Origin of the sequence: Nocardia sp. NPDC058244 (genome assembly GCF_042882065.1) — a bacterium.
Taxonomy (GTDB): domain Bacteria; phylum Actinomycetota; class Actinomycetes; order Mycobacteriales; family Mycobacteriaceae; genus Nocardia.
Map to the genome: position 1 here is coordinate 206,058 of NZ_JBHVWX010000009.1, position 55,912 is coordinate 261,969.

The 55,912-nt window shown below is 70.7% G+C and carries 54 protein-coding genes and 1 pseudogene (1 of these 55 running past the window's edge); 33 read left to right on the top strand and 22 right to left on the bottom strand.

The features are described 5' to 3' along the window. Positions 1 to 118 precede the first annotated feature (118 nt). The gene (locus tag ACFVW6_RS27465) at positions 119 to 463 is read right to left on the bottom strand and encodes a DoxX family protein (RefSeq protein WP_355271886.1); all 345 of its coding nucleotides are present in this window, start codon (positions 461 to 463) and stop codon (positions 119 to 121) included. Between the two features lie 80 nt (positions 464 to 543). Between ACFVW6_RS27465 and ACFVW6_RS27470 the strand changes: the two genes are divergently transcribed. Further along, on the top strand, positions 544 to 1,422 hold the full coding sequence (locus ACFVW6_RS27470) for a sigma-70 family RNA polymerase sigma factor (protein WP_378826079.1): 879 nt from the start codon (positions 544 to 546) through the stop codon (positions 1,420 to 1,422). A gap of 102 nt (positions 1,423 to 1,524) precedes the next feature. On the opposite strand, the gene ACFVW6_RS27475 is transcribed toward ACFVW6_RS27470, so the two are convergent. Beyond that, positions 1,525 to 2,001, bottom strand: coding sequence for an HAD-IIIC family phosphatase (locus ACFVW6_RS27475; protein ID WP_355271882.1), 477 nt, complete (start codon positions 1,999 to 2,001; stop codon positions 1,525 to 1,527). 207 nt (positions 2,002 to 2,208) lie between these two features. Between ACFVW6_RS27475 and ACFVW6_RS27480 the strand changes: the two genes are divergently transcribed. After that, positions 2,209 to 3,432: a helix-turn-helix domain-containing protein gene (locus tag ACFVW6_RS27480; RefSeq protein ID WP_365011566.1), complete on the top strand. Its 1,224-nt coding sequence runs from the start codon at positions 2,209 to 2,211 to the stop codon at positions 3,430 to 3,432. A gap of 59 nt (positions 3,433 to 3,491) precedes the next feature. Here ACFVW6_RS27480 and ACFVW6_RS27485 read toward each other — a convergent pair whose 3' ends face one another. The 3 genes and pseudogenes from ACFVW6_RS27485 to ACFVW6_RS27495 form a co-directional block, all read right to left on the bottom strand. Further along, positions 3,492 to 4,679, bottom strand: a complete 1,188-nt coding sequence (locus ACFVW6_RS27485) for an alpha/beta fold hydrolase (RefSeq protein ID WP_355271880.1) — start codon at positions 4,677 to 4,679, stop codon at positions 3,492 to 3,494. Positions 4,680 to 4,997: 318 nt separating this feature from the next. After that, entirely contained in the window at positions 4,998 to 6,365 is a 1,368-nt protein-coding gene (locus ACFVW6_RS27490) for a lipase family protein (RefSeq protein WP_378826083.1), read from the bottom strand. A gap of 236 nt (positions 6,366 to 6,601) precedes the next feature. Then, positions 6,602 to 7,820: pseudogene (locus ACFVW6_RS27495) on the bottom strand (lipase family protein). A 295-nt stretch (positions 7,821 to 8,115) separates the two neighbouring features. Between ACFVW6_RS27495 and ACFVW6_RS27500 the strand changes: the two are divergent. The 4 genes from ACFVW6_RS27500 to ACFVW6_RS27515 all read left to right on the top strand — a co-directional run bounded on the left by ACFVW6_RS27500 (position 8,116) and on the right by ACFVW6_RS27515 (position 10,244). After that, entirely contained in the window at positions 8,116 to 8,367 is a 252-nt protein-coding gene (locus ACFVW6_RS27500) for a hypothetical protein (RefSeq protein WP_355271875.1), read from the top strand. A gap of 89 nt (positions 8,368 to 8,456) precedes the next feature. After that, the gene (locus ACFVW6_RS27505) at positions 8,457 to 8,951 is read left to right on the top strand and encodes a DUF2599 domain-containing protein (protein ID WP_378826086.1); all 495 of its coding nucleotides are present in this window, start codon (positions 8,457 to 8,459) and stop codon (positions 8,949 to 8,951) included. Between the two features lie 32 nt (positions 8,952 to 8,983). Continuing rightward, positions 8,984 to 9,640, top strand: coding sequence for an SDR family oxidoreductase (locus ACFVW6_RS27510; RefSeq protein WP_378826088.1), 657 nt, complete (start codon positions 8,984 to 8,986; stop codon positions 9,638 to 9,640). A 349-nt stretch (positions 9,641 to 9,989) separates the two neighbouring features. Continuing rightward, positions 9,990 to 10,244: a hypothetical protein gene (locus tag ACFVW6_RS27515; RefSeq protein WP_218720037.1), complete on the top strand. Its 255-nt coding sequence runs from the start codon at positions 9,990 to 9,992 to the stop codon at positions 10,242 to 10,244. A 53-nt stretch (positions 10,245 to 10,297) separates the two neighbouring features. Here the strand turns inward: ACFVW6_RS27515 and ACFVW6_RS27520 are convergent, their stop codons facing one another. Both ACFVW6_RS27520 and ACFVW6_RS27525 read right to left on the bottom strand, forming a co-directional pair. Beyond that, on the bottom strand, positions 10,298 to 11,182 hold the full coding sequence (locus ACFVW6_RS27520) for a helix-turn-helix transcriptional regulator (RefSeq protein ID WP_357347309.1): 885 nt from the start codon (positions 11,180 to 11,182) through the stop codon (positions 10,298 to 10,300). Positions 11,183 to 11,200: 18 nt separating this feature from the next. Next, positions 11,201 to 11,425, bottom strand: a complete 225-nt coding sequence (locus tag ACFVW6_RS27525) for a DUF397 domain-containing protein (RefSeq protein ID WP_218720531.1) — start codon at positions 11,423 to 11,425, stop codon at positions 11,201 to 11,203. A 363-nt stretch (positions 11,426 to 11,788) separates the two neighbouring features. Between ACFVW6_RS27525 and ACFVW6_RS27530 the strand changes: the two genes are divergently transcribed. The 6 genes from ACFVW6_RS27530 (at position 11,789) to ACFVW6_RS27555 (ending at position 17,892) form a co-directional block, all read left to right on the top strand. Then, a complete protein-coding gene (locus ACFVW6_RS27530; protein ID WP_355271868.1) occupies positions 11,789 to 12,022 on the top strand; it encodes a hypothetical protein in 234 nt (77 codons plus the stop codon). A gap of 89 nt (positions 12,023 to 12,111) precedes the next feature. Further along, a complete protein-coding gene (locus tag ACFVW6_RS27535) occupies positions 12,112 to 12,546 on the top strand; it encodes a CBS domain-containing protein (RefSeq protein ID WP_355271866.1) in 435 nt (144 codons plus the stop codon). 73 nt (positions 12,547 to 12,619) lie between these two features. Continuing rightward, positions 12,620 to 13,897, top strand: a complete 1,278-nt coding sequence (locus ACFVW6_RS27540; RefSeq protein ID WP_378826092.1) for an aminotransferase class V-fold PLP-dependent enzyme — start codon at positions 12,620 to 12,622, stop codon at positions 13,895 to 13,897. A 31-nt stretch (positions 13,898 to 13,928) separates the two neighbouring features. Further along, a complete protein-coding gene (locus ACFVW6_RS27545) occupies positions 13,929 to 15,179 on the top strand; it encodes a heavy-metal-associated domain-containing protein (RefSeq protein WP_378826094.1) in 1,251 nt (416 codons plus the stop codon). Continuing rightward, a complete protein-coding gene (locus tag ACFVW6_RS27550) occupies positions 15,176 to 16,573 on the top strand; it encodes an alanine racemase (RefSeq protein WP_378826096.1) in 1,398 nt (465 codons plus the stop codon). Before ACFVW6_RS27545 ends, ACFVW6_RS27550 begins: the two co-directional genes overlap by 4 nt. Next, entirely contained in the window at positions 16,573 to 17,892 is a 1,320-nt protein-coding gene (locus tag ACFVW6_RS27555) for a pyridoxal-phosphate dependent enzyme (RefSeq protein WP_378826098.1), read from the top strand. Before ACFVW6_RS27550 ends, ACFVW6_RS27555 begins: the two co-directional genes overlap by 1 nt. Here the strand turns inward: ACFVW6_RS27555 and ACFVW6_RS27560 are convergent, their stop codons facing one another. After that, positions 17,893 to 19,380, bottom strand: a complete 1,488-nt coding sequence (locus tag ACFVW6_RS27560; RefSeq protein ID WP_378826100.1) for a condensation domain-containing protein — start codon at positions 19,378 to 19,380, stop codon at positions 17,893 to 17,895. Between the two features lie 254 nt (positions 19,381 to 19,634). On the opposite strand from ACFVW6_RS27560, the gene ACFVW6_RS27565 reads away from it, so the two are divergent. From ACFVW6_RS27565 to ligD, 4 genes are all read left to right on the top strand, one after another. Next, positions 19,635 to 20,024: a cold shock domain-containing protein gene (locus tag ACFVW6_RS27565; RefSeq protein ID WP_355271856.1), complete on the top strand. Its 390-nt coding sequence runs from the start codon at positions 19,635 to 19,637 to the stop codon at positions 20,022 to 20,024. A gap of 182 nt (positions 20,025 to 20,206) precedes the next feature. Then, the gene (locus ACFVW6_RS27570) at positions 20,207 to 22,072 is read left to right on the top strand and encodes an amino acid transporter (protein WP_378827014.1); all 1,866 of its coding nucleotides are present in this window, start codon (positions 20,207 to 20,209) and stop codon (positions 22,070 to 22,072) included. 126 nt (positions 22,073 to 22,198) lie between these two features. Then, complete coding sequence (locus ACFVW6_RS27575; protein WP_378826103.1) at positions 22,199 to 23,278, top strand: ATP-dependent DNA ligase; 1,080 nt, start codon at positions 22,199 to 22,201, stop codon at positions 23,276 to 23,278. Then, positions 23,275 to 24,276: a non-homologous end-joining DNA ligase gene (gene ligD, locus ACFVW6_RS27580; RefSeq protein ID WP_378826104.1), complete on the top strand. Its 1,002-nt coding sequence runs from the start codon at positions 23,275 to 23,277 to the stop codon at positions 24,274 to 24,276. The genes ACFVW6_RS27575 and ligD overlap by 4 nt, the downstream gene beginning before the upstream one ends. Positions 24,277 to 24,280: 4 nt before the next feature. On the opposite strand, the gene ACFVW6_RS27585 is transcribed toward ligD, so the two are convergent. Then, positions 24,281 to 24,973: a hypothetical protein gene (locus ACFVW6_RS27585; protein WP_365011545.1), complete on the bottom strand. Its 693-nt coding sequence runs from the start codon at positions 24,971 to 24,973 to the stop codon at positions 24,281 to 24,283. A 257-nt stretch (positions 24,974 to 25,230) separates the two neighbouring features. On the opposite strand from ACFVW6_RS27585, the gene ACFVW6_RS27590 reads away from it, so the two are divergent. After that, a complete protein-coding gene (locus ACFVW6_RS27590; RefSeq protein WP_357347325.1) occupies positions 25,231 to 25,590 on the top strand; it encodes a hypothetical protein in 360 nt (119 codons plus the stop codon). Here ACFVW6_RS27590 and ACFVW6_RS27595 read toward each other — a convergent pair. After that, a complete protein-coding gene (locus ACFVW6_RS27595; protein ID WP_357347568.1) occupies positions 25,587 to 26,234 on the bottom strand; it encodes a TetR/AcrR family transcriptional regulator in 648 nt (215 codons plus the stop codon). The two genes, ACFVW6_RS27590 and ACFVW6_RS27595, sit on opposite strands and share 4 nt — an antisense overlap. 139 nt (positions 26,235 to 26,373) lie before the next feature. On the opposite strand from ACFVW6_RS27595, the gene ACFVW6_RS27600 reads away from it, so the two are divergent. Then, positions 26,374 to 27,804: an SDR family NAD(P)-dependent oxidoreductase gene (locus ACFVW6_RS27600; RefSeq protein ID WP_378826108.1), complete on the top strand. Its 1,431-nt coding sequence runs from the start codon at positions 26,374 to 26,376 to the stop codon at positions 27,802 to 27,804. 73 nt (positions 27,805 to 27,877) lie between these two features. Then, the gene (locus ACFVW6_RS27605) at positions 27,878 to 28,258 is read left to right on the top strand and encodes a DUF2784 domain-containing protein (protein ID WP_355271843.1); all 381 of its coding nucleotides are present in this window, start codon (positions 27,878 to 27,880) and stop codon (positions 28,256 to 28,258) included. Here ACFVW6_RS27605 and ACFVW6_RS27610 read toward each other — a convergent pair. Then, positions 28,239 to 28,991 carry a thioesterase II family protein gene (locus ACFVW6_RS27610; RefSeq protein WP_378826111.1) on the bottom strand — a complete coding sequence of 251 codons (753 nt, stop codon included), beginning with the start codon at positions 28,989 to 28,991 and terminating at the stop codon, positions 28,239 to 28,241. The two genes, ACFVW6_RS27605 and ACFVW6_RS27610, sit on opposite strands and share 20 nt — an antisense overlap. A 43-nt stretch (positions 28,992 to 29,034) precedes the next feature. Here ACFVW6_RS27610 and ACFVW6_RS27615 point away from each other — a divergent pair, with 43 nt between their 5' ends. Then, complete coding sequence (locus tag ACFVW6_RS27615; RefSeq protein WP_378826113.1) at positions 29,035 to 30,399, top strand: CoA transferase; 1,365 nt, start codon at positions 29,035 to 29,037, stop codon at positions 30,397 to 30,399. A gap of 10 nt (positions 30,400 to 30,409) precedes the next feature. Here ACFVW6_RS27615 and ACFVW6_RS27620 read toward each other — a convergent pair whose 3' ends face one another. After that, positions 30,410 to 30,979 carry a TetR/AcrR family transcriptional regulator gene (locus tag ACFVW6_RS27620; RefSeq protein ID WP_378826115.1) on the bottom strand — a complete coding sequence of 190 codons (570 nt, stop codon included), beginning with the start codon at positions 30,977 to 30,979 and terminating at the stop codon, positions 30,410 to 30,412. A 107-nt stretch (positions 30,980 to 31,086) separates the two neighbouring features. On the opposite strand from ACFVW6_RS27620, the gene ACFVW6_RS27625 reads away from it, so the two are divergent. Continuing rightward, positions 31,087 to 32,301: an FAD-dependent monooxygenase gene (locus ACFVW6_RS27625; protein WP_378826117.1), complete on the top strand. Its 1,215-nt coding sequence runs from the start codon at positions 31,087 to 31,089 to the stop codon at positions 32,299 to 32,301. 39 nt (positions 32,302 to 32,340) lie between these two features. Here the strand turns inward: ACFVW6_RS27625 and ACFVW6_RS27630 are convergent, their stop codons facing one another. Next, entirely contained in the window at positions 32,341 to 33,888 is a 1,548-nt protein-coding gene (locus ACFVW6_RS27630) for an acyl-CoA carboxylase subunit beta (protein ID WP_378826119.1), read from the bottom strand. Positions 33,889 to 34,099: 211 nt separating this feature from the next. On the opposite strand from ACFVW6_RS27630, the gene ACFVW6_RS27635 reads away from it, so the two are divergent. Together ACFVW6_RS27635 and ACFVW6_RS27640 are read left to right on the top strand one after the other, a co-directional pair. Next, on the top strand, positions 34,100 to 35,143 hold the full coding sequence (locus tag ACFVW6_RS27635) for a nucleoside hydrolase (RefSeq protein WP_378826121.1): 1,044 nt from the start codon (positions 34,100 to 34,102) through the stop codon (positions 35,141 to 35,143). Continuing rightward, positions 35,140 to 36,021: an amidohydrolase family protein gene (locus ACFVW6_RS27640; protein WP_378826123.1), complete on the top strand. Its 882-nt coding sequence runs from the start codon at positions 35,140 to 35,142 to the stop codon at positions 36,019 to 36,021. The genes ACFVW6_RS27635 and ACFVW6_RS27640 overlap by 4 nt, the downstream gene beginning before the upstream one ends. Here the strand turns inward: ACFVW6_RS27640 and ACFVW6_RS27645 are convergent, their stop codons facing one another. The 4 genes from ACFVW6_RS27645 to ACFVW6_RS27660 all read right to left on the bottom strand — a co-directional run bounded on the left by ACFVW6_RS27645 (position 36,022) and on the right by ACFVW6_RS27660 (position 39,685). After that, entirely contained in the window at positions 36,022 to 37,068 is a 1,047-nt protein-coding gene (locus ACFVW6_RS27645) for an alpha/beta hydrolase (RefSeq protein ID WP_378826125.1), read from the bottom strand. Positions 37,069 to 37,191: 123 nt separating this feature from the next. Next, entirely contained in the window at positions 37,192 to 37,821 is a 630-nt protein-coding gene (locus ACFVW6_RS27650) for an NAD(P)-dependent oxidoreductase (RefSeq protein ID WP_378826127.1), read from the bottom strand. Positions 37,822 to 37,886: 65 nt separating this feature from the next. Beyond that, entirely contained in the window at positions 37,887 to 38,540 is a 654-nt protein-coding gene (locus ACFVW6_RS27655; protein WP_378826130.1) for a response regulator, read from the bottom strand. Continuing rightward, complete coding sequence (locus ACFVW6_RS27660; RefSeq protein WP_378826132.1) at positions 38,537 to 39,685, bottom strand: sensor histidine kinase; 1,149 nt, start codon at positions 39,683 to 39,685, stop codon at positions 38,537 to 38,539. The genes ACFVW6_RS27655 and ACFVW6_RS27660 overlap by 4 nt, the downstream gene beginning before the upstream one ends. Positions 39,686 to 39,846: 161 nt before the next feature. On the opposite strand from ACFVW6_RS27660, the gene ACFVW6_RS27665 reads away from it, so the two are divergent. Further along, positions 39,847 to 41,325, top strand: a complete 1,479-nt coding sequence (locus ACFVW6_RS27665) for a multicopper oxidase family protein (RefSeq protein ID WP_378826134.1) — start codon at positions 39,847 to 39,849, stop codon at positions 41,323 to 41,325. Here the strand turns inward: ACFVW6_RS27665 and ACFVW6_RS27670 are convergent, their stop codons facing one another. From ACFVW6_RS27670 to ACFVW6_RS27690, 5 genes are all read right to left on the bottom strand, one after another. Continuing rightward, positions 41,326 to 41,799 carry an SRPBCC domain-containing protein gene (locus ACFVW6_RS27670; RefSeq protein ID WP_378826136.1) on the bottom strand — a complete coding sequence of 158 codons (474 nt, stop codon included), beginning with the start codon at positions 41,797 to 41,799 and terminating at the stop codon, positions 41,326 to 41,328. After that, a complete protein-coding gene (locus tag ACFVW6_RS27675; RefSeq protein WP_378826138.1) occupies positions 41,796 to 42,161 on the bottom strand; it encodes an ArsR/SmtB family transcription factor in 366 nt (121 codons plus the stop codon). Before ACFVW6_RS27675 ends, ACFVW6_RS27670 begins: the two co-directional genes overlap by 4 nt. A 57-nt stretch (positions 42,162 to 42,218) precedes the next feature. Then, on the bottom strand, positions 42,219 to 43,313 hold the full coding sequence (gene meaB / locus ACFVW6_RS27680) for a methylmalonyl Co-A mutase-associated GTPase MeaB (RefSeq protein ID WP_378826140.1): 1,095 nt from the start codon (positions 43,311 to 43,313) through the stop codon (positions 42,219 to 42,221). Between the two features lie 70 nt (positions 43,314 to 43,383). Then, positions 43,384 to 45,648 carry a methylmalonyl-CoA mutase gene (gene scpA / locus ACFVW6_RS27685; protein WP_355271812.1) on the bottom strand — a complete coding sequence of 755 codons (2,265 nt, stop codon included), beginning with the start codon at positions 45,646 to 45,648 and terminating at the stop codon, positions 43,384 to 43,386. After that, positions 45,648 to 47,519: a methylmalonyl-CoA mutase family protein gene (locus ACFVW6_RS27690; protein ID WP_378826142.1), complete on the bottom strand. Its 1,872-nt coding sequence runs from the start codon at positions 47,517 to 47,519 to the stop codon at positions 45,648 to 45,650. The genes scpA and ACFVW6_RS27690 overlap by 1 nt, the downstream gene beginning before the upstream one ends. A gap of 178 nt (positions 47,520 to 47,697) precedes the next feature. Here ACFVW6_RS27690 and ACFVW6_RS27695 point away from each other — a divergent pair, with 178 nt between their 5' ends. The 9 genes from ACFVW6_RS27695 to ACFVW6_RS27735 form a co-directional block, all read left to right on the top strand. After that, positions 47,698 to 48,384, top strand: coding sequence for a TVP38/TMEM64 family protein (locus ACFVW6_RS27695; protein WP_355271809.1), 687 nt, complete (start codon positions 47,698 to 47,700; stop codon positions 48,382 to 48,384). Between the two features lie 57 nt (positions 48,385 to 48,441). Continuing rightward, complete coding sequence (locus ACFVW6_RS27700) at positions 48,442 to 49,386, top strand: hypothetical protein (protein ID WP_378826144.1); 945 nt, start codon at positions 48,442 to 48,444, stop codon at positions 49,384 to 49,386. 302 nt (positions 49,387 to 49,688) lie between these two features. Beyond that, positions 49,689 to 51,116 carry a condensation domain-containing protein gene (locus ACFVW6_RS27705; RefSeq protein WP_378826146.1) on the top strand — a complete coding sequence of 476 codons (1,428 nt, stop codon included), beginning with the start codon at positions 49,689 to 49,691 and terminating at the stop codon, positions 51,114 to 51,116. Positions 51,117 to 51,118: 2 nt separating this feature from the next. Next, positions 51,119 to 52,375 carry a glycosyltransferase gene (locus ACFVW6_RS27710; RefSeq protein WP_378826148.1) on the top strand — a complete coding sequence of 419 codons (1,257 nt, stop codon included), beginning with the start codon at positions 51,119 to 51,121 and terminating at the stop codon, positions 52,373 to 52,375. Beyond that, on the top strand, positions 52,372 to 53,334 hold the full coding sequence (locus ACFVW6_RS27715; RefSeq protein ID WP_378826150.1) for an ATP-binding cassette domain-containing protein: 963 nt from the start codon (positions 52,372 to 52,374) through the stop codon (positions 53,332 to 53,334). The genes ACFVW6_RS27710 and ACFVW6_RS27715 overlap by 4 nt, the downstream gene beginning before the upstream one ends. 29 nt (positions 53,335 to 53,363) lie before the next feature. Then, positions 53,364 to 54,188, top strand: coding sequence for an ABC transporter permease (locus ACFVW6_RS27720; RefSeq protein WP_378826152.1), 825 nt, complete (start codon positions 53,364 to 53,366; stop codon positions 54,186 to 54,188). Between the two features lie 10 nt (positions 54,189 to 54,198). Continuing rightward, positions 54,199 to 55,587 (top strand): hypothetical protein, encoded by a 1,389-nt coding sequence (locus ACFVW6_RS27725; RefSeq protein ID WP_378826154.1) that lies wholly within the window; start codon positions 54,199 to 54,201, stop codon positions 55,585 to 55,587. A gap of 42 nt (positions 55,588 to 55,629) precedes the next feature. Continuing rightward, complete coding sequence (locus ACFVW6_RS27730; RefSeq protein WP_378826156.1) at positions 55,630 to 55,782, top strand: hypothetical protein; 153 nt, start codon at positions 55,630 to 55,632, stop codon at positions 55,780 to 55,782. A gap of 103 nt (positions 55,783 to 55,885) precedes the next feature. Next, positions 55,886 to 55,912, top strand: partial view of an IclR family transcriptional regulator gene (locus tag ACFVW6_RS27735; RefSeq protein WP_378826158.1) — the 5' portion only. Its footprint extends 714 nt past the window's final position; 27 of the gene's 741 nt are visible here — the first part of the coding sequence; its start codon is at positions 55,886 to 55,888; the stop codon falls past the right edge of the window.

Genomic DNA, 55,912 nt, shown 5'->3' on the forward strand with positions numbered 1-55,912 from the left:
CACCCGGGGCCACACCACCCCCCGGCCCCTTCTCCGGGGTCCGCCGGGGGGGTAATACCCCGGGCCCCTGCCCTCCCCCGCGGGGGGGGCGCGCCCGCCGGGGCCCCCCACCACCGCCTCAGGCGAGAGCCAGCGCCAGCGAGCCCGCGGCGAGCAGCAGGTACGGCAGCGGATAGCCGAGGTCGGTGTAGGCGCGGGCACGCAGGACGGTCAGTTCGGCGCAGAGGAAATACAGCACCAGCCCCGCCGCCGCGGCGATCGCCAGCGGCCGCGAGGCCAGCCCGGCCAGCAAGGCCAGCCCACCGACCGCCTTGATCGCCGCCAGCGGGGTCAGCGTCCACGGTGCGACGCCGTAGCGGCGCATGTTCTCGCGGACCCAGTCGGCGCGGACGACATCGACCGCGGCGGCGATCAGTGCGGCCAGGGCGGCGAGCACGGTGACGATGACGAAGCTCGTGTGCATGAGTGGGTTCCTCCGGTCTACGGTGAGCGACGGCGACCGCCGTCGATCCGATGACGAACGGGCCGGCCGAAAGGTGACCGATGCACGCGGATGCGCTCGCGCTCGCCTTCGAACAGCGCCGTGACCGGCTGCGCGGCGTCGCCTACCGGATGCTGGGCACCGCCGCCGAGGCCGAGGACGCCGTTCAGGAGGCGTGGCTGCGGCTGGACCGCGTCGCCGCAACCGAGATCGGCAATCTCGACGGCTGGCTGACCACCGTCGTCTCCCGGATCTGCCTGGATCAGCTGCGCGTCCGGGCCCAGCGCGCGGAGACCGCCGAGTCGGCCGTCGACGCACCCGCCGTCGGTCCCGGGGCCGACCCCGAGGACGACGCGCTGCTGGCCGACGCGGTCGGGCGCGCGCTGCTCGTCGTCCTCGACGTGCTCGGACCGGAAGAACGCGTCGCGTTCGTGCTGCACGACCTGTTCGCCGTACCCTTCGCCGACCTCGCCCCGATTCTGGGGCGGACACCGGCGACGACCAAGAAGCTGGCCAGCCGGGCCAGGCAGCGCGTCCACGCACCGGCCCGGATCGGCCCGGCGGACCTCACGGCGCAGCGGGCCGTGGTGACCGCGTTCCTGAAGGCGGCGCGTGAGGGTGACCTCGACGAACTCCTCGCCGTGCTGGCGCCCGATGTGGTGCGCTCGGCCGATCCGGCGGCACTGCCACCCGGCATGGCCGCCCTGGTGCGGGGCGCGGCCGCGGTCGCCGAGGGAACGGTCGTGCTGCGGCAGCGCTCGCGCGAGGCGGTCGTGGTGCTCGTCGACGGTCGGCCCGGACTCGCCGTGGTGCGGGCGGGCCGGGCGCTGTTCGTGGTCACCTTCACGGTCCGCGACGCGCGGATCGCCGCCTACGACGTGGTCGCCGACCCGGCCCGACTGGCCGGTCTCACCGTGTCGCTGCTGCCGGAAGAGTCCTGATCCACTGCCCCGCGTCCGATTTCGGCACACTGTGCACGATTGCATGCCGTGCGGAGCCGCATGGCATGCGAGAACGCAGCGCGCGCAAGCGGACTCGGGTCGTCAGAGCGCCGGGACGCGCGCGAAGCCCAGCGGCGGGGTCGGGACCGGGCCCGAGCGCAGGTCGTGCCGGAAATCGGGCAGCAGCGGCAGCATGTCCACATTGCGCGCGGCATAGCAGCGCACCATCGGCAGCGCCCGCGATACCTCGGCGCGTTCCACCGGCTCGGCGTCGACGAACGCCATTCCCTCCAGCCCGAGGCCGAGGGTGTCGGCGACCCGCACGATCGAGGCCGACTTGCGGCCCCAGCCCACCTCGACCGCCGAGAACATCTCGTAGAGGCCGTGCCGGTAGAGCGTGCGCAGGGTACGAGAACGATCACCACGTGCCGCGACGGCATGCAGCACTCCGCGCTCGCTCAGCTTGGTGAGCGTACGCAGTGCCTGCGGGCGCAGCGTGGTGCTGGTCGAGTCGTGGACCACGCCGTCCCACAGGGTTTCGTCCAGTTCCCAGACCAGACAACGGACGGCAGGTCGCATGGTGCCCCTATCGGTTCGTTCCGGCGCGGAGAACTCTACAACCACTCATAGCGATGGACCAGACTTGTGACCGCTCACCAAGCAGGCAAGCAAGCATGGGTCCGCGACCCATAACCTGACGTTCCATTCCGGCATCGCCGCGGGTTGGCTAGGGTGAAGTCGCTGGACAGCGGGGGCAGAGCCGCAAGATGGGCGAAGGGAACACAGATGTCCGTTGAGAATCCACCCCGGCAATCGCTGACCATCTCCGGTCAGCCGATGTCGTCGCCGCTGAAGGACGTGCGCGCCCTGTCACGGCAGATGGTCGGCCACTTCGTCGCCAATGTCGTCCCCTGCGGCACCCTGCCCGGCGACGCGATCACCGGCGACGTCACCACCATTACGCGGATCTGCCTGGAATTCGCCGTCAGCATGCTCGACGGCCGCGACATCCCCAACAAGCTCCAGCGCCTGCAGGACGCGGCCAGCGGCTGGGCCCGCGAGGGCGTGCCGATCGACACCATCCACCACTCGATCGCCGAGGGTTTCAAGATCGGCCTCGACCTGGTGGTCGCCAACGCGTCGGTGAAGGACTACGACAACCTCGTCGACGGCGTGAAGATGGTGATGGAGATGCTCGACACCATCACCGCCCAGGTGTCGCTGGCCTACGTGCGGGAACTGCGCGGCGTGGTCAGCGAGCACCACACCGCCGTGCACACGCTCACCTCGGCGCTGCTCGGCGGTCACAGCACCTCGACGATGGCCCGCGAGTGCGGAATCGCGATCGCCGAGACGTACGCCGTTCTGGCCCTGGCGATCCCGCCGCATCGGGAAGAGGCCAACCCGGCCCTCGACGCGCAGGTCGTCGCGCGGCGCAAGCTGCGCCGGGTGCAGGCCGAACTGGCCAAGCGGTGTGGCGATTCGGCGCTGTCGCTGCTCAGCGTCGACGGTGGCACGGTGCTCATCCCGGCGGGCACCTTCGATCGCGACGGTCTGGCCGCCCTCGTCGCCCAGCTCTCGCAGGCGGCGCAGGTCGGCATCACCGCGGCGTTGGTCGAGACCAGCACGACCGGCGTTCCCGACGCCGCCGATCAGGCCCACGAACTGCTCGACATGGTCCAGCGGCTCGAGGTCACCTCGGGGCTGTACCGCTTCGACGAGCTGGCCCTCGAATACCAGCTGACCCGCCCCGGCCCCGGCCGGGAGTTCCTCGGTTCGCTGCTCGACCCGCTGGACCAGTACCCCGAGCTGCTGGAGACACTGCAGCGCCACATCGCCAACAATCTCAATCGCCAGCGCACCGCCCGGGTGCTGCATGTGCACACCAACACCGTCGACTACCGGCTCAAGCGGATCGGCCAGCTCACCGGTTTCGACCCGACCCAGCCGTCGGGCCTGTGGTACCTGCGCTCGGCACTCGTGGCCCGCAGCTACCGCTCGGCAGTCTGACCGACCCAGGAAACGCCGAAGGCGCTGTCCGCGATCGCGGACAGCGCCTTCGTGTCGTCTCACAGGGAGCCACCACCCCCGACCAGCCAGGGGTTGAACTCGCAGACCAGGTTCGGGCTGCTCGCGGGATCGAGGGCCCGCAGCGCGATCGATAGCGCCCGCGGGGAGTACATCATCGTCAGATGATCGGAGACGTCCTGCTCACAGCCCTCCTGCAGGGTGATGTTGGTGACGGTGGCGCCCGGCCCCGGCTTCAGGAACGTCAGGTCGTAGGGGTTGGTGATCTCGTCGTAGCGGGTGCCGACGACGGTGTAGTCGACCCCGGCGACGGTGTCACCGTTGGCGTTGAGCTGGTTGACGAAGTCCGACCCGATCGTCTGCTGGATACCGGCGTGCCCGACGAAGATCTCGATCAGGCCCAGGATGTCGATGCCGGCGTTGTTGATCATGCGGCCCAGCGCGCCGATACCGTCCAGGCTGGTGCCGTGGTGGGTGGCACCGTAGGTGACCAGGTTCTTCACCTTGGCCGCGCCGCCGTCGAACTTGGTGTACCAGTTGGCCAGGGCGCCGCCCTGGGAGTGGGCGATGATGTCGACCTCGCCGGCGCCCGTGGCCGCGAGCACGCGATCGACGAAGGTGGCGACCTGCTTGGACGAGTCCTGGATGTAGCCGGTGCCCATGACGCCGGGCAGCAGCGATCCGAGACCGCCGCCTTCGACCAGGCCGGAACGGCCGTAGTTGAAGGTGAAGGTGCAGTAGCCGGCGTCCTTGATCGGCTGACCCATGTAGGCGTAGCCGTTGTAGGCGTTCATCCAGGTGCCGTGCAGCAGCACCACCGGACGCGGATGTTCGGCGGTCGGCTTGCAGTTCCAATCATTGGCCCCGGGCGGCGCGGCGTCGCCGTTGCCGAGTCCGTAGGCGAACGCGGCCAGCCAGGACGTCTGTGCCGGGCCGTAACCGATGGTGTCGGTGGACTTTCCACCGGAGGAGCCCGAACTGGACCCGGAACCGCCGTAGCAGTTGCCCGAACCGTTCCCGGACCCGGCGCCGCTGCCGGAGGTGCAGGCCGAACCGCTACCGGGCCCGGCCACTTCGCGGCCTGCGGTGATGATGTCGGCGAGGGCCTGCTCGGAGGGCGCCGGGTCGGGGGACGCCGCCGCCCCCGGACCCGTGAGCGCGACAGCGAGCGCGCCGACGCCGGTGAGCACCGCCGTCTGTAGCGTCCGTCTGCGACTGGGAGATTTCATCGTTGGCGTATCTTCCTGTGCGATTCGAGAAATACGAATGGCTTGTGTCGAAACCGCCACGAACATAAGGCCCGAAAATCCCGGTCTTTCCGCCGTTTACGGGTTTCTGGACAGGTCACCACCGGTTGTCGAAAACCCCCATGAGGGGGCACAGGAATTCTTCGGCTACCCGGACCGCGAGGCGGCCCCGGTCACCCTCTGGCGCGTTTCACCAGCACCGACCGGCTGTCATCGCACCCCACCCGGGCATTCCCCGGGCCCGCTGAACGTTCACAGCATTTCCCGCGAAAAACGCAGAGGGTTCCCAGTTCCGCCGAGTCAGCATTCCGTGCGAGCGGCTACTCCCTGCAATCGCTCGTCGAGCCAGAGCATCGCCTCCGGATATCCGGTGACCGCGCCGATCACATGCTCACCGAAGACGCTCCGGTACACCGCGTTCGCGCCGAGTGCGCACTGTTCGTTGTACAGATTGCGGGCGCCCGCGGCGGGGATCCAGAACTCCTGCTCGCCGTTGTAGATGTAGAGCGGTGTGGCCGAGCGCATTCCGGCCATCCGGGTGATCTCGTAGATCCGCTCGGCCAGGTCCGACCGCAGGGGGTCGGGGATGTTCGCGCCGACATCGATGGGCAGGTGCAGGATGCCGGGAACGGCGAACACGCTGACGCACTGGTCCTTCATCACCGAGGTGGCCACCCAGCGCGCGAGGTTGTTCATCGCGGCCAGGATCTCGGGGCGCTCCCGGCCGATCGCGAAGGTGGCCGCCATGAAGATCCCGGAGGCGAGGTTGGCGTTCATGCTGCGCGAGAGGATCTCGAAATCGGCGGGCACGCCGCCCAGGGCCGCGCCGACGATCACGTCCGCGAGTTCCGGTGCGTAGGAACCGATCAGCTTGGCCGCGCCGTGGGTGGCGATGGCCCCGCCCGAGTAGCCGGTCATCGCGAATCGGCTCGCGCCGAACGCCGCCGGGTCGACGCCGCGCACCGCCCGGATCCCGTCGAGCACCGCGTGCCCGGCGACATAGGGTTCCGCGTAGGCCATCCACGGGCCCTCGTGATCGGGGACCAGGACCGCGTACCCGCGCAGGGCCGCCAATTGGGTGGTCGGCGGGAAGAACTCGGTCATGCTGGAGTGCAGGTTGAGGCCGTGCGAGAGCGTGTAGCCCGGCGTGCACTCCCGACCCAGCGCATCGATCGGCAGATTGTTGACCAGGACCGGCCGGTCGCCGGGACCGGTCCAGTCGGTGGCGGGCACGAGCAGCGTCGCGGTGGCGAAGGACGGACGTCCCTGCGAATCGTCGGTCCGGTACTTGAGCAGGGTGGCCGACCGCAGTGGCACCAGCGTCAACGGGCCCGCGGTGGCGAGGATGTCGCGGGTCGCGATGATGTCGCCCGGCGCGAGATCGGCCAGCCCGTCGGGCCAGTGGTCGAACATGGCGTCCCCGACCGCCGCGGGCAGGACCGCCGCTCGCAGCGCGGCGAGTTCGGCCGCCGGGTCGGTGGCCGTCCCGCCCGACGGCTGGATCGGTGACGGCAGCACCTGATCGATCCAGCGTTGCAGATCGGGCAGGAAGCCCGGCGTACCCGGGTGCGGCACCGGGAATTCCGGGGTGGGTTCGGCGGCGGCGGTGCCGACGGCGAACGAACAGAGCAGCAGAATCGAGCAGAACAGCACACGGACAGATCGCATGGCACACACGCCTTCGGGTGGCAACGTCGGAATCGTCTCTGACGTGCGGCGATGCGGTGCTTCGTCTCCCGCCGAACCTCCCCGAACGCGCCCTCGTCAGTCCACTGACGGTACGCCGGAACCCCCCGGCCGGATCGGCGTCGTGCCCGAGTCGTGACGCAATGCGGCTCGATCGCAACAACAATCGGCCCGGACCCGTGTCGGGGTGTGCGGATCCGGGCCGATCGCCACCGGGCTCAGCAGGTGCTGGGCGCCGGTTCCCCCTGCAGCCGCGCGTCGAGCCATCTCAGCGCGGAAGGCAGTCCGAGCACAGCTGCGGTCAGGTGGTCCGGGGTGGGCGTCGATTCGGTCACCACCGGGGTGCCCGCCGCGCACCAGCGGTGCGTGGTGGTGGTGATCGCGTCGACCGGGATCAGGCCGTCGATGGGCGAATGCCATTCGAAGACAGGCATCCTCGGCGTTCCGGGGTAGAGCTCGAGGCTGTTCTCCTCCACCACGGCGCGCGCCTCCGGGTCGTCGACCATCGAGGTCGTCGCGGCGAAATCGAGGATGCCCCGGCCCGCGCCCGCGCCGAGGATGTCGTTGGTGCACGCGTCGGCGATCGCGGCGCGGGCGGCCAGCCCGCGCGCGTTCATCTGCTCGCTGATCGGAAACCGTTGCGGATACTCCCGTTCCAGGCCGATGCCGGCCGCCAGCGCCAGACCGAACACCGGGTGCGAGCCGAAGCCGAGACCCTCGAGCATCGACACCAGGTTCATCGGCACCCCACCCATCGCGGCGCCCGCGATCTCGACGTCGGGCGCGTAGCTGGGCTGCAAGGCCGCTGCCCAGGCCGTCGCCATCCCGCCGCCGGAGTAACCCGCCATCGCGACCCGGCTCCCCGCGACCTGGAGTTCGTTCGTCGACCTTGCGGATCGCCCTGATCCCGTCGAGGGTCACCTGACCGCCCAATCTGGCCGCGCCGTAGGCGAAATCGGGGCCGAGGTGATCGGGCAGCGCCATCGTCCAGCCGCGCCGCAGGGCGAGGTTCCAGAAGACCGCTTCGCGCACCATGAGATTCGGGTCGTTCGTGTAGAGCACCTTGGAGACCGAGCAGCGCACGCCGAGGCCGTTGATGATGTGCTGGTAGGACAGCACCGGCTCGTCCCGGCGGTGGCCCGCCGGTTGCAGCACCGTCGTGGTCGCCGCGATCGGTTCGCCCGCGGAGTTGGTCGAGCGGAACTTCACCAGGGTGATCCTGGTGTCGGGGAACATCGCCAGCGGCGGCATCGGCCGCACGGCCAGCACGTCGCCCGGCTGCGCCGCCGACAGGTCGGCGGGCTGGGCGTAGAAGGGGTCGGGATCGGCGCTCGGGTAGAGCGGTGCGCTGTGCGCGGGGGCCACGCCGCCCACGGCCAGCACCAGCGCCACCCCCACCGCCGACACCGCGCGGCGCGGCCGAGCCCGTCGTGCCATGGCTTCCCAGATCATCCGGCGCTCCTCCCGTGTCGCTGCCGTCGAGACCGATACTTGCCGGTAGCGTGGCTCGTCGGTACCCCTGCGGACCTAGATCGGCGGAGCTCACAACCGGCGCGAATGCGGGTTGTGACCGGATTCAAGTCGACGGCGATTCTTGTCGGCCACCGCCCCGCCACGGCACCGGAGGGCTGTGAGATCTCCAGTGAATTCCAGAACATGTTCCACTCGATGGCCCGGGCCCTACCGTCGAGTAGGAAGGCGCCCACCAGCGCCGGGGTAGAAGGAGCACGCCATGATTCCCATCGACGAGAACATCGCCGCCACCGCCCATCGCGCCGACCGCACCGAGATACCGACCCGGCGGATCACGGTCTACTTCGACGGCGCGACCCCGCAGGACGCGCTGGTGCTGGAGTACGCGGCGACCCCCGCCGAGGCGTGGGAGTTCACCACCGCGGCGGTGCACGCCGGCCTGCTGGTGACCGTCGACGGGCAGGTCGGGCCCGAACTGCGCCGGCTCCCCTGCCGATCGCTGTGGCACTGAGCCCGTCGGCGCCGCCGCGCCCGCCGCACTAGGCTGGGCCGGGCGGCCGCGTCCCGGCCGCGCGCCAGGACGACAAGGAGGGGCGTCGCGTGATTCGGTGGCAGTTCCCGGCCGCACTCGTCGCCGTCGCGGTACTCGGCCTCACCGCCTGTGCCACGACCGCCGCCGACGAGCCGGTCACGGCCACACCGTCGACAACAACGACGCCGCCCCGCTCGACCAGCAAGCCGCCGGTCACCCTCGCACCGCCGACGCCGACGGTCGACCCGTATGCCGGGCTGCCGTTGATCGACCATGTCACCTGGACCGACACCGTCGACGGCGCACGCCTGCTCGTCGTACCGACCGTCGCGGGCCGACGCACCGCCGCGCCGGGCACCGACGAACTCGCCTGGCAGGAGGTCCTGGCCCTGGACGCCGACGCCGACGCGCCGGGGATGCGGGACCAGTTCGTCTGCCACTGGGTGTGGGCGAGGATGGTGGCGCCGGACAAGCCGAGCTGGAATCTCGAACCGTGGCGGCCCGCCGTCGGCTATTCGGCCACGGTGTCGGCGAACTGCAATCCCGGTGGCCCGGAGCGCTGAGGGCCGTCGATCCGTTCGAAAGGAGCACTCGCATGCGCATCGTCGTCGCCGGTGGACACGGCAAGATCGCCCTGCTGCTGGCATCGTCGCTCACCCGCCGCGGTGATCAGGTCCACGCGCTCATCCGCCGCCCCGATCAGGCCGCCGACATCGCCGCGACCGGCGGCGTCCCGGTCATCTTCGACATGGAGCGCGACACTCCCGCCGACCTCGCCGCCGCGGTCGCCGGCTCGGACGCGGTGGTCTTCGCCGCGGGCGCGGGCCCCGGCAGCGGCGTCGAGCGCAAGTACACCGTCGACCTCGGCGGCTCGGTGCAGCTCGCCGACGCCGCCGAGCGGACCGGCGTCCGGCGTTTCGTGCAGATCTCCACCATGGGCGCCGGCGCGCCACCGGCCCCGGGGACCGACGAGGTCTGGGCCGCCTATATCGATGCCAAGACCCGCGCGGAGGACGACCTGCGCTCCCGCGCGCTGGACTGGACGATCCTGCGGCCCGGCATGCTCACCGACGACGCAGGCAACGGTCTGGTCACGCTCGGATCGCCGCCGATCGGGCGCGGTCCGATTCCCCGCGCCGACGTCGCCGCGACGCTCGCGTCGATCTTGGTCGCGGACAACACTTTTCGGCACACACTGGAAGTGGTTTCCGGTCCGGAGCCGATTGCGTCGGCCGTGTCGGCAATTCGATAGCCGAAAATTAACTATCCCAACAGCATTCGGCCGAGGAGTCGATTTCCGGTGACCGGCGGCACCCTTTTCACCACCCCGTGGAACAGGCCAGCCGCCGGTCACGGCGTTATCCACCCATCGCCCGCCGTGAACACGGTGGCGTCACCCCGGATTCGCCGCTCAGAAGCCGGGAAAAGCGCTGCATCGAGACGGAATCGATCGTGCAGATGTGCTTGCATTTGAAACTTGCCCCGTCCTAAACTCAGGGCCGCAACACAATTCAGGGGATAGTCAGGGGAGGCCGCGAGCGGCACACCTGGGGCTAGGTTTGCCTTGGGTTTGCCACTGCCTAAACACAGGGGCGTTCACCATGAACAACACCAACGGCCGTTTCGGCCTCGCTGATCGCGCAGCGACGACCCACCCCGTCACCGCAGGGTGCTCCAGGGAAACAGCGGTCGCCTATGTCATCGACGCGGTGGAATCCACCGGCGCGGCGACACGCAACGATTTCGATATCGACCGGATCGTGACCACCGCGCACGAATTGGCCGACGACTGGGATCTGCAGACGCTGACCCCCGACACCTTCTGGCGGATCGCCGCGGGCTGCATCCGCTACTGAATCACCGACCCGGACCGGGCGCCGTCCTCGGCGCCCGGTAGCGGTGTCTCGCCTCAGGCCCGCTCGGCGTAGTCGAGCAGGATCTCGCGCGAGCGATCCGGTCGCGCGGCCTGGACACTGAGCTGGTCCATCACCGACAGGTACAGCGCCAGGTCCTGCCTGCGCTCGAGGTACAGCGCGCTGGTGAGCTGCTCGAGGTAGACGATGTCGGGCAGTTCGGGCTCGGCGAAGCGCAGAATACTGAAGGAACTGCCCGCGGCGGCGTGCCCGCCGGCCGAGTACGGCAGCACCTGCACGGTCACGTTCGGCATCGTCGACAGCTGGGCCAGGTAGCGCAGCTGCGCGCGATGCACCTCGCGCCCACCGATCGGGCGGTGCAGCACGGCCTCGTCGATGACCGCCCACACCACCGGCGGGTCCACCCGGCGCAGCACGTCCTGGCGGAGCTGGCGGACCTGCACCCGGCGCTCGGTATCGGCGTCGTCGAACCCGAGGGTCACGATCGCCCGCGTGTACTCCGGGGTCTGCAGCAGGCCGGGCACCAGCTGGGCCTCGTAGGTGCGGATCTGGCTGGCCGCCTGCTCGAGCCCGAGGTAGGTACTGAACCACGAGGGCAGCAGGTCGCTGTAGCGATGCCACCAGCCGGGTTCACTTGCCTGCCGGGCCAGTTCGAAGAAGGACTCACGCTCGCGGGTGTCGTGGACACCGTAGAGCGTGAGCAGGTCCCTGATATCGCGTTCCTTGAATCCGGTGCGTCCCAGTTCGAGCCGGCTGATCTTGGCGTGTGAGCCACGGATCGCGTCACCAGCCGCTTCGCGGGTGATGCCTTTGCTCTCGCGCAGTTTGCGCAACTGACCACCGAGGGCGATGCGCAGCACGGTGGGGCCGCGATCGACAACGGGTTGCACGCGACCGATCTCGTCGGGTTCAGCCGTCATGGCTGCCGATATTACCGATCACCGGGTCAAGTAGTCGAACTCTCCGGCCTTCGCGCCGCGGATGAAAGCGTCGATCTCGGGCCGGGTGTAGAAGATCACCGAGCCGTGCGGGTCGCGCGAGTTGCGTACGGCGACCGAACCGTCCGTCGCTTCGGCCACCTCGACACAGTTGCCGCTGGGGTTGCTGAAGGTGCTCTTGCGCCAGTCGCCGACGCCGGGGCGTTCCCGCTGATCATGGTGCATACCGGACACGTCACACTCCTCGTTCTCGATTGATGCCATCAGTACGAAAGTTGCAGATGCACGTACAAACGTTCTTGCATCTGCACGTCGCGATCGGGACATTAACACGGTTCACATGCGGTCGCACCGGTCGGTACTTACCCGACGACACGACCTGGGCGGCCGCTCGATCGGTGACGTCCAGTCCCCTGAATTCGCAAGCGCCACAACCCGATCAGGTGCCCGACACGTCCGAATTGACAGTGCAGATGTTCTTGCATCTGCAAACAACACCCCCGTAGACTCAGCCCACAAGATCACCGGAAGGGACGTCGGCAGCACCAGCCGGACGGGCCCTCCGCTGCCGGATGCGAGGGGACTCGGATGAGTACGCCGTTTCGAACACCCCGCAGGGTCTCGGCCGGTACCGCCGGCCTGGAGGTCCCGCGATACCTCGGCACGGCAGGCGCGGCCACCGGATCGTGTAGCGACGAGCCGCTCGGGCTCACCTACCGGCAGGCACGCGAGATGCTGCGTCAGCACGACGTGCACGGACCGCAGTGCAGGCAGTGGCTGGCCGCCGCGGCCTATCTCTCCGCCGGCTTGGACGACGAATAGCCGGTTGTAACGTCTTCGTGCTGGTCACAGCCGTGTCACCCGGGGCATCCTGGAGATGAAGAATCGGGCTCGACATGGGTGAGCGGCATATGCGTATAGCGGAGATCCTGCGCAACAAAGGCACGACGGTGACCACGGTGCCGCCGCAGACCACGGTGCGTGTCCTGCTCACCGTGCTGGCCGAGCACAATATCGGCGCGGTGGTGGTCTCCCCCGACGGCGCGGCTATCAGCGGGATCGTCTCCGAGCGCGATGTGGTCCGCCACCTCGCCCGGCTCGACGCCGCCGTGCTCGACCGGCCGGTCGCCGAGATCATGACCGACCGGGTCCGTACCTGCGGGCCCGAGGACCACGTCTCCTCGTTGCGCGAGATCATGACCGAGCATCGCGTCCGGCACATGCCCGTGGTCGAGGCGGGCCGGCTGGTCGGCATCGTCAGCATCGGCGACGTGGTGAAGAGCGAGATCACCGAACTGGCCGCCGAACGCGGGCACCTGGTCGACTACCTGCAGGGCAGGTACTGAGCCGGGGCCCGAAAAGCGTTGCCCGCGAGAATTCTTCGTCGGCCGTACCAGAAAAGTGCGTATCGTTGATCTGGTGCACCCCCTCCGGCCCGAGCTGACCGCCGTTCCGGCGCCGCGGCACGCGCCGACCCCGGTGCCCGCCACGATCCGTGACCGCTTCCCCGCGCTGGCCGATCCGGCCGTGGTGTATCTCGACAGCGCCGCGACCACGCAGAAGCCGGACACCGTGATCGCCGCCGTCACCGGCTATCACGCCGAGCACACGGCCAATGCCGGGCGCGGCACCTACAGCTGGGCGACGGCGCTGTCCGCGCGGATCGCCGCCGTCCGGTCCAGGGCCGCCGCGTTCGTCGGGGCGGCGCATCCCGACGAGATCGTGTTCACCGCCGGCGCGACCGCGGCGCTCGGCGCCGTCGCCCACAGCTGGGGGCTGGCCGTCCTCGACGACGGTGACGAGATCCTCTACAACCCCGCCGATCACGCGTCCAACGTGCTGCCCTGGCATCACCTGCGCGACACCCTGGCCCGGTTCGGGCGCCGGATCGTCCTGCGCCCCTACCGCAGCACCACGGCGGGCGAGGCCGACATCGACGACATCGCGGCCCAGGTGGGTCCGCGCACCCGGCTGATCACCACCAGCCATCTGCACCATGTCTACGGCGGGCTGACCACGCTCGAGGAACTGCGCGGCCGGATCGATCCGGAGATCCTGCTGTGCTTCGACTGCTCGCAGAGCGGCGGGCACCTGCCGGTCGACGTGCTCGACCTCGGCGCCGACTTCGCGGTGTTCGCCGGGCACAAGATGTTCGGCGCGCCCGGGATCGGGCTGCTGTACTGCCGGCGGCGGGTGCACGACCGGCTGCGGCCGTTCCTGCCCGGTGGCCATTCCGGGGTGCGGGTCGGCGACACCGGGCTGATCACCACCGGGATGCCGGAAATGCTCGAGGGCGGCACCTACAACATTCCCGGAATACTGTCCCTCGCACCGGCTTTCGACCTGCTCGACGAACTGGATCCGATCGCGATCGCCGCGCACAACCGGGAGCTCACGCTGCGGCTGATCGACGGGTTGCGGCCGCTGCCCGGTCTGGAGTTCCTGCCGGGGCCCGCCTACGCGGGGTGCGCGGTGGGGTACGGAATCGTCTCGTTCACCCTCGACGGGATCAGCGCCACCGATCTCGGTTTCGTGCTGGCCGACGCCGGTTTCCTGGTCCGCACCGGGGCGCACTGCGTGCCGGGCACCGAGCCCGGCGCGGATTCGGTGCGGGTGAGCACCCACCTCTACAACACCCTGGACGAGATCGATCGTTTCGTCGCCTGCGTGGCCGGCCTCGCCGGGCACGGGCGCTGACCATTTCCTGTCCCGAGCCGAGGAGGAACCCATGGGCACGCACCCCACGCAGCACTACGATCGGCGGGCCGCGTCCCGGGTACTGGCCGAGCTGGCCGCACCGGGACTGTTCGTGGCCGCCGAGCCGCCGTCACCGACCCGGATCACTGTCCGCGCCACCGCGTTACGCCCCGAGCCCGGCAGCGCGCTGACCCAGTCGCAGCGGATGTATCTGGAGCGGTTCATGCGGCCGTGCCGCCCCGACCAGGTCACCAGCGCGACCCATCGCATCACCTGGACCGACAGCGCGGGCGTGCCCAACACCGGGTATTTCCACACCGGGGGCGCCGGTCCCGAACTGGCCGTGGTGGCCAGGGAGACGGTACTGACGCTGTGGCGGGAGCTGGCCGCCTCGGGTCTGGCGGCACGCGCGGCGACGCTGCCCGCACCCGATCTCGCGGTGCTGGCGGGCACGACCACCGATCACGATCCGCACGAGATCTTCCGCGTCGGGGTGGAGGCCACCGGACGCGCGCTGACCCAGCACGGACTCATAGCGGCGGACACCCCGTACCGTGAGATCGTCGACTTCGCCAGGGGGCTGCGCGATTCCGGCATCTTCGCCGCCGTCGCGACGCGCTGGTTCTGGGAGCTGCAGGCCTCCACCTTCCGGCGCGGGATGATCCCGGTGCGCCTGGTCGCCCAGCCGGACGGGAGCGTGCGCTACACGGCCGACTCGATCGCGGTGCTGCGTGCCATGAAGGACGCCACCATCGCCGACGCGCACACGGTGATGCGCCGGGCGGTCACCGAGGAGGGTCTCGACACCGAGGCGGCGGTGACCAAGTACCACGACGAGCTGGATCTCGTCTCCCGGCAGTACGCCCTGCTGCCCGCGGGCGCGCGGCCCGCCTGCCTGGCGGCGGCGCCGCAGGCGGTCGGTGGGGCGGCGGTGCATGTGCTGGCCACCGTCGTCGACCGGTTCGTCGAGACCTTCGCCGCGCTGGCGGCCACGGTGGTGGTCGTCGAGGACACCGCCGAGCACGTCCCCGACGGTGCGCTGGGCGACGACGGCGTGTTCTACGTGCCCGACATGAGCTGCAAACACTGCGTCCGCACGATCACCGCGCTGCTCGAATCGATGGACATCCCGGTGGCCGAGGTCGATCTGGAGTCCAAGCGGGTGAGCGCGCGCATCCGCAGTCCACGCCATCGGTTCCGGGTGTTCGAGGCGCTGCGCGACGGCGGCTACAACCCGGTCGACGACGTGCCGGCGCAGGCGCCGGGCGCGGCGGTGGGATGACCCCGCCCGCCGTCCCCGCCGCGCTCCCCCCGCTGGTCGCCGAGTTCCTGGCCGATCGAACCGCCGTGCGGGCCGCGCTGGACCGCTACGGTTCGCCGCTGCACCTGCTGTTCCCCCAGGTCTTCGCGGCGAATCTGGCCGGGCTGCGCGGGGTGCTCGACGCGGGGGCCAGCCGGTACCGGATCTGCTACGCGCACAAGGTGAACCGTTCGGCCGCCTTCGCGCGGACCGCGGCGGCCGCGGGGATCTCCGTCGATGTCGCGTCGGCGCGGGAGCTGTCGGCAGCCCTGGCCGCCGGGTTCCCGGCCGAGCGGATCGAGGCGACCGGTCCCAAGGGCGTGGCCATGGTGCGCGCGGCGCTCGCGGCGGGCGTGACGGTCAATGTCGACAATCTGTGGGAGCTGTCGACGCTGGCCGACCTGGCGCGGACGACAGTCCCTGTCCTGCTGCGCATCTCGGGCTTCCCCGGGAGCGCACCGAGCCGCTTCGGTATCGATCTCACGGCCGTGGACGCCGCGTTCGACGTGCTCACCCGGCACCGCGATCGGTTGCGGCTGCGCGGTTTCGCGTTCCACCTCGACACCGCCGCCACCGCGGAACGCGTGCGAGCGGTCGCCGCGTGCCTGGATCTGGTCGAGCGCGCCTACGGCCACGATCTGACACCGACCGTGCTCGATATCGGCGGTGGGTTGCGTCAGGTGTTCACCGCCGACGCCGCGGGCTACGACGCCTATGATCACGCCTTGCGCGCGGGCCTGCTCGGCCGGGGCGAGGCGCTGCACTGGGGCAGTGCCTCCTTCGGCTATCACGTGTCCGGCGGTGCGGTCCACGGCGGACCGGTGTTCCACAAGTACGCCAATACCGAATCGGCCGCCGATATCCTCGCCGACCTGCTCGCGACGCCGCTGCCCGGACACGGCGGTCGCGGGCTCGGACAGGTCCTCGCCGACAATCTGCTGGAGCTGTGGCTCGAACCCGGCAAGGCACTGGTCGACCAGGCCGGAATCACCCTGGCCAGTGTCGAATTCGTCAAGCAGGCGGGCAACGGCGCGACCCTGGTGCATCTGGACCTGAGCCGCGACACGGTCACCGCCGCCGATCAGGAGGTACTCATCGACCCCGTGGTGCTCGCCGAACCCGCGCTCGCCGACCCCTGCGGGGTGTTCTTCGCCGGGCAGCTGTGCCTGGAGCGGGATCTGGTCACCCAGCGGAAGGTACGGGTGGCCGGGGTGCCCGCACCGGGTGATCCCGTACTGTTCGCCAATACCGGCGCCTATCACATGGATCTGTCCGCCGCGCAGGCCAGTATGCATCCGGTGGTGGCGAAAGTCGCTGTGCTGCACGGTGACAGCGGCTTCACGCTGAGCCACGACGCGGACTTCCGGGTGCCGTGATGGTCTACACCCACATCACCGAGCTCATCGGCAACACTCCCCTGCTGCGCCTCGACCCGGCGGTGCACGGGCTGGCCGGGGTCGAGCTGTACGCGAAACTGGAGTCGCACAATCCGTTCGGCTCGGTCAAGGACCGGGTCGCCTGGGCGATGATCCGCGCCGACGTGGACCGCATCGCCGCCGACGGGCAGTCGTTCATCGAGGCCTCCAGCGGCAACACCGCCAAGGCACTGCGGGTCCTCGGCGCGCTGCACGGCATCCCGCTGCGGGCGGTGACCAACAGGATCAGGGTGGGCGAGGTCAGGCAGCTGCTGCAACTGCTCGGCACCGAGATCGTGGAGCTGCCGGGCCTGTCCGAATGCCCGGATCCGCATGCGGCCGACGATGTCTCGGCGGTGATCGCGCAGACCACCGGCCAGGCCCCCGAGCGGTGGTTCCATCCGTCGCAGTACACCAACGAGCGCAATATCGACGCCCACCACGACGGCACCGGCACCGAGATCGCCGCCGATCTCGCCGCGGCGGGCATCGCGCATCTCGACTACCTCATCGGCGGGCTCGGCACCACCGGCTCCACCCGCGGCACCGCGACCGCGCTGCTCGCCCATCATCCGGGACTGCGCACCATCGGGGTGGTCTCGGACCGGTTCGACTTCATTCCCGGCATCCGCTCCGAGCGCGAGATGTGGGATGTCGGGTTGTTCCGGCCCGACTTCTACGACGACATCGTCACCGTCGATTCGGCCGCCGCCATCGATGCCACGCTCGCGCTGATCCACGGCTACGGGGTGCTCGCCGGGCCGACCAGCGGCGCGGGCTACGCCGCGGCCCTGCGCGCGCTGGCCGCCGCGCCGCGCCCGGACGACCGGCCCCTGGTCGCGGTCCTCATCGTGTGCGACCGGCTCGAGCCGTACCTGTCCTATATCGCCAAGCGCAGGCCGGATCTGTTCGGCACGGCGCCGGGCCCGGTCGCCCCCGGTCCCGACGACACCGCCGCCGCGCCCACGCTCACCCCGACGGCGCTGGCCGAGCTGGACCGCACCGGCAGGCCGACCGTCGTCGACACCCGCGGCGCGATGGCCTATCGGGTGGGGCACGTGCCCGGCGCGCTCAATATCCGCGACGATCAGCTCGACGAGATGCTCGCCCAGGGCATGCCGTTCCCGCGCTCCCGGCCGGTCGTGTTCGTGTGCCCGGTCGGCGAGACCTCGCTGCGCTTCGCCGCCCTGGCCCACCGCGCGGGCTACGACGCCTACAGCCTGGCCGGTGGCATCGTCGCCTGGCGCGACGCGGGTCATCCGCTCGAACGCGGCGGCTGATCAGACCAGCACCCGCGCCGCCCGGCGGACGCCGGCCAGGGACCGGCGGGTGCCGGTGGCCGCGAGCAGCGCGCCGAGCGGGCCACGATAGCCGTCGGCGAGGAGCCCGACGACGGCCCGGAACCGGGCGACGAACCGGTCGGCGGTCTCCTCGTCGAACCGGGCGACCGGGTACAGGAACGAGCCGTCGATACCGGCCGGGGCGCCGACCGGATCGTAGTGATCGGTCAGCCCGAACTCGAGATCGTGCTTGGCCCTGATCACACCGGTCGGCATCTCGGTGATCGAGAGCCCGTGGGCTGGAGCGGGTTCGGTGGCGGTGCGCGGCGCCTCGGCCCGCTGCAGGATCAACGTCGCCTGGAACAGCGGCAGCGCCGCGTCCTGGAGCAGGCAGCGCTTGAGCCGGGGATTGGGCGTGTCCGGGTGGGCGTAGGCGGCGAGCGCGACCCGGCGCACCTGGTCGACGAGCTCGTCGACGTCGCCTGCCCGGTCCAGCCGGACCCGCATGAGCACGTCGTCGGAGAAGTTGCCGACCAGGTCGTCGAGCAGGCGGTGATCACGCCCGGAGACCGCGGTGGCCACGGTGACGTCGGCGCTGCGGGCGAACGCGCCGACCGACACCGCGAACGCCGCCTGCAGGACCATGAACAGGCTCGCCCGCCGGTCCTGGGCCACGCGCAGCAGACCGGCATGGGTGCGCGCGTCGAACGAGATCGGCAGCAGCGCACCGGCGACCGGGTCGACCGGCGGCGACTGGGGTTCGCGCGCGGGCAGATCCAGCAGGGCGGGTCGGCCGGCCAGCGCGTTGGCCCAGTAGCGCAGCTGATGGGTCGCGCGGCTCCACTCGTCGGTGAACTCACCGAGCTGGGCGTGCTTCCACAGGGTGTAGTCGGTGTAGCTGACCGGCAGCGGCGACCACTCGGGCGCGGTACCGCCGCGGCACGCGAGATACGCGGTGACCAGGTCCCGGATCAGCGGGCCCAGCGAGCGGCCGTCGACCGAGATGTGGTGCACGACCAGGGCCAGCACGACGTCGTCGGGACCGACGACGAACACCCGCGCCCGCACCGGCGGCTCGCGGGTGAGATCGAAGGCCCGCGCCGACAGCGCGGCGACGGCCGCCGGGAGTTCCGCCTCGGGGACGGCGCATTCGGCGATGTCGAGGTGCAGATCCGCCGGGTCGACGACGTGCTGGGCCGGGCCGTACTCGGTCACCGGATAGATCGTGCGCAGCGGTTCGTGCCGGGCGACAAGGCATTCCAGCGCCGACCGCAGCGCGGCCCGGTCCACGTCGGCACCGCGCAGCCGCAGCGCCCGCGCGACATTCCAGTCCGCGGACCGGCCGAGCCGGGCGGCGTGCCACATGCGCTCCTGGGCGGGCGCCAGCGGCACATACGCCGGACGCGGCTGCGGCCCGAGCAGGACGACCGGCGGTACCGGCGGCCGGAAACACACCGCCGCCGACCCGTCCCGCGGCGCCGTCAGCACGCCGCGACCGTCCTCGTGGCCCCCCGACCTGATTCCCCGACCGGGGTCGAACACTCGCGACAACCTCCACGCCCGTACCAACAGATTCGGAACGCTAACGAGCGGATGTGAACTAACAGTTACCGGATTGTGACCACGTCCGGTCGGGCCGACCGGACCGCGACCCCGCGATGTCGCTGTCTGTCCGCTTTCCCGGAAAAACGCCCAAAAGCCGCGTTACAGTGGCGTCGGGAAGCGGAGCGAGGAGCTGGTCGGTGTCCATCGGGAAATTGGTGTCGTTCGACGGGTCACGGGGATTCGGGTTCATCCGGCCCGACGACGGCGGGCCCGATGTCTTCGTCCACGTCAACGACATCGGCCTCGACGAGGACGAATTGCGCCAGGGCAGACTCTTCGAATTCGATGTGACCGAGGGCGATCGCGGACCCAAGGCGATCAACCTCACCGCCGCGGGGCACACCGCGCCCGCGCCGAAGTCGCGCAAGGAGCGCGCGGGCGGCGACCGCCTCGGCGCCGAGGACCTGCGCCGACAGATCACCGAACTGCTGCTGGAAGCCTCCCCCGCGCTGACCGCGGCCGAGATCATCACCATTCGCGAGCGGTTCACCGCCTTCGCCGACGAGCACGGCTGGCTCGACAGCTGACCTCGCGCCTGCGCGGTCACCGCCGCCGGGCCACCTAGACTCCCGACTGATCCGGTAGCTGCGGTGCTGCCGGACCGACCGCCCAGGGAGTCACGGTGACGACGACCACCGATCAGTCACGCTTCACCGCCTGGTTGCTCGACGGCGTGGCGGACCCGAAGCACGCCCAGCATTCCGGACCGATGCGCGCGGTCGCGCACGCCGAACCGCATCAGCGGTCGTGGTGGCGGGTGATGTGCCTGACCGGTGTCGACTACTTCTCCACCCTCGGCTATCAACCGGGCATCGCGGCCATCGCCGCGGGCGCGCTCTCCCCGCTGGCCACGCTGGTGCTGGTCTCGCTCACCCTGTTCGGCGCGTTGCCGGTGTATCGCCGGGTCGCGCGCGAAAGCCCGGACGGCGGTGGGTCGTTGGCGATGTTCACCGACATCCTGCCGCGCTGGTCGGGCAAGCTGTTCATCCTGGTGCTGCTCGGGTTCGCGTGCACCGACTTCGTCATCACCATGACGCTCTCGGCCGCCGACGGCGCCGCGCACATCATCGAGAACCCGTTCGCCCCCGCCGCCTGGCAGGACTCGCGCCTGATCATCACGCTGATCCTGCTCGGGCTGCTGGCCGCGGTGTTCCTCAAGGGTTTCGGTGAGGCCATCGGGATCGCCGTCGGTCTGGTCGGGGTGTATCTGTCGCTCAACGCGATCGTCGGCGCGGTCGGGCTGTGGCACGTGTTCACCAGCGAGCACCGGGTGATCGACTGGACCCACGCGATGACCACCGAGCACGGCAGCGTCTGGATGATGATCGCGGTCTCGCTGCTGGTCTTCCCCAAACTCGCGCTCGGCCTGTCCGGATTCGAGACCGGCGTGGCGGTGATGCCGCTGATCAAGGGCGAACCCGGCGACACCCCCGAGTACCCGCGCGGGCGGATCATCGGCGCGCGCAAACTGCTCACCACCGCCGCGCTGATCATGAGCGCGTTCCTGCTGGTGTCGAGCTTCATCACGGTCGTGCTGATCCCGGAGCAGGAGTTCGAGCCCGGCGGCCAGGCGAACGGGCGCGCGCTGGCGTACCTGGCCCACGAGTACCTGGGCAACGGCTTCGGCACCGTCTACGACATCGCCACCATCGCGATCCTCTGGTTCGCCGGCGCGTCCGCGCTGGCGGGGCTGCTCAATCTGGTGCCCCGGTATCTGCCCCGCTACGGCATGGCGCCGGAGTGGGCGCGGGCGGTGCGGCCGCTGGTGCTGGTGTTCGCGGCGGTGGCCTTCGGGATCACCTGGTATTTCGACGCCGATGTCGACGCCCAGGGCGCGGCCTACGCCACCGGCGTGCTGGTGCTCATCACCTCGGCCGCGATCGCGGTGACGCTCTCGGCCCACCGGAAGGGCCAGCAGCGCAAGGTGATCGGCTTCGGGGTGGTCAGCGCGGTGTTCGTCTACACCACCATCGCCAATGTCTTCGAACGGCCCGAGGGCGTGCACCTGGCCTCACTGTTCATCCTCGCGATCATCGTGGTGTCGCTGGCCTCGCGGGCGCACCGCGCGTTCGAGCTGCGGGCCATCGAGGTGAGCTTCGACGACGCGGCGGCCGCGTTGATCGACGGGGCGGCCGCGACGGGCGTCATCCGGATCGTCACCCACGCCATCGATCAGCGCGTGCCCGCGGAGTACGACGAGAAGGAAGCCGACCAGCGGCGCGAGAGCCACATCCCGGACGCCGACTCGATCCTGTTCCTCGAGGTGATCGTCGGCGACGCCTCGGAGTTCAGTACCGATCTGCGGGTGACCGCGATCGAGGTCGGGCGCCACCACGTGCTCAGTGTGCAGGCGACCGCGGTACCCAACTCGATCGCGGCGATCCTGTTCGCGATCCGCGATCGGACCGGGCTCGAACCGCATGTGTATTTCGAATGGACCGAAGGCAATCCGCTGGTCAACCTGCTGAAGTTCCTGTTCGTCGGTGAAGGCGAGGTCGCGCCGGTGACCAGGGAGATCATCCGGCGGGCCGAGCCGGACCCGGCGCGGCGGCCGCACGTGCACGTCGACAGCTGAGCGTGACACCACCGCGCGCGATGTCCGCGCCGGTGTCGGTGGGCCGACCTACGATCGAACCCGCACCGATGATTCGGGCACGCTCGCGCCGTCGATACGGGTGAACCCACCCGCGAGGAGGATCGGATGGATCTACCGGTGATGCCGCCAGTGCGCCCCATGCTGGCCAAATCGACCCCGTCGTTACCCCGGGAGCCCGGGCTCAGCTACGAACCCAAATGGGACGGGTTCCGCTGCATCGTGTTCCGCGACGGTGACGAGATCGAGCTCGGTTCCCGCAACGACCGCCCGCTCACCCGGTACTTCCCCGAACTGGCCGAACTGCTGCAAGCCGCGCTGCCGCAGCGCTGTGTGGTGGACGGGGAGATCGTCGTCGTCACCGATCAGGGCCTGGATTTCGACACGCTGCAGCAGCGACTGCATCCGGCCGCGTCGCGGGTGAACAAGCTGGCCGCCGAGACACCGGCCAGCTTCGTCGCCTTCGATCTGCTCGCCCTCGACGATCGCGATCTGACCGCCGAACCGTTCACCGAGCGCAGGCGCGCGCTGGAATCGCTGCTCGAGGCCGCGCCGGGCCGCATCCACCTGACCCCGATCACCCAGGACCCCGATGTCGCCCAGGACTGGTTCACCCGGTTCGAGGGCGCGGGTTTCGACGGCGTGATGGCCAAGGCCGACGACCTGGCCTATCTGCAGGACAAGCGCGTGATGCTCAAGATCAAGCACGAGCGCACCGCCGACTGTGTGGTCGCGGGCTACCGGATGCACAAGGACGGCGAGGGGGTCGGCTCGCTACTGCTCGGCCTCTTCGACGACGACCGGAACCTGCATCATGTCGGAGTCGCGTCCAGTTTCACCGCGGCCCGGCGTCGCGAACTCCTCGGCGAGCTGGCACCGCTGCGGGAGAACGCGCTCGACGACCACCCGTGGCGCACCTGGGCCGACGCGGCCGCCCAGGCCACCGCCGACGGCAAGATGCCGGGCGGGGTGAGCCGATGGACCGGCGGCAAGGATCTGTCCTGGGAACCGCTGCGGCCGGAACTGGTCGCCGAGGTCCGCTACGAGCACGTGCAGTCGGGACGGTTCCGGCACGGCGGACGGCTGGTCCGCTTCCGCGCCGACCGGACCCCGGACTCGTGCACCTACGCCCAGCTCGACGAGGTCGCCCCGGCCGAGCTCGACGCGATCTTCGGCGGCGCGCGATGAGCGCCGCCGTGGAGCTCGAGGTCGACGGGCGCGCGCTGTCGATCAGCAATCCGGACAAGGTCTACTTCAGCAAACGCGGCGACACCAAGCTCGACCTGGTGCACTACTACCAGGCCGTGGCCGAGCCGCTACTGGGCGTCATCGGCGGCAGGCCGCTGCTGCTCGAGCGCTATCCCGACGGCGCGTCCGGTAAGTCGTGGTTCCAGAAGCGGGTGCCGAAGTCGGCGCCGGACTGGTTGCGGACCGTCGAGGTGTCGACCCCGAACGGCACCACCAGCGACGCCCTCGTCGCCCACGACCTCGCCCACGTCCTGTGGGCGGTGAACCAGGGCTGCCTCGGCTTCCACGTCTGGCCCAATCACGTGCCCGATCTGCGGATCGCCGACGAACTGCGGATCGACCTCGATCCCTCGCCCGGGATCGGTTTCGACGATCTGCGCCGGGCCGCGGTGCGCACCAGGGACCTGCTGACCGAACTGGGCATCGAGAGCTGGATCAAGACCTCCGGCTCACGGGGACTGCACATCTACGCCGTGCTCGAACCCCGGTGGGACGGCTACGAGGTGCGCGCGGCCGCCGTCGCGCTGGCCAGGGAGCTGGAGCGCCGCCATCCCGAGGAGATCACCGCGCACTGGTGGAAGGAGGAGCGCGGGTCGCGGGTGTTCGTCGACTTCAACCAGAACGCACCGCACAAGACCGTGTTCGGCGCGTGGTCGGTGCGGCCGAAGGTGGGCGGTCAGGTGTCGACACCGATCGCCTGGGCCGATCTCGACACCGTCGTCCCCGACGAGCTCACCCTCGCCACCGTTCCCGCCCGGCTGGCCGAGTTCGGCGACCCGTGGGCCGACCGCGCGCCCCAGTCGATCGAACCGCTGCTGGCCATGTCGGAGCGCGATATGGCGGCCGGCCTGATGGACGCGCCGTGGCCGCCGCAGTACCCGAAGATGCCGAACGAGCCACCGCGGGTGCAGCCGAGCCGGGCCAAGAAGGCCGACTGAGGACCTATTCGGTCCAGGGCACCCAGGTGCCCGCCCCCGCCTTGCCCTCGCACACCAGGGCGTGGTTGTCGGAGGTGCGCCCCGACTTGTCGACCGTGGGATCGCAGCGCGTGCCCTCGGTGTAGTACGACCCGGACACCCGGAACGGGCCCGACCAGGTGTAGGCGCCGTCGGCGCGCAGGCACAGCAGGGTCGCGCCGTCAGCCGCGACGCCGAGCAGCCCGGCCCGGTCCGCCGAGCACGGCGTGCCCTTCTCGACGACGGTGCCCAGCACCGGGACCGTCCCGGTCGCGGTGGCCGTCGGCGCGCCCTGCGACGGCACCGTGGTCGAGACCGAGGTCACCGTCGTCTCCTTGGCCAGCGTCGGCACCTCGACGTCCAGCCCGCCGAACATCACCAGTCCCACCGTGGCCAGGGCGGCCACCTCGGCGATGCCGAGCAGCAGCGCGAACACCGCGATCCCCCGCCCCCGCGGATGCCCGAACGCGAGCAGACCGAACACGATCGCGATCGGGAACAGCAGCACCAGCGCGGCGGCGAGCGCGACCATCGCGTACGGGTTCACCCGCGGTTGGTCGGCGCGTGCCCCGCCCGCCATACCCTCTTCCTGGGTCGCGTGCGGCCAGCGCTGGCCGTTCCAGCGCCGATCGTCGGCTTCCTCCTCGGGGTCGTCGTCCCATTCGTCGTACCGTGCCATCAACCCCGGGTCCCTCTCGATCCCCCCGGCGCGGAATCGAACCACTTGCGGCGCCGGGTTACGCGACGAGAATAAGGACTCCGGGGCGGTCGGTCAGCGCAAACGACAAATGCGTGTACCTGCGGTTCGCCCCCGAATCCAGGGGCATGGACACGGGTAACGAACCGGCAAACACCTTTGCCTCCCCACCATCGACGGGTCCATGCTGGTCATGAGGTGAACCACAGCGCGCAGCATCGGCCCGCGAGGAGGACCCAATGCCCGGCAGCACCACTCCGGCAGACAAGCAGCCCTGGCATGCCCAGGCCGGCGATCTGCTCGCCGACGATTACAACGTTCCCGGCATCATCGCGTGCGCGATCGGCGTCGTCGGCCTGGCCTGCACACTGGTGGCAGCCGGGACGGAGCACTACGGGTGGGCGGTGGTCGCCGGGGTGGCCACGGCGATATTCCTCGTCGGCGGCCTGGGGGCCCTGATGTTCGAACACCGCAGGGAACAGCAGATCGAACTCGCTTACGGACGCAGCGGGCACGCGCCGGGTCATGTGGGCCCGCAGCGCTACAGCGCCCGCGACATCCCGCTGCCGAACCCCGGCCAGCGCAGGCTGACGTCCTAGCCGGGCACGCCCGGTCGCGGTTCGACGCTCGGGATGGTCTGGGTGATCACCGTGAGCAGGGTGTCGACGAGCAGCCGGTGCACCTGGTCGCGGGTGAGCGTGCCACGGGTGATCCACTCCCGGCCCGCCACCTTCACCAGTCCGGCGTAGGCGAGCACCAGTGCGCGCGAGGTCGCACTGCCTGCCAGATCGGAACGGCCCATCATCACCAGCATCCGCTCGGCGGCCGCGTCGTCGGCCTGGTCGAGGATCTGCTGCACCTCGGGGTCGTCACCGACGCCCTCGTGACTGGTGACCTTCACCCAGGTCGTGCCGTGCTCGGCGATGGTGTCGAGCAGCCAGCTGACGATCGCGGCGACCCGCTCGACCTGGGTGCCATCGGGAATGGACACCTTCTCCAGCCGCGGCAAGGTCACCATGCGGCGCACGACGGCCAGGTACAGGTCACGTTTGTTGCCGAAGTAGTGGTTGATCAGCCCGCGGGCGACACCGGCGCGTTGCGCGAGTTCCGCGGTGGACACCGCCGCGTAGGGCCGCTCGCCGAACATGTCGATGGCACAGGCCAGGATCTGCGCGCGTCGCTCGTCGGGTTCGAGCCTGCGCCTGCGCGGCGCGTCTGCGGTATCGGTGTCGAGCGGGGAAATCGGGCTGCTCCGTCGGGTTCGAGGGTCGCCGCGCTGTTGCGGTGACGGTGCACCACGATACCCAGCGGGTCCGTCGAGCGGCCAATGCGACAATGAGTGTCGTCCCCCGCTCCCGCACGAAGGAATGCCGCACTCCCCGATGACCGCGAACATGATCGATCCGGACGAGTTGGCGACCTGTCTGCGGGTGCTGGAACAGGCCGGGCAGCTGGAAAAGGAACATCCCGATTCGATCGCTGTCCAGCGCGCGGTGGGGCACATGTTCAAGAAGCTCAAGCAGCGTCGGCGCATCGAGGCCAGGGAGCAGGTCGCCTCGGCCGATCGCGCGGTCATCGCGGCCACCGCCACCGGCTCGCCGCAGCGCATCGACGACGAGACCGCGGGCATCCAGATCAGTTCGGCCACCACCGGCGCGAGCGCGGGCACGCTGCTCAAGCCGCGGCCCTGCTACATCTGCAAACAGCGCTACACCCAGGTCGACGCGTTCTACCACCAGCTCTGCCCCGACTGCGCCGCGGCGAGCCACGCCAAGCGCGACGCCCGCACCGACCTGACCGGCAAGCGCGCCCTGCTCACCGGCGGCCGGGCCAAGATCGGCATGTACATCGCGCTGCGGCTGCTGCGCGACGGCGCGCACACCACCATCACCACCCGGTTCCCCAACGACGCCATCCGCCGCTTCGCCGCCATGGAGGACAGCGCCGACTGGCTGCACCGGCTGCGCATCGTCGGCATCGACCTGCGTGACCCGGCCCAGGTCGTCGCGCTGGCCGACGACGTCGCCGCGCAGGGTCCGCTCGACATCTTGATCAACAACGCCGCGCAGACCGTGCGCCGTTCGGTGGGCGCCTACAGCGCCCTGGTCGACGCCGAGACCGCGCCGCTGCCCGCGGGCGTACTGCCGGAGATGGTCACCTTCGGCAAGACCATGCAGGCGCACCCGACCGCGCTCACCGCCTCGCTGACGCCGTCGCTGTCGGCCGCCGATGTCGCCGAGCTGGCGCTGGTCGCCGGCTCGGCGACGCCGGAGCGGATCGCGGCGGGCGTGGCGATCGATGCCGGTGGGCTGGTGCCCGACCTCGCACACACCAACAGCTGGGTGCAGACGGTCGCCGAGGTGGACGCCACCGAGCTGCTCGAGGTGCAGCTGTGCAACTCCGTCGCGCCGTTCATCCTGGTGTCGCGGTTGCGTCCGGTGATGGCCGCGGCGGCGGGGCGGCGCAAGTACGTCGTCAACGTCTCGGCGATGGAGGGCCAGTTCAGCCGCGGCTACAAGGGCCCCGGCCATCCGCACACGAACATGGCCAAGGCCGCGCTGAACATGCTGACCCGCACCAGCGCGCTGGAGATGTTCGAGGCCGACTCGATCCTGATGACCGCGGTCGACACCGGCTGGATCACCGACGAGCGCCCGCACTACACCAAGGTGCGGCTGGCCGAGGAGGGCTTCCACGCACCGCTGGACCTGGTCGACGGCGCCGCCCGCGTGTACGACCCGATCGTGCAGGGCGAGAACGGCGTCGACCTCTACGGCTGCTTCCTCAAGGATTACCAACCGTCCCCCTGGTAACACGAACCAAGCGATGCCGAACCGGAATGTTGATCATGATTCCGATCGGCGGACGGCCGCCTAATCTGAATATGTGCCGTTCCGGGTGTTGGCCGATCTGATCGCCGTCACCCACGTCGCGTTCATCGCGTACGTGGTCGCCGGCGGTTTCCTCGCGTGGCGATGGCCGCGCACCATCGGGCTGCATCTGCTGGCGGCGTCGTGGGGGTTCGGCACCATTCTGATCGGCTTCGACTGCCCGCTGACCTACGCCGAGAACTGGGCGCGCACCCAGGCCGGGGTGGCTCGGCTGCCGCAGGCCGGGTTCATCGACCACTACCTGACCGGCGTGATCTACCCCGACAGCGCGCTCGGGCTGGTGCGGCTGGCGGCCGCGGTGGCGGTGCTGGTGTCGTGGGCGGGTTATGTGCGTCTCCAACTGCGCCACCGCGGCCTCAGCTCAGGTGCCGTGTGATCTCCTGCGCCACCGCGGCGGGCTGGTCGTCGAGGTAGAAGTGCCCGCCGGGGAAGGTCCGCAGCGCGAACGACCCCTCGGTGACCGTGCGCCACCGCTCGGCCTGCTCGACCGTGGTGGTCGGGTCCTCGGTGCTGACCAGCGCGACGACCGGGCAGGCCAATGCGGGGCCCGGCGCGTGGCGATAGGTCTCGACCGCCTGGTAGTCGGCGCGCACCGCGGGCAGCACCAGCTCGGCCAGGCCGGGTTCGGTGCGCAGCAGCCGCACCGGGGCCGGGTCGGCGGCGAGGCGCTCGAGGTCGTCGATCAGGGCCGCGTCGGAGCCGCGGTGCAGTCGCCCGGTCTCGACGACATCCGGTGCGGGACGGCCGGACACGATCAGCGCCGCCGGTGGTTCGCCCGCGGCGGCCAGCCTGCGCGCGGTCTCGTAGGCGACCGTCGCGCCCATGCTGTGCCCGAACAGCACCCGCGGCGGACCGGGGCGGCGGGTGACGTCCTCGGTGATGCGGTCGGCGAGCGCGTGCAGCTCGGTGATCACCGCGTCGCCGAGCCGATCCTGGCGGCCGGGGTACTGCACGGCCGTCACCTCGGCGCCGGGTCCGATGTGCTGGGCCAGCGCACGGTACGCGGTGGCCGATCCCCCACCGGGCGGGAAGCAGACCAGCCGCCGCCGGGCCACCGGATCGGCCCGCAGCACCCGAATCCATTCCGTCGCCGCTGTATTCACGCCCACATCACGCTCCTCACCTGACATCCTCGTCGCTAGGCTGAGCGGTGTGACCACCGCGCAGCACCTCGTGCACGCCTATGAGACCGGGCTCGGACTCGAGCCGTCGGCACTCGACGGCGAGCCGGCGCCCGGTGCCCGGCTGGCAGCCACGCTACCGGTGTGGGCGCTGGCCGCGGGATCGGTGGCCGCGGCGGCCGGATCGGCGAATCGGTACCGCGCGGCGCTGGGCCTGGCCACCCGGCCGACGCGGCTCGACCCGGACCGCATCGCCGCGGCTTTCGCGAGCGAACGGCTGTTCCGCCGGGCCGGGGCGGCGCCGTCGATCTTCGCCGAGCTGTCGGGGTTCTTCCGCAGCGCCGACGGCTGGGTCCGCACCCACGCCAACTACCCGCACCATCGCGCACGGCTGCTCCAGGCGCTCGAGCTGCCCGCCGACACCGACCTCACCCGGCTCACGGCCGGATTCGCCACACTGAAGGGCGCCGAGATCGAGGACGCCGCCGCCACGGTGGGCGCCATCGCGGTGCGGGTCCGCACCGAGGCCGAGTGGTCGACCAGCCCGATGGGCCGGGCCGCCGCGACCGGCCCGCTGGTCGCCGTCGACCCGCGGGGCGACCGCGTGCCCGCGGACCCGCCACGCCCCGCCGCCCCGACCGTCGAACGACCGCTGGCCGATGTCCGCGTCCTCGATCTCACCCGGGTCCTCGCGGGCCCGGTCGCCACCAGGACCCTGGCCCTGCTCGGCGCCGACGTCCTCCGCGTCGACCCACCGCACCTACCCGAGATCGACTGGCAGTTCGCCGACACCTGCCAGGGCAAACGCTCGACGCTGCTCGACCTGCGCACCGACCTCACGACCTTCTCCGAACTGCTGGCCGCCGCCGATGTCCTGGTGACCGGCTACCGGCCGGGAGCGCTGGTCGCCGCCGGTGTGCGCGCGGCGGCCCGGCCCGGTCTGATCGAGGCGTCCGTCTCGGCGTGGGGCACGACCGGACCGTGGGGCGGGCGACGCGGCTTCGACAGCATCGTCCAGGCGGCGTCGGGCATCTCCCTGCTCGAGGGCGGTCCGGATCGCCCCGGCGCGCTGCCCGCCCAGGCACTCGACCACGGCTCGGGCTACCTCCTCGCCGCGGGCGTCATGGACGCGCTGCGGGCCCGCACCACCGACGGCGTGGGCCGCACGGTGCGGGTCTCGCTGGCCCGCACCGCGGCCTGGCTCCAGGCAGGCGACCGCAGCCCGGACCACCCCGAACCGGCACCGCCCGATCCCGCCGCGACCACCTTGCACGGCGATATCGTCACGGCCGCACCGGCTTTCGCCGACTACGACGACTACCGCTGGCCCGCACCGCCGTACGGCTCGGCCCAGCCGTTCTGGCTCGACACGCCGGACCGCCTGCGCCGCGACTGACCGACGACACTCATTTCCCCGCCAGCGCCCGGATCGCGGTCGCCAGCTGGTCGCCGTCGGCGACCGCCTCGCCCGGCTTCAGCAGCCACAGCACGCCCAGCCCCTGCACCAGGGCGAAATACAGGCGCCCGATGGCGTCGGCCTGGGCCGCGTCTAGTTCGGGATGCGCGGTCCGCACGTTGTCCGCGATGTCGGTGACCGCGCGGGTCAGCTGGTCACCGAGCTGCGCGCGCGCCTCGTCGGAGCGCACGATGCGCACGATGTTCTCCAGGCTGGCCAGCATCGCCTCGTGGTTGTCCGCGAACACCCCCGGCATCGCGTTCCACAGCCCCGCGAACCCGGCCAGCGGTGCCGAACCCGCGCCGTCGGCGATCAGCGCCTCCATCGCGTCGCCGATCGCGTTGCCCAGCGCCTCGGCCAGCGCCTCGGTGACGAGGCGGTCCTTGGACCCGAAGTGGTAGCCGATCGCGGCCAGGCTCACCCCCGCCGCCGTGGCGATATCGCGGGCGGTCGCCTTCGCCACGCCGCGCTCCAAGATCACCTTCCGCGCACCCGCCAGTAGGTCTTCCCTGTTTCCCATGCTCACGAGCGTACCGGATCGTCTTAGACATTTGTGCTAGACATTCGTGCCAGGCCTGTGTTAGACATATGTCTAAGACATTCGTTCTTCTCCAGACGGGAAACACCATGACCACCACCAGCCCCCTGCACGTTCTGGTCTCCGGCGGCGGTATCGCGGGCAACGCGGTCGCACTCCAGTTGCTGCGCAACGGCATTCGCACGACGGTGGTCGAGCGGGCCGCGGTCCCCCGCCCCGGCGGCCAGGCGGTCGACCTGCGCGGACCGAGCAAGGAAGCCGCCGAGAAGATGGGCCTGATGGCGGGCATCGCGAAGTACCAGCTCGACGAGCGCGGCATGTCCTACATCGACGGCGACGGCAAGATCTACGCCAGGATGGCGATGGAGGACTTCGACGGTCAGGGCGCCGTCGCCGAAATCGAGATCACCCGCGGCGACCTGAACACTGTCCTGCTCGAGGCCATCGCCACCGTCGACACCGGCGAGCTGGACTACCGCTACGGCGAGTGGATCGAACAGATCGACCAGGACGACACCGGCGCCACGGTCACCTTCGCCTCCGGCACCACCGAGCGCTTCGACCTGGTGATCGGCGCCGACGGCGTGCACTCGGCGACCCGGCGGCTGATCTTCGGCCCGGAGGAGCAGTTCAGCACCAACCTCGGCGGCTACGGCGCGTTCTTCACCATGCCGTCACCGGCCGATGTGGAGCCCGGCTGGTTCGGCATGCGCCTGGTGCCCGGCGCCATGCTCGGCATCCGGCCCGACGGCGACCCGGCCACCGCGAAGGCGATCATCACCCTGCGCACCGAGGTCGACCCGACCCTGCGCCGCGACGCTGACGCCCAGCGCGCGCTCATCCGCCGGATGATCGGTGACGCGGGCTGGCACGCCCCCGCGGTGCTCGCGGCGATGGAGACCACGACCGACTTCTACTTCGACGAGCTCGCCCGGGTGGACGTGCCCGAGCTGTCCGTCGGCCGGGTCACCCTCGTCGGCGACGCCGGCTACTGCGGCTCCCCCATGACCGGCATGGGCACCGCCATGGCCATCGTCGGCGCCTACGTGCTCGCCGCCGAGATCGCCGCCACCCCGGACGATCCGGCCGGCGCGCAGCAGCGCTACCAGGACAAGATCACGCCGTTCCTGGCCAAGGCCAAGGAGATCCCCGGCGGCGGCATCGCCATGATGCTCCCCAAGACCCCGCTGATGACGCGCCTGGCCAAGACCAATGTGCGGATCATGATGTCGCGTCCGATGCGGCCGATCACCAAGAAGATCTTCTTCGGCCACACCGAGGAGTTCGCCCTGCCGACCTACTGATCCGCGCCGCCCGGCCGCGCGGCGACGCGGGCGCCGGGCTCACAGCGGAATCAGCAGATGCTTGCGCGGTCGCTGCTCGACGTGCTTGTCCCGCAGCAGGTGCAGGGCCTTGCGGATCTCCAGCCGGGTGGTCGACGGCTCGATCACCGCGTCGATGTAGCCGCGTTCGGCCGCGATCCAGGGTGTGGCGACCGCGGTGTTGTAGAAGTCGACCATCTGCTGCCGGACGCCGTCGCGCTCGGCCTCGGGCACGGCGGCGAGCTGCCGTCGCTGGGTGAGCCCGATCGCGGCCTCGGCGCCCATGACCGCGATCCGCGCGGTCGGCCAGGCCAGATTCACGTCGGCGCCGAGCTGCTTGCACCCCATCACCGCATAGCCGCCGCCGTAGGCCTTGCGCACGACCACGGTGACGATCGGCACGGTCGCCTCGACCACCGCGTAGAAGAACCGGCCGCCCCGCTTGATGACGCCGATCTTCTCCTCCTCGACGCCGGGCAGCACCCCGGGCGTGTCGACGACGAAGATCAGCGGCAGCCCGAACGCGTCGCAGAGCCGGATGAAATGCGCCGCCTTGTCCGAGCATCGGGCATCGATCGCCCCGCTGAACACCTGCGGCTGGTTGGCCACGACACCGACGCTGCGCCCGTCGACCCGGGCGAAGCCGGTGATCATATTGCGCGCGGCACTGGCCCCGACCTCGTGGAACTCGCCGTCGTCGAAGATCCGCAGCAGCACGTCGTACATGTCGTAGCCGGCGCGGTCGGAGTCGGGGATCAGAGTGTCGAGTTCCCGGTCGGTGTCGGTGATCTCCGGCTCGAGCGCCGGGTTGACCACCGGGGCGCGCTCGAAGCAGTTCGACGGCATGAAGCCCAGATAGGCTCGGGCCCAGTCGAACGCGGCCCGCTCGTCGACCGCGACATGGTGGATGGTCCCGTTCTGCGCCTGGTTGTAGGCGCCGCCGAGTTCCTCGAGGGTCACCTCCTCGCCGGTGGTCTCGCGGATGATCTCCGGTCCGGTGACGAACATGTAGGCGTTCTCGGTCGCGATCACCACGTCGGTGTTGATCGGGGCGTAGACCGCGCCCGCCGCGCACTTGCCCAGCATGATCGACACCTGCGGCACCACGCCCGACAGGTTCAGCTGCCGCCTGCTCATGGCCGCGTACCAGGCCAGCGAGGTGACCGCGTCCTGCACGCGCGCCCCGCCGGAGTCGTTGATCGCCACGAACGGGCAGCCGATCTCGGCCGCGAGGTCCATCGCCTTGGCGACCTTGCGGCCGAACATCTCCCCGACCGAACCGCCGAACACCGATTGATCGTGGGCGATCACCACCACCGGGCGACCGTCGACCGTGCCGTGCCCGGTCACCACGCCGTCGCCGTAGAGGCTGTTCGCCACGCCGGGCTGCTTCACCAGCGCCCCGATCTCGACGAAACTGCCCGCGTCCAGCAGCATGCCGATCCGCTCGCGCGGACTGGGTATCCCCTTGGCGGCCCGTTTGGCGACCCCCACGTCCCCCGCAGGCTCCTGCGCGGCTGCCAGATTCTTCCGCAACTCTGCCAATTTCGCAGCGGTCGTCGCCTTCAAGATGCACCTACCCTCGCCGGTTTTATGAGCTATCGGTCCGCAATCTCCCAGCGAGACTAACCGAAACCGCCGCCGTCACAGCTCTTTCGCCCCCGCCGACGTCATATTCGGGGAGCCGGACGCGTCCTTCCACCGGGCGAAACCGCCATGACCAGCGGCGAACGGCACGGGCGGCGACGGAACGCGAAACGCCCGCGGTTACCCTCGACCTGTGGCGCGCAAGATCATCCTCGATGTCGATACCGGAATCGACGATTCGCTGGCGCTGCTGTATCTGCTGGCCTCCCCCGAGGCCGAACTCCTCGGGATCGCCGCGACCGCGGGGAACGTGCCGACCGCCCAGGTCGCCGCGAACACCCTGGCGCTGCTCGATCTCGCCCGCGCCGGCACCGTCGAGGTCGCGGCGGGCGCGGACGGACCGCTGGTCGTGCCGCTGCGCACCACCGAGGACACCCACGGCCCGCAGGGCCTTGGCTACGCCGAACTCCCCGCCTCGCCGCGGCCGCTCTCGGACCGCTCCGCCGCGCGGATGTGGGTGGAGCTGGCCCGCGCGCACCCCGGCACCGCGATCGGCCTGTGCACCGGCCCGCTGACCAACCTGGCGCTGGCCCTGCGCATGGAGCCCGAGCTGCCCCGGCTCCTGGACCGCCTGGTCATCATGGGCGGCGCGTTCAACCACCCCGGGAACACGACGCCGACCAACGAGTGGAACATCCACGTCGACCCCGAGGCCGCCAAAGAGGTCTTCGACGCGTTCTCGGCCGCCCCGCCGGACCGCCGGCCCCTCGTGTGCGCGCTCGACATCACGGAGTCGATCGAGATGTGGCCCGAGCATCTGGTGCGCTTGGCCGAGGCCGCGCACAGCACGCCGCTGGAGCGGGTCGCGGCGGGCGACGCCGCCGAATGGCGGTCGGCGGCAAGCAATCCGGTGATCCGCTATCTGGTCGACGCGGTGCGCTTCTACTTCGACTTCCACGACGGCTACGACCTGGGCTACCTCGCGCACATGCACGATCCCTTCGCCGCCGCGGTGGCGCTGGACCCCGCCCTGGCGACGACCAGGCCCGCGACCGTCGATGTCGAGCTGACCGGCACGCTGACCCGCGCCACGACCGTCGCCGACTGGGCGGGCATGTGGGGCCGGGAGCCCAACGCCGACATCGTGATCGGCGCCGATCCCGCCGTCTTCTTCGAACGTCTCGTCACCCGCGTCGGCGCGCTGGCCCGTCGCCTGTACCCGGAGCCGCCCTCGTGACCGTCGATACCGCCGCCTACCTCGCCGACTTCCGGGCCCGCCTCGGGCTGCCCGCGATCGTCGACGTGCACACCCATTTCATGCCCGATCAGGTGATGCGCAAGGTGTGGGCGTACTTCGACCAGGCGGGCCCGCTGACCGGGCGGACGTGGCCGATCACCTACCGCGACGACGAGCAGGTGCGGCTGAAGACCCTGCGCGACTTCGGCGTCCGCGCGTTCACCTCGCTGGTGTACCCGCACAAGCCGCAGATGGCGGCCTGGCTCAACGACTGGACCGCCGATTTCGCGGCCCGCACGCCCGACTGCCTGCACACCGCGACGTTCTATCCGGAGCCCTCGGCCCCCGACTACGTCCGCGGGGCGATCGACCGTGGCGCGCGGGTCTTCAAGGTGCACATCCAGGTCGGCGCGTTCTCCCCGCTCGATCCGCTGCTGGACCCGGTGTGGGCGATCCTCGCCGAGGCGGGCGTGCCCGTGCTCATCCACTGCGGATCCGGTCCGGCGCCCGGCGAATTCACCGGGCCGGCGCCCATCGCCGAACTGCTGCGGCGATTCCCGGACCTGCGCCTGATCATCGCGCACATGGGCACCCCCGAGTACAGCGAGTTCCTCGATCTGGCCGAGCGGTACCCGCGCCTGTACCTCGACACCACCATGGTGTGGACCGATTTCAGCGAGAGCGACGCCCCGTTCCCGCCCGCCGAGCGGGAACGCCTGCGCCGCTTCGGTGATCGGATCCTGTTCGGCAGCGACTTCCCCAATATCCCGTACCCGTACGCCGAGGCCGTCCAGGCGCTGGAGCGCCTCGACCTGGGCCCGGAGTGGCTGCGCAAGGTCTGCCACGACAACGCGGTCGCGCTGTTCGAGCTGGACTGATCAGGCGGGGATCTCCATCCCCTCGGCCAGCAGCGGCCAGGAGTTCTTGAACGCCTTCTGCCAGTAGCCCCACGAGTGGGTGCCCTGGGTGTCCACGTCGAAGGTGGCGGGAATGTCGAGCTCCGCCAGCCGTTCCCGCAGGTTCTCGGTGCACCAGCTGGTCGCGGCCTCGATCACGCCACCGACGACGATCTGATTGGCCAGCCCGACCGGGCCCCAGGTGATCAGGTGCGGGTCGCCGAGCTTGTCGTGTTCGCCGGGCAGGCCGTTGCCGTTGGAGATGTAGAGCTTGGTGCCGCGCAGCCCCTCGGCGTTGACGACCGGGTCGTTGGCGACCCATTCCGGATCCCCGGGCGGCCCGTACATGTTCGAGGCGTCCCCGCCCCCGGTGCCGACGACGACATTGACGAACTGCCTGCCGACCGGATCGCTGATCTGCGCGCAACCGCTGTAGGCCGCGACCGAGCGGAACAGCCCCGGTTTCGCGATGGCGAGTTGCAGCACGGAGGTGACCGTCATCGAGTTCGCGGCGATGGCATTGCGGCCGGTCGTCTCGAACATCGTGTCGACGAGGGCGGGCAGTTCGTCGAGGAAGAAGGTGCGCCACTTGTTCACGCCGAGACGCGGATCCGTACTGCGCCAGTCGGTGTAGTAGCTCCACGCGCCACCCACCGGCATCACGACATTGACGTCCTTGCCCGCCAGGAAGTCCACCACGTCGGTGTTCTGTTCCCAGGTCGCGGTGTCCTCGCCGCCACCGGCGCCGTTCACCAGATACAGCGCGGGCCGTGGCACCGAGGTGTCGGCGGGGCGCTGCACCTTCACCGACACCTCGCGGGCCATCGCCGCCGAGTAGATCCGGACCGTCACCTGCCGTCCGTCGACCGCGGTCACCTCGGCGCGGGAGCCGTCGATCGTCACCGCCCGATGGGCCACCGCGACACCGGATTCCGGGCCCTGCGCGGTGGCCGTCGCGCCACCGGCGACCGTCGCACCGACGGCGAGGAACACCGCCGCCAACGCCGAGAGCGCGCTGCGGCACCTCATCGATCGAACCTCCTACTGAAAACCGACCACTCAGTGCGGTCCGACTCAGTATCGGGGAAGATCACAGCGCCGTTACCGGCTTCTTACCGATTCGTCACCAGAGACAACGGAACCCGGGGTGAATTATGAAGCAGCAACGGTGAACCGGGCCCGCCGATGCGCCGGGCGCTCGGCTTCGTCCAGCAGCGCGACGGCGAAATCCTCCATCGAGATCGCCGACGGGCCGTCCGCGTCCACGAGCAGCTCATCGGCGCCGATCCGGTAGACACCGGTGCGCGTGCCGGGCGCCAGGTCCGCGGGCGGACTCAGATACGTCCAGTCCGCCACGGCGTCCGCGCGGCAGATCGCGAGCTGCTCGGCGCAGGCCTGGGCGATCGCCGCCAGTTCCGCCGGGAAATCGGCGGTTTCATGCAACGGCAGCCCGGCGCCGGGGACGATCAGCGTCGCCGCACCACCCACGACCAGCAGCCGCGCCCCGGCGCGCGCCACCCCGGCCAGCATCGCCGCCGCGACCACCGGCAACTCCGCCTCGGAGCCCGGCGCGGGCCGTGTCGCGGCGACGACGAGATCCTGCCCGGCCGCGAGCCGCTCGACCTGCTCGGCACTGGACGCGTCGCCGAGCAGGAGCCGCACCCCCGCGGGCATCGGCACCGCCCGCCGGGCCACCGCGGTCACCTCGTGTCCGCGAGCGAGGGCCTCGGCCACGACCCGGCTCCCGACAGCGCCACCGGCTCCGAACACCGCGATCCGCATGGTCAATCCTCCTGTGCGACAACCCGACTGCCTGACAGGACGAATATATCTCAATATTGAGTTAGTTAATCATGATGTATCTCACCATTGAGATACTCCGGGAGCTTGGCGGCGTAGACGGCCAAGCGGACGCGATTGTCGGTGCCTGTCTTCTCGAACAGATTCGCGAGGTGGGTCTTGACAGTGCTCACGCCGAGGTGCAGCCGCTCGGCGATCTCCTGATTGCCGTACCCGGCACCGACCAGACGCAACACCTCGCGCTCCCGCGGACTCAGCTCCGGCACGGCGACCGCGGGCGCGGCGGTGAGTGCCCGGTCGACCAGGCGGCGCAGGAGCGCGGGCGAGAACACCAGGTCACCGTCGACCGTGCGCCGGATGGCGTCGAGCAGGACCTCGGGGTCGGTGTCCTTGACGAAGTAACCGGCGGCACCGGCGGCCAGCGCCGGGAACAGGTGCTCGTCGTCGTCGAAGGTGGTGAGCACCAGCACTTTCGCGCCCGGCGACGAGGCCATGATCTGCCGGGTGGCCGCGACGCCGTCCAGGCCGGGCATGCGCAGGTCCATCACCACCAGATCGGGCGCGAGTTCGGCGTACAGGCGCACGGCCGCCGTGCCGTCGGCCGCCTCGCCGACGACGGCGAGGTCGGTGGTGTCCTCGATGAGCATGCGCAGCCCCGCGCGCACCAGGCGCTGATCGTCCGCCAGCAGTACCGAGATCATGCCGGTTCGGTTCCCTTCGCGACGTCGGGCAGCCAGGCCCGCACGATCCAGTGCCGGGCGTCGGCCGCGGCGGTAAGGGTGCCGCCCGCCAGTGCGGCGCGCTCCCGCATTCCGACCAGGCCGTGGCCGGGCGGCGCGGTGCCCCCGGCACGGCCGCTGATCACCTCGAGGTCGATGCCGTCCGCGCGCCGGTCGATCCGGAACCGCACGGGCACCGCGCGATCCGCGTGTTTCATGATGTTGGTCAGCGATTCCTGCACGACCCGCAGCAAGGTCAGCCTGCGCATCGCGTCGAGTGCGCCCAGGTCGGTGGCGATGTCGGCGTCGATGGTGAATCCGGCGGCCCGCGCGCGGGCCAGCGCGGCGGTGATCTCGGCGCCGACCGCGTCCGGCTCGACCAGGGCCACGGTGCCGAGGGCGGGATCGCGGAGGGCGGCGAGGAAGCGGCGGATGTCGGCGAGCGCGTCGGCGGCGGTGGCGCGCACGTCGTCGAGGACGGCGACCACCCGCGGATCGGCGTCACGCACCACCCGGCCCGCGACGGCGACGCGCAGGACGATCGAGGCCATGTGGTGGGCGACCACATCGTGCAGTTCCCTGGCCATGGCCGCGCGCTCGTCGAGGCGGGTGCGGGCCTCGGCCTCGGCCGCGCGTATCCGGAGGTTGTCCGCGAGATCGCGCTGGCCGCGCAGGTACAGCCCGAGCAACAGCGGCAGGCCGACATAGGCGACCGCCTCGACCACGGTCGAGGCCCGCCCGATCGAGGTGTCGTGCAGGCCGACGCGCCCGAGGACCACCGCGGCGGCCCAACCCGCGGTCGCCATCCACACCGTCGAGCGCCGATGCGTGCGCGCGATCACGTCGACCAGCGCGACCGCGCCGAGGTACGGCACCAGGCCGGACACGCCCCAGGCCGGTGTCCGCAGCATCGGCACGGCCAGCGCCGACAGGATCAGCGACACCGCCAGCGGCCATCGCGTTCCGGCGAGGAACACCACGCCGGCCGTCATCGCGAGCAGCCAGTAGTGCGGCGGCACCCGGTACTGGCCCGGATAGGTGCTGGCCAGCAGAAGGACCGGGATCAGCGCCAGCGGCAGCCACCGCAGGATCGGCCGCCGGGTGCGGCGTGCGCTGGTGTCGATCACGCACCCACGGTAGGCGACGCGTCGGGAGTAGCACGCGATCGGCGCGTCCGCAACAGCCGCGCGGCCGGAATCGACCGCCCGCGATCCGGCTCCGGGGCGGAGTCGCCGGGGCCCGGCCCGATCGAAGCTGGAGGCACCCGCACAGACAAGGAGTACGACACGTGGTCTCCCGCCGAGGCTTCCTCACCGGGCTCGCCCTCACCCCGCTCGCCTATGCCGTCGGATGCTCGGTCCGCACGGCCTCCCCCGCGGCACCGGCGGGCACGCGTCCGCTGCCGATCCCGCCGCAGGCGCCGTCGACCGTCGGTGCCGATGGCGTGCGCCGGTTCACGCTCCGGGCCCAGGCCGGAAGCACCGAGATGCTGCCCGGCACCCGCACCGCGACCTGGGGGTACAGCGGGTCGGTCCTCGGCCCGACGCTGCGGGCCCGCCGCGGGGAGCGGGTCGGCGTCACGGTGACCAACGACCTGCCCGAACCGACGTCGGTGCACTGGCACGGGATGCACGTGCCCGCCGCGGTCGACGGCGGACCGCATCAGATGATCGCGCCAGGGGCGGTGTGGACGCCGAGCTGGACGGTGGCCCAGCAGGCGGCCACGCTCTGGTATCACCCGCATCCGCACGGCGCGACCGAGAAGCACGTCCACCGCGGACTAGCCGGCTTCTTCCTGCTCGACGACGATCCGGCCGATGCGCTGGACCTGCCGAAAACCTATGGGGTGGACGATATCCCGCTGGTGATCCAGGACCGCCGGTTCACCGCCGACGGCGGCATCGACGAATCCGACGCGACCGATGTCGGCCTGCTGGGCGACACCATCGTCACCAACGGCATCGTCGGTGCCCATCTCGACGTCACCACCGAGCGGGTGCGGCTGCGTGTCCTCAACGGATCGTCGGGCCGCCTGTACCACCTGGCGTTCGGCGACGGCCGAACATTTCAGCTGATCGCCACCGACGGTGGCCTGCTCCCGGAACCCGTTGCGCTGTCCCGAATCCAGCTCAGTCCCGGGGAAAGGTCGGAGATCGTGGTCACCGTCCGCGCGGGTGAAACCGTCACGTTACGGTCGCTCCCGATCGAGGATCGCGCGGGGATCGATCGGGCGGCCGAGTTCGGTTTCGACGACACCTTCGACATCCTGGCCCTCCGGGGCGCCGACACCCTGCGCCCCACGGCGGCCGTGCCCGCCGCGCTCGTGCCGATCCGGCCGCTCACCGCGGCGAACACACCGCCGACCCGGACCTTCGCCTTGCGGTGGTTCATGATCAACAACCGCCGGATGGACATGAACCGCATCGATCTGACCATCCCGGTCGACACCACCGAGGTCTGGTCGGTCCGCAACGAGGACAACTGGCCGCACAACTTCCACATCCACGATGTCCAGTTCCAGATCCTCGCGATCGACGGAAATCCGCCGCCCCCAGCGCTTTCCGGCTGGAAGGACACGGTGTACACGGCACCGGGCGCCACGTACACCCTGGCCATGCACTTCGCCGATCACACCGACCCGACCTTCCCCTACATGTACCACTGCCACCTGCTGCATCACGAGGACCAGGGCATGATGGGCCAGTTCCTGGTCCTCGCGCCGGGGCAGCGGCCCGCCCCGATGCGGATGGACATGGGGCACGGGTGATCAGGCGACGGATTCGAGGTACTTCGCGAGGGCGGCGACCAGTTCGCGGGTGCCCTCTTCGCGCTGGGCGCCGGTGTCGTGGCCGTCGAGGTGGGCGCCGAACTCGACGAGGGTGAGCTTGGTGCCGGTGCTCGTCGGCTCGAACTCCCAGGTGGCGACCGAGGTGGAGATGTGGGCACCGTCGAGCCACATGTCGTAGGTGTAGACGAGGCGTTCGTCGGCGACGATGTCGGTGTAGGTGGCGACGAAGCGCGAGGTCACCGTCTCCTGGAAGACGCCCTCGTTGACCTCGATGCCACCGACCCGGAAATCGACGGAGGCCTCGGTGAGCTCCCAGCCCTCCTCGCCGCCGAACCACTTGCTCTTGATGGCGGGGTCGGCGAACGCCTGGAACGCGACCGCGGGCGCCACGGGCACCTCGCGCTCGATGGTGAACTGGGCGTGGTTGATGGAGCGGGTAGCGGTGTCGTTCATTGTTGTTCTCCCTCTGCGTTGTTCGCTGATTCCACGAGTAGTGCCGTGAGCCGGTCCAGCTGACGCTCGGCCGGTGGTCGCTGCTGCCGCAGCCAGTCGATCGCGGACCCGAAGGCCCCCGGCGCCAGCTGATAGGTCCGCACGCGCCCGATCTTGGCCGAGCTGACGATCCGCCCGGCCTCCAGCGCCTTCAGGTGCTGCACGATCGTCGGCAGCGCGACCTCGAACGGCGCCGCGAGATCCGACACCGAGGCCGGACCCCGAGCGAGCCGCTCGACGATCGCCCGCCGCGTCGGATCGGCCAGCGCCCGGAAGACACTGTCCAGTCCCCCGTCCGACTCACCACCCGAATACTTAGGCACATACCTAAGTATTCACACCGACAGGACTTCGCGCAACCCCTGGGTCGCGAAAAGTTGTCAGGCGTCGAAAGCGCGCAGGATTTCCTCGGCGGCCAGCGCCGGGGTGAGAGTGCCGTCGCGGACGGCCGATTCGATCTGGGCGCGTGCGGATCGCACGGCCGGATTGTCGGCGAGGCGACGCAGGATCTGGTCGTGCACCATGGTCCAGGTCCAGTCGACCTGCTGGCGGCGGCGCTTCTCGGCGAACTCGCCCGCGTCGGTGAGGACGCGGCGGTGTTCCAGGACGGTGTCCCAGAACTTGTCGAGGCCGACACCTTCGAGGCCGCTCATGGTGAGCACCGGCGGCCGCCAGAGGGCATCGTGCGGGTGGATCAGGCGCAGGGCGCCCGCCAGCTCGCGCGCGGCGGCCTTGGCCTCGATCTCGTGCTTGCCGTCGGCCTTGTTCACCGCGACCAGCTCGGCCAGCTCCAGCACACCCTTCTTGATGCCCTGCAACTGGTCACCGGTGCGGGCCAGGGTGAGGAAACAGAACACGTCGACCATATTGGCGACGGTCACCTCGGATTGGCCGACGCCGACGGTCTCCACCAGGATCACGTCGTAGCCCGCGGCCTCGAGCAGCACGATGGTCTCGCGGGTCGCCTTGGCGACGCCGCCGAGCGTGCCCGCGGTCGGCGAGGGCCGGATGAACGCGTCGGCCTCCAGCGACAGCCGCGCCATCCGGGTCTTGTCGCCGAGGATCGAACCACCGGTACGGGTCGAGGACGGGTCAACGGCCAGCACCGCCACCCGATGCCCCTTGCCGAGCAGGTACATCCCGAGCGCGTCGATGAAGGTCGACTTGCCCACACCCGGCACACCGGTGATGCCGACTCGGTTCGACACGACCGTGCCCGGCTCGGTCCCCAGCCGCAGCAGCAACTGCTGGGCCAGCTCCCGGTGATCGGCGCGGGTCGATTCGACCAGCGTGATCGCCCGGGCCAGCGGAGCACGCTGACCCGCGCGGATCCCGTCGGCGAGTTCACCGATATCGATCGTGCGCGCGGCACGGGCGACGGTCCTGCCTTCGTTGCGCGGGGCCCCGACACCCGCGGTGGTGCCGAGCCGGGGGTGCGCCACGGCACCCCCGCCTCCCTGTGCGGGCTCGCTCATCGTGTTCCCCAACGGCATGCTCGGGCACCCTTCGTCGTGACGCCGGCTACCGCCTCCGGGCGCTCACCGGTCATGCCTGCGCGCCGCCGCCGATCTCGTGTCCGAGCGAGGCACCCAGCTTCTTCAGCAGGTCGATGGCCGCGTCGGCGATCACCGTGCCGGGCGGGAAGATCGCCGCGGCGCCCGCCTCGTACAGCTCGTCGAAGTCGCCGGGCGGGATGACACCGCCGACGATGACCATGATGTCGGGGCGACCGACCTCGGCCAGCGCCTGCCGCAGGGCGGGCACCAGCGTGAGGTGACCCGCGGCCAGCGAGGAGACACCGACGATGTGCACGTCGTTGTCGGCCGCTTGGCGCGCCACCTCTTCGGGGGTCTGGAACAGCGGGCCCACGTCGACGTCCATGCCCAGGTCGGCGAACGCGGTGGCGATCACCTTCTGGCCGCGGTCGTGGCCGTCCTGGCCCATCTTGGCGACCAGGATGCGCGGGCGCCTGCCCTCGGCCTCGGCGAACTCCTCGACGAGCGCGATGGCCGCGCCGATGTTGGAAGCCTTGCCTGCTTCGTCACGGTACACACCGGAGAGCGTACGGATTTCGGCCTGATGGCGGCCGTAGACCTTCTCCAGTGCGTCGGAGATCTCACCGACGGTGGCCTTGGCGCGGGCGGCGTCGATGGCCAGCGCGAGCAGGTTGTTCTCCATCCCGCCCTCGGACGAGGCGGCGGCGCGGGTCAGGTTGGCCAGTGCGGCCTCGACGGCGGCCGAATCACGTTCGGCGCGCAGGCGTTCCAGCTTCTCGATCTGCTCGGCACGCACGCGCGAGTTCTCGACCTTGAGGACCTCGACCTGCTGGTCCTCTTCGACCTGGTACTTGTTGACGCCGATCACCGGCTGCTGGCCGGTGTCGATGCGCGCCTGGGTGCGCGCGGCCGCCTCTTCGATGCGCAGCTTCGGAATGCCCTCCGAGATCGCCTGCGCCATCCCGCCGTGCGCCTCCACCTCGGCGATGTGCGCGCGGGCGCGCTCGGCGAGCTGGTGGGTGAGCCACTCCACGTAGTACGAGCCACCCCACGGGTCGATCGGGCGCGTGGTGTTGGACTCCTGCTGGATCAGCAGCTGGGTGTTGCGGGCGATGCGGGCGGAGAAGTCCGTCGGCAGGGCGAGCGCCTCGTCGAGGGCGTTGGTGTGCAGCGACTGGGTGTGGCCCTGGGTCGCGGCCATCGCCTCGATGCAGGTGCGCGCCACGTTGTTGTAGGCGTCCTGCGCGGTCAGCGACCAGCCCGAGGTCTGCGAATGGGTACGCAGCGACAGCGATTTCGCGCTCTTGGGCTCGAACTTCGAGACCAGTTCGCTCCACAGCAGCCGGCCCGCGCGCAGCTTGGCGACCTCCATGAAGAAGTTCATGCCGATGGCCCAGAAGAACGACAGGCGCGGGGCGAACTTGTCGACGTCCATGCCCGCCGCGATACCGGCCCGGATGTACTCCACGCCGTCGGCGAGGGTGTAGGCCAGCTCCAGATCGGCCGTGGCACCGGCTTCCTGGATGTGGTAGCCGGAGATGGAGATCGAGTTGAACTTCGGCATCTCGGCGCTGGTGAAGGCGAAGATGTCGGAGATGATCCGCATCGAGGGCTTGGGCGGGTAGATGTAGGTGTTGCGGACCATGAACTCTTTCAGAATGTCGTTCTGAATGGTTCCGGCCAGCTGCGCGGGCGTGACGCCTTGCTCCTCGGCGGCGACGACGTAGAGCGCCAGGATCGGCAGCACCGCGCCGTTCATGGTCATCGACACCGACACCTGGTCCAGCGGGATCTGGTCGAACAGCTGGCGCATGTCCAGGATCGAGTCGATCGCGACACCGGCCATGCCGACGTCACCCTGCACGCGCGGGTGGTCGGAGTCGTAGCCACGGTGCGTCGCCAGGTCGAAGGCGACCGACAGCCCCTTTTGACCGGCCTGCAGGTTGCGGCGGTAGAAGGCGTTGGAGTCGGCGGCGGTGGAGAAGCCCGCGTACTGGCGGATGGTCCACGGCTGGTTGACGTACATGGTCGGGTAGGGACCGCGCAGGAACGGCGCCACACCGGGCACCGTGTCCAGCGGATAGCCCTGCGCGACAACGGCGTCGCGGTCGGCCTTGGTGAACACCGGCGGCACGTCGATGCCCTCGGGCGTGGCCCAGGTGAGCTGATCGGCGGTGGTGTGGTTGGCCGCGGCGGCCTCGGCCACGAACTCCTTCACCTGCGCGTCGTCGACCTCGGCGGCCGTCGGCGCGTGCTCGGTGAGCGGCACCTCGGCGAAACTACCGATCAGGTGCTCGATATCGGATGTCGTCATCAGGCTCCCACCTTCTCCAGCAGCTGCGACAGGACCGCGACCGCGTCGATGCGCAGGGTCAGGTACCCGTCGGGACGCTGTGTACCGCTGTACTGCGCGACCGACTTCTCCGGTCCGGCCAGCAGGACCGTGTCGATGCCCGCGGCGCGCAGGGCCTCGACCGCGGCGCCCGCTTCCTCGCCGTAGCGCTTGTCCGCACCGCACAGCACCGCGATGGGGGCGCCGGATTCGGTGGCGGCCGCGGCGATCCCGTCGACGGTGAGCGGGCCGGGGTTGACCGACTCGATCCCGCCGGAGGCCAGCACGTTCGCGGTGAAGATCGTGCGCGCGTTGTGTTCGGCGACCGGGCCCAGCGGCACGATCAGCGCCTTGGGGCGGGCGCCGGTGGCCGCGAGGAACGCGTCGGAGCGGTTGCGCAGCGACTCGAACGCGGCGCCGTAGCGCGCGACCGAATCCCCGGCGCGGGCCTGCTCCGAGAGCGGGGTCTCGCCCAGGTTGGGGAACTCGTTGACACCGGTGACCGCGGTCTTGCGGTGCGCGATGTCGGCGGCACGGGTGGCGGCGGTCTCGGCGATGCGGTCGGCGACCAGGCCAGCGGCGAGCGCGGCGGGGTAACCGCCCGCAGCCTCGATCTCCTGCATGAACTCCCAGGCCTTGGCGGCCAGGTCGTCGGTCAGGGAGTCGACGTACCAGGAGCCGGCGGCCGGGTCCTGGACATGTCCGAGGCGGGATTCCTCCAGCAGCAGCAGCTGGATATTGCGGGCCATGCGCTCCGAGAACGACTGCGAGACACCGAGTTCGCCCGCGGGCAGCGCGGAGTCGAACGGCAGCACGGTGACCGAGTCGGCGCCACCGACACCGGCGCCGAAGGCGGCCAGGGTCGTGCGCAGCAGGTTCACCCACGGGTCGCGCTGGGTCATCATGGCGGCCGAGGTGACCGCGTGCTGCGGGGCCGCGCCGAAGGCGGGCGCACCGCACACCTGCGCGACGCGCGCCCAGAGGCGCCGGGCCGCACGGAATTTCGCGACGGTGGCGAACTGGTCGTCGGTGGCCGCGAAGCGGAACTCCAGCTGGCCGAACGCGTCGGCGATGTCGACACCGGCGGCGGTCAGCGCGCGCAGGTACGCGAGACCGGCCGCGACGGACGCGCCCAGCTCCTGCGCGTCGGCGGCGCCGGCGTTGTGGAAGGCGGTGCCGTCCACGGTGATCGCGCGGACGGTCTCCGGGCGGGCGATCGCGCGCGCCGCCAGGGCGACGGCCTGCTCGGTGTCGATGTCGGCGGCGCCGGCGAAAGCGCTGGTCAGCGGCGCGGCACCCAGGCCGACCTGGATCTGCGCGCGCTCGGCGAGCTGGTAGCCGTCGAGCACCGTGAAGACCTGCGCGGCGGCGGCCTCGACGTCGGCGCCCGCGACCAGGGTCAGCGGGGCCAGCTCGAAGAGCAGGCCGGTCAGCGCGGTGGGGATGTCGGCGGGTGCGACGCCCTCGGCGCCGATCCCGAGCGACACGGCGCTGACGCCGTTCTCCAGCCAGCCGAGAATCGTCCGGTTGGTCGCCGCGGCATCCGCCGAGCCGGCGAACGCGGCGACGAACCAGCCGCGCTGCGGGTCGCGGGTGGCGCTGCCACCGCGCACGAACGGGAACGCGCCGGGCAGCGGCTGCTCGGGCAGCTCGTCGCGGCGGGTGTAGAGCGGGGCGATGGTCAACCCGTCATAGGTGGTCTCGTCGAGCAGATGCTCGGGCTCCGCCGGGAGCTCGGCGACCTCGACCCGTCGCGCCTTCGCCAGCACGCCCGCCACGCCCTTGCGCCACGCGGCGTACTCGGGCACCGGATCCGGCGCGAGTCCCGCCCCGGACTCTGAACCAATCGGCATAGCTGCTGTTCTCTCTTCCATTCGACGACCGCATCCCGGTGTACTGCCGATCCGGCAGCATCAGCCCAGCAGCGGAATACTGCGGCGAACCAGGATGTGTCCGGTTCTTACATGATGCTAACTGTGACACCCTGTCCACTCTCTCCGGCCATCCCCTACCGGCCGGTACGCTTACCCGGTGTCCCGACTGATCCGCTCCCCGCGCCTGCTCATGGCTCTGGCCGGGGTCGCCGTGCTGTTCGTGGTGGCGATGATGGTGCCGCTGCCCGGGCCGCAGCAGATCAGGGAGTGGGCGGGCGGCGCCGGTCCGCTGCTGCCGCTGCTGTTCTTCCTCTTCTACGCGCTGGTCGCGGTGGCGCCGGTGCCGCGCACCGTGCTGACCGTGACCAGTGGTGTCCTGTTCGGCCCGGTGCTCGGTTCGATCGTCGCGCTTGGCGCGACCGGGATCAGCGCGACACTGGCGCTGCTGGGTGTCCGCGCGCTCGGCCGGGACCGGGTCGCCGGGCATCTGCACCACCCGGCGGTGCGCGCGATCGATGATCGCCTGGCCCAGCGCGGCTGGCTCGCGGTGGCCGCGCTGCGGATGATCCCGCTCGCGCCGTTCTCGATCGTCAACTACTGCTGTGGCCTGTCCTCGGTGCGGGTGCTGCCCTATCTGGCGGCCACCCTCGTCGGCTCGGCGCCGGGCACCATCTCGACGGTCGTCCTGGCCGGCTCCCTGGCGGGCCACACCGATCCGATCGCGGTCGTCGTCTCGGCGGTCTGCCTCTCGATCGGCCTGCTCGGGCTCGCGCTCGACGCGAAGCTGCCGATCACCGCGGCGCCCACGGCGCCCGAGACCGAGACCGTCGCGGCGCGCGGCTGACCCTGTCGCGGCGCGCCTGCGCCGCCCGACCCGTTCGCGATCGGATAATCCCCGGTCATGGCGATGACGGTGGGCCGACGATCCGCACTCGCACTCCTGGCCGGGCTCCCCCTGCTGGCCGCGGGGACCGCACGGGCGCAATCCGCCCTGGGTCCCGGCGTCGGGGTCGACCCCGACCGCACGCCCACCCGCTACACGATGACCGCCTTCCGCACCGACAGCGACACCACGCTGGCGGTGTACGAGTCGGCCGACGGCACGGCGTTCACCCCCGTCGACGAGGACGCCTACACCCCGCCCACGGGCCTGGTCCGCGATCCGAGCATCCTGCGGCACACCGACGGCCGCTACTACCTCACCTACACGATCGCCGGTGACGCCACCGCGATCGGCCTGGCGCACAGCCTCGACCGGATCACCTGGACCGCCATGGCCCCGGTGCCCATGCTGGTCGCGGGCAGGCTCGACGGCGCGTGGGCGCCGGAGTGGTACGCCGACGCCGCGGGCCGCGTCGGCATCATCGTCTCGCTCACCTGGGGTCACGGCTTCACCCCGCACCTGCTGATCCCCCTCGACCCCGGCCTGACGACCTGGGCGCCGCCGGTGCCGCTGCTCGGCCTCGGCCCCGGCGGACCGGGGTCCCTCGGCTATATCGACACCACCCTGGTCCGGCTGGCGGGCCGGCTGTTCGCGTTCGTCAAGAACGAGGACAGCAAGCTGATCGAACTGGCCGTGGCCGACCGCCCGATCGGCCCCTATTCCTTCGTGGCCACCGGCGACTGGGCCGGCTGGGGCGGCCCGTGTGAGGGTCAGTCGGTGGTCCGCCTGCCCGATGGCGGGCACCGGATCTACCTCGACGCCTACACCGACGGCCGCTATGTCTACAGCGACAGCTACGACGGATTCCGGTCCTGGACGCCCCCGGCGGAGCTCCCCGGGCTCTCCGGCGTGGTCCGCCACGGCACCGTGCTCGCCGAGTTCGGGCCGACTGCCACGACATAACCACAGGTCAGCGCCCATCCACTGATTCGGTCCCGGACTTTCTGAACTGAAACCCCCTTACTTCAGGGGCACCGGGTTACGCTGGCGTTCCGAGACAAATTGAAAGTGAGCTTCTTCACATAGGCCAGTTGTGACTAACGCATATTTCAGAAAACTCTCAGAGTTATAGACTCGGGATAGCCCAGGGTTCGCCAGCTACATCCGGTGCGGGATCCAGAGCAACATCCGGTGACGCGACCGCGGTCACCGACATCCCCGTTCGCGCCGTCTTCGGCATGCACTGCACCTCGAGGTGACCCCGCATGGAATACACCCATCTGTCCGAATTCACGATCCGCTCCGGCGCCCTGTCCATCTGGACCCCGGAGCTGGCCGACGCCGGCTCGTGGTACGACGACGAACGCCCGCTCGCCAGCGTGCACTCCCAGTACCTCGGCTTCCTCGATCCCGAGGACCCCACCCCCGGTCGCGGCCGCTGGATCGGCACCATCTTCGAGATGGACGCGCCGCTGGACGCGCGGGTGTGGGCCAGGACCCTGGAGCTGTGGCACGACCGCCACGAGGGCTTCCGCACCACCGTCGCCCCCACCGGCGACGGCGACTACCACCGGATCACCACCGCCCCCGGCACCGTGCGGGTCGCCTCGGCGCCGGTCCCCGAACTCACCGACGGTGACCTGATCAACGAATTCCTGTGCGAGGCACTGGAACTGCGACTGTCGCCGCTGATCTGGCCGCATCTGCTGGTGGCCACCGTCGCCCACGACACCGACGACTTCACCGTCCTGGTCGCCGCCGACCACTCGGTGCTCGACGCCTACTCCCAGGCCGTGCTGATCCTCGAACTGCGCACCCTCTACACCGCGGTGCGCGACGGCGGGGAGATCCGCGATTCGGCCACCTTCGGCAGCGCCGCCGACTTCGCCGCCGTCGAACGCGCCGCCGCCGAGGAACTCACCCCCGACTCCCCCGCCGTCGGGGTGTGGCGCGACTTCGTCGGCACGCCCGGCTCGCCGATGCCCCGCTTCGCCGAGGGCATGGTGGCCGCGCTCGACGGGGAGCACGCCCAGCCCAGTGTCTCGCGCACGCTGCTGACCCTCGACCAGCTCGAAGAGGTCGAGGAGGCGCTCGGCCGGCTCAAGCACCGGCTCTCGGTCACCGTGTTCGCCGCGCTGGCGGCCGCCTCGCGAGAGGTGTTCGGCGACGACCGGTTCCGCACCATCATGCCGATCGCGACCCGCCCCGACCTGACCTGGCTCGAGTCGATGGGCTGGTTCGTCAACGTGGTGCCGGTCGACATCACCCTGCCCGCGGGCGCCGACATGGGCGCCGCGCTCGACGTCACCCGGGCCGCCCTCAAGCGCGCCCACATCTGCAACGACGCCTCCTGGGGCCGGTCGCTGGCGATGGCGGGCGCGCTCGAAGGCCCGACCTTCGGCGCCTCGTTCCTCGACATCCGGATGCTGCCGGACTACGAACTGGTCGCCGACCTGCGCGGACGCACCCTGCGCGCGGTGTCGTACTCCACCGACGAGGTGTACTTCTGGGTCGTACGCGGCCCCGAGGGCCTCTACGTGTCCACCCGCTACCCGGCCGGACTCGCCGCCGAGGTGATGGATCGCTTCCTCACCGAATTCGCCAGGGCCATCTACGCGGTCACCACCCTCGCGGCGCCCGTGGCGAGCGCCCCGGTCGCCGACACCGCGTCGGCAGCGCTGAGCGCGGGCTGACGATGCGTGCACTGCTGGCCTTCACCGGCAGCCGTGGCGATGCCCAACCCGGCATCCTGCTGGCCCGCGAGCTGCTGGCTCGCGGGCACTCGGTGACGCTCGCCCTCTCCCCCAATCTCGTCGACTTCGCCACCGCGCACGGCATTCCCGCCGTCGGCTTCGGTCGCGACAGCGCCGAGCTGCTGCGCACCCAGCACGACGACCGGCGGTTCCGCAGCCTCAGCCCGCGCCAGCGGCTGCGGGCCGTGCTGGATCTGCAGCGGCGTGGCGTGGCCGAGGCGGTGCGCGACCTGCTCGCGCTCGCGCCGGGCCACGACGTGCTGGTGACGGGGATGGCGGGCGAGGAGGCGGCCGAGAAGGCCGCCCGGCGGGTCGGCCTGCCGCTGGCCGCGGTGCACTTCTTTCCCATCCACCCGAATCGCTCGGTGCCGGTCGTCCCCACCGCGTGGGGCGCCCGGATTCCCGGCGCGCTCAACCGGCGGATCTGGTCCGGCCTGCGATGGGCGCGCGATGCCGCGCTGGCCGAGCCGCTCGCCGAGTTCGGCATCGTGGAACATCCCCTGCCGGGCCGGGTCTCGATCCAGGCCTACGACATCGACCTGTTCCCCGGGCTGGCGGCCGAACTGCCCGATCGGCATCCGATCACCGGTTTCGCCGTCGACGCCGACGGATTCCTCGGCGGCCCCGCCGATCCCGCGCTCACCGCGTGGCTCGACGCGGGCCCCGCGCCGATCTATGTCGGCTTCGGCTCGATGGCCGTCGACGATCCGGCGGCGTTGGTGGCGATGCTGCGCACGGTCTGCGCGCGGCGGGGCAGGCGGCTGCTGCTGGCCGCGGGCTGGGCGGGCCTGGAGCCGGAGCTGTCCCCCGAGGTCGCGATCGTCGAGCAGGTCGACCACGCCGCGGTGTTCGGGCGCTGTGTCGCCGCGGTGCACCACGGCGGGGCCGGCACCACCGCCGCCGCGCTGCGTGCCGGGGTGCCGCAGGTGATCTGCTCGATCCAGGCCGATCAGCCGTACTGGGGCCGGGCGCTGGCCCGGCTGGGCCTGGCCGGCACCCTGCGCGCCGCGGAGCTCACCGCCGACCGGCTCACCGCCCTGCTGGACCGCGTCGCCGACCCGGACGTGATCGCGCGCGCCACCGCCTATGCGGACACCTTCCCCCAGCGGGGTGTCGCCCTGGCCGCCGACGAGGTGGAAACCCTTGTCCCCCTGACCTTCCCGACCCCCGAACTCGACCATGCCGGGAGGCCCCTGTGACCACCGACATCGCCGTCCGCACCAGCGGACTCGGCAAATCCTACGGCGACTTCACCGCCGTCGGCGGTATTGATCTCAGCATCCCGGCCGGTTCGGTCTTCGCGATGCTCGGCCCCAACGGTGCGGGCAAGACCACCACGGTCCGGATGCTCGCGACGCTGCTGCGCCCCGATCGTGGCAGCGCCGAGGTGTTCGGCTTCGACGTGGTGCGCGAGGCGACCGCCGTGCGCTCGATGATCGGGCTCACCGGGCAATACGCCTCCGTCGACGAAACCCTCACCGCCGGTGAGAATCTGCGCCTGTTCGGCAGGCTGCTCGGCCTGTCCCGCCGGGACGCCGCCGCGCGCAGCGACGAACTGCTCGAGGAGTTCGAGCTCTCGGCCGTCGCGCGCCGCAGCGTCTCCGCGTTCTCCGGCGGCATGCGCCGTCGCCTGGATCTGGCCGCGACGCTGATCACCGTGCCCCCGTTGATCTTCCTCGACGAACCGACCACCGGCCTGGACCCGCACACCCGCGACCGCATGTGGGGCATCGTGCGCGGACTGGTCGAACGCGGCGCGACCGTGCTGCTCACCACCCAGTACCTCGAGGAAGCCGACGCGCTGGCCGACCGGATCGCGGTGATCGATCGCGGCACCCTCGTCGCCGAGGGCACCGCCGCCGAGCTCAAGGCCTCCATCGGCGAACAGGTGCTGCGCCTGGACATCCCCGACACCGCGGACCTGCGCCGCGCCGAGTCGCTGATCCAGGAACTCACCGGCGAGGTCCCCGAGGGCTCCTCCACCGGCACGCTGACGGTCGCGCTGCCCGATGTCGCGCTCGGCGCCGACATCGTCGCCGCCTGCCGCGCCGCGGGCATCACCCTGCGGGGTTTCGCGGTCGACCGGCCCGACCTCAACGAGGTGTTCCTGTCGCTGACCGGCCACCCCCGCACCGCCGACACCTTCGACGCGGCATGACCGCCCTCCGTGAAAGGTCGAGCACCGCAATGACTCTCACCACCCCGACCGGCACGACACCGCCGCAGGTCGTGCGCGCGCCGCGGATCACCCGGGTCGGCGCGCTCGCGGCGGTACAGCACGCGCTGATGATGGCGTGGCGTGGCCTGCTCACCTTCCGGCACAGCCCGCAGCTGCTCTACGACGCCATTCTGCTGCCGATCGTGGGCCCGGTGCTGTTCGGCAGCATCTTCGGCACCGCCATCGCGGGCAGCATGGAGGCCTACCTGCCGATCATGATTCCGGGCGTGCTGGTGCAGATCGTGCTCACCTCCTCGGTCGCCACCGGCGTGCAGCTGTCCGAGGACATCCATTCCGGGGTCTTCGACCGCTTCGTCGCCATGCCGATCGCCCGCTCCGCCCCGGTTGCCGGTGCGTTGCTGGCGGGCACGGTGCGGTACCTGATCGCCGCGACGACGGTGGTGATCGTCGGATTCTGTATGGGCTACCGGCCCGAGCACACCGCCGGGTTCCTCGCCGGTGCCGTGCTGGTCGTCTTCGCGACGACCGCGATCAGCTGGCTGTTCGCCTTCATCGGCGCGACCGTCGCCCGGCCCGCCGCCGTGCAGGGCATGTGCATGCTGGTCCTGACCTTCCTCGGCTTCGCCTCCAACGCCCTGGTGCCCGAGGAATCCATGCCCACCTGGATGCAGCACGTCTCGGACGTCAATCCGGTGTCCTACCTGGTCTCCGCCGTGCGCGAGCTGGCTGCCGCGGGCACCGTCGGTGCCGACGCGTGCTGGTCGCTGGTGGCCTCGGTGGTCGTCGTCGCCGTCTTCGCGCCGCTGACCGTGCGCACTCTCCGTTCCCGATGAGGAGTTCCCGATGACCGTCACCTCCCCCGCCGTCGCGGCCGTCGCCACCGGACCGGTCGGCCTGAACCGGATCACCGCCGACGACGACCTGTTCTTCAAGTTGCACAGCCTCTACCCGAACGCGCTGGTCAATCAGCTGGCCTACCGCTTCGACGAGCGGCTCGACCCCGACCTGCTGCGGCGCTGGCACGCGCACCTGGCCACCGGATTCATCGCCCGCAAGGTCCGCACCACCCGGTTCCCGATCGCGCGGGCGCACTGGGAGCCGGCCACGGAGTCGCTGCCGCTGATCTGGTCGCCCACGCCGCTGCCCGACGACCGGGTGCTGGAGTGGTTCCTCGAGCAGGCCGCGGTGGAGTTCGACCCCGAGCGCGGCCTGGTGTGGCAGCTGGCGGGCGCGCACACGGAGTCCGGCGGCACCGTCGTCACCCTGGTCGCCTCGCATGTCGCCTGCGACGGCGGCGGGATGATGCACGCGATCGTCGACTCGCTGGACCGGCTCAATCGCGGCGAGACCCCCGACCGGGCCGCGAGCGCGGGCCATCTGGTCGGCCCGGTCGCCGGCCCCCGCCGCTTCGCCGCCGACATCGCCGACGCGGCGGGACAGGTGCGCGCGGTCGCGCGCGGGGTGCGCCTGGCGCGCCGCGCCCGCGGGGTCAGCGAGCCCGCCCGCAATCCGCGCCCGGCCGAACCCCGCCTGCCGCACGCGGAGACCTGGCAGGCCGCCGAGACGATCGTCCAGGTCGACCTCGCCGACTGGGACGCCGTCGCCGCGGCCAACGGCGGCACCACCAACGGCCTGCTGATCGGTGTCGCCGTCGGTCTGCTCGGGCGCAGCGGCCGGATCGCCGACGGCGCCGACGTCCGCGTGGACATTCCGCATTCGATGCGGGTCGCCGACGATCCGCGGGCCAACGCCACCACCGGGCTGCCGATCAGCGTCACCTACCGCGCCGGTGCGCGGGCCGATCTGCCCGCGGTCCGCGCCGCGCTCAAGGCCGCGGGCCTGGCCTACCGCGATCCCGCGACCATTCCACCGATCCAGCATCTGCAGCCGGTCCAGATGCTGCTGCCGAAGGTGGTGCTGCACAAGTTCGCGCGGACCGCCAAGGCGCCCGAGTGCCTGTGCACGAACATGGGGCGCACCGCCCAGAACATCGCCGTGCTCGGCGAGCACCGGGCGCGCGACGTGATCATGCGCCCCGTGGTCAATCCCGGCCCGGTCGAGTTGTTCCGGCAGGTGGAAGTGGGCGTCAACCTGGCGTTCTCCTGCGACGACGACACCGTCACCCTGGTGGTCACCGGCGGTGACCCCGACCGCTTCCCGACCCGCGCGGCGCTGCAGGACCTGCTCGCCGCCGAGTTCGGCGACTGGGGACTGACACCGCGCTTCTGGTGAGGCCGCGCCGATGCCCGCGGCTATCGTGGAGCCGTGGGCATCATGGGCGAGCTGTTTCCGGGCAAGAAGCTGCAGAACGAAGGCAGCGGCGACAGCAACGGCCAGGAGCGCGAACCCCGGCTCGACGTCGACCTCGACGCGGGCGTCATCCGGCTCTCCCCGCCCGCCGCCCCGGCGCGGGCCGACGGCGACTGAGGCCGCCCCGCACCGCTCGAATTCCGCTATCGGTGCGCGGAAGGATTGCGCCTGATCACGGCGTTGGCGATAGTTCACGGCACTTCGTCGAGAGGGAGCCGCCATGACCGCCACCGAACCGCCGCGCTCC

What these genes read in the sequence shown, in the direction of transcription:
- ACFVW6_RS27480 (WP_365011566.1), top strand. Translation starts at nt 2,209, where the DNA reads ATGTCCGTTGAGAATCCACCCCGGCAATCGCTGACCATCTCCGGTCAG.
- ACFVW6_RS27575 (WP_378826103.1), top strand. Translation starts at nt 22,199, where the DNA reads ATGGATCTACCGGTGATGCCGCCAGTGCGCCCCATGCTGGCCAAATCG.
- ACFVW6_RS27475 (WP_355271882.1), bottom strand. Translation starts at nt 2,001, where the DNA reads ATGCGACCTGCCGTCCGTTGTCTGGTCTGGGAACTGGACGAAACCCTG.
- ACFVW6_RS27670 (WP_378826136.1), bottom strand. Translation starts at nt 41,799, where the DNA reads ATGAACGACACCGCTACCCGCTCCATCAACCACGCCCAGTTCACCATC.
- ACFVW6_RS27590 (WP_357347325.1), top strand. Translation starts at nt 25,231, where the DNA reads ATGCCCGGCAGCACCACTCCGGCAGACAAGCAGCCCTGGCATGCCCAG.
- ACFVW6_RS27570 (WP_378827014.1), top strand. Translation starts at nt 20,207, where the DNA reads ATGCGCGCGGTCGCGCACGCCGAACCGCATCAGCGGTCGTGGTGGCGG.
- ACFVW6_RS27545 (WP_378826094.1), top strand. Translation starts at nt 13,929, where the DNA reads ATGGGCACGCACCCCACGCAGCACTACGATCGGCGGGCCGCGTCCCGG.
- ACFVW6_RS27645 (WP_378826125.1), bottom strand. Translation starts at nt 37,068, where the DNA reads ATGAGGTGCCGCAGCGCGCTCTCGGCGTTGGCGGCGGTGTTCCTCGCC.
- ACFVW6_RS27710 (WP_378826148.1), top strand. Translation starts at nt 51,119, where the DNA reads ATGCGTGCACTGCTGGCCTTCACCGGCAGCCGTGGCGATGCCCAACCC.
- ACFVW6_RS27725 (WP_378826154.1), top strand. Translation starts at nt 54,199, where the DNA reads ATGACCGTCACCTCCCCCGCCGTCGCGGCCGTCGCCACCGGACCGGTC.
- ACFVW6_RS27690 (WP_378826142.1), bottom strand. Translation starts at nt 47,519, where the DNA reads ATGCCGATTGGTTCAGAGTCCGGGGCGGGACTCGCGCCGGATCCGGTG.
- ACFVW6_RS27620 (WP_378826115.1), bottom strand. Translation starts at nt 30,979, where the DNA reads ATGGGAAACAGGGAAGACCTACTGGCGGGTGCGCGGAAGGTGATCTTG.
- ACFVW6_RS27720 (WP_378826152.1), top strand. Translation starts at nt 53,364, where the DNA reads ATGACTCTCACCACCCCGACCGGCACGACACCGCCGCAGGTCGTGCGC.
- ACFVW6_RS27705 (WP_378826146.1), top strand. Translation starts at nt 49,689, where the DNA reads ATGGAATACACCCATCTGTCCGAATTCACGATCCGCTCCGGCGCCCTG.
- ACFVW6_RS27625 (WP_378826117.1), top strand. Translation starts at nt 31,087, where the DNA reads ATGACCACCACCAGCCCCCTGCACGTTCTGGTCTCCGGCGGCGGTATC.
- ACFVW6_RS27700 (WP_378826144.1), top strand. Translation starts at nt 48,442, where the DNA reads ATGGCGATGACGGTGGGCCGACGATCCGCACTCGCACTCCTGGCCGGG.
- ACFVW6_RS27530 (WP_355271868.1), top strand. Translation starts at nt 11,789, where the DNA reads ATGAGTACGCCGTTTCGAACACCCCGCAGGGTCTCGGCCGGTACCGCC.
- ACFVW6_RS27650 (WP_378826127.1), bottom strand. Translation starts at nt 37,821, where the DNA reads ATGCGGATCGCGGTGTTCGGAGCCGGTGGCGCTGTCGGGAGCCGGGTC.
- ACFVW6_RS27585 (WP_365011545.1), bottom strand. Translation starts at nt 24,973, where the DNA reads ATGGCACGGTACGACGAATGGGACGACGACCCCGAGGAGGAAGCCGAC.
- ACFVW6_RS27535 (WP_355271866.1), top strand. Translation starts at nt 12,112, where the DNA reads ATGCGTATAGCGGAGATCCTGCGCAACAAAGGCACGACGGTGACCACG.
- ACFVW6_RS27655 (WP_378826130.1), bottom strand. Translation starts at nt 38,540, where the DNA reads ATGATCTCGGTACTGCTGGCGGACGATCAGCGCCTGGTGCGCGCGGGG.
- ACFVW6_RS27510 (WP_378826088.1), top strand. Translation starts at nt 8,984, where the DNA reads ATGCGCATCGTCGTCGCCGGTGGACACGGCAAGATCGCCCTGCTGCTG.
- ACFVW6_RS27600 (WP_378826108.1), top strand. Translation starts at nt 26,374, where the DNA reads ATGACCGCGAACATGATCGATCCGGACGAGTTGGCGACCTGTCTGCGG.
- ACFVW6_RS27515 (WP_218720037.1), top strand. Translation starts at nt 9,990, where the DNA reads ATGAACAACACCAACGGCCGTTTCGGCCTCGCTGATCGCGCAGCGACG.
- ACFVW6_RS27550 (WP_378826096.1), top strand. Translation starts at nt 15,176, where the DNA reads ATGACCCCGCCCGCCGTCCCCGCCGCGCTCCCCCCGCTGGTCGCCGAG.
- ACFVW6_RS27525 (WP_218720531.1), bottom strand. Translation starts at nt 11,425, where the DNA reads ATGCACCATGATCAGCGGGAACGCCCCGGCGTCGGCGACTGGCGCAAG.
- ACFVW6_RS27520 (WP_357347309.1), bottom strand. Translation starts at nt 11,182, where the DNA reads ATGACGGCTGAACCCGACGAGATCGGTCGCGTGCAACCCGTTGTCGAT.
- ACFVW6_RS27730 (WP_378826156.1), top strand. Translation starts at nt 55,630, where the DNA reads ATGGGCGAGCTGTTTCCGGGCAAGAAGCTGCAGAACGAAGGCAGCGGC.
- ACFVW6_RS27465 (WP_355271886.1), bottom strand. Translation starts at nt 463, where the DNA reads ATGCACACGAGCTTCGTCATCGTCACCGTGCTCGCCGCCCTGGCCGCA.
- ACFVW6_RS27490 (WP_378826083.1), bottom strand. Translation starts at nt 6,365, where the DNA reads ATGCGATCTGTCCGTGTGCTGTTCTGCTCGATTCTGCTGCTCTGTTCG.
- ACFVW6_RS27500 (WP_355271875.1), top strand. Translation starts at nt 8,116, where the DNA reads ATGATTCCCATCGACGAGAACATCGCCGCCACCGCCCATCGCGCCGAC.
- ACFVW6_RS27555 (WP_378826098.1), top strand. Translation starts at nt 16,573, where the DNA reads ATGGTCTACACCCACATCACCGAGCTCATCGGCAACACTCCCCTGCTG.
- ACFVW6_RS27470 (WP_378826079.1), top strand. Translation starts at nt 544, where the DNA reads ATGCACGCGGATGCGCTCGCGCTCGCCTTCGAACAGCGCCGTGACCGG.
- ACFVW6_RS27485 (WP_355271880.1), bottom strand. Translation starts at nt 4,679, where the DNA reads ATGAAATCTCCCAGTCGCAGACGGACGCTACAGACGGCGGTGCTCACC.
- scpA (WP_355271812.1), bottom strand. Translation starts at nt 45,648, where the DNA reads ATGACGACATCCGATATCGAGCACCTGATCGGTAGTTTCGCCGAGGTG.
- meaB (WP_378826140.1), bottom strand. Translation starts at nt 43,313, where the DNA reads ATGAGCGAGCCCGCACAGGGAGGCGGGGGTGCCGTGGCGCACCCCCGG.
- ligD (WP_378826104.1), top strand. Translation starts at nt 23,275, where the DNA reads ATGAGCGCCGCCGTGGAGCTCGAGGTCGACGGGCGCGCGCTGTCGATC.